Genomic DNA, 57,671 nt, shown 5'->3' with positions numbered 1-57,671 from the left:
TTCTTTGGGACCTCGCACGGTTGGGAAGACAAATATCGGCTGTATTTTCACAGGAAAGAAGGATGGAAAAGAAAAGACTATTTACATCTATAATGTATGTGATCATCAGGAATGCTACAAAGAAGTGGGCTCTCAGGCGATTTCTTATACAACAGGTGTGCCGGCTATGATTGGTGCAGCATTGGTGCTGGATAAAGTATGGGATAAAGATGGTGTCTTCAATATTGAAGAATTTGACCCGGATCCGTTTATGGATATGCTCAACCAGTATGGTTTGCCATGGGTTGTGGATGAAAATCCACAGACAGTAGAATGATGTTTGAGGGACTGCCGACACCCTGTTATGTAGTGGATGAAGGCAGAATCCGACACAATCTTGAAATCCTGCAGCAGTTAGAAAAGGATACAGGCTGTCATGTTCTGCTGGCACAGAAAGCATTTTCCATGTACAGACTTTATCCAATGATCGGGCGGTACATCAGCGGAACAACTGCCAGCGGCCTGTACGAAGCCAGACTGGGATATGAAGAGATGGGAAAAGAAAATCATGTTTTTGCACCGGCTTATAAAGAAGCGGATATGCAGGAACTGGTGACGATCTGCGATCATATTATTTTTAATTCCTTTGCACAGTATGAAAAATATAAAGATATCTGCCAGGCAAAGGGGGTCAGTGTCGGCATCCGTGTGAATCCCCAGTGCTCGACACAGGAAGGTCATGACATTTATGACCCATGCGGTTATGCATCGAGACTTGGAGTCACAAAAGCACAGTTTCCGGAAGTTCTCCCGGAGGGGATTGAAGGACTACATTTTCACACATTGTGTGAACAAAATGCGGATGATCTTGTGACAACCTTTCAGGCATTTGAAGAAAAATTCGGAAAATATCTTCACTGTATAAAGTGGCTGAATCTTGGCGGCGGTCATCATATTACAAGGAAAGATTATCAGTATGAAACACTAGTGAAACTGATTCGCTATATCCGGGATACCTATCATGTGACAGTTTATCTGGAGCCAGGAGAAGCAGTGGCATTGAATGCCGGTTATATGGTGACAGAGGTGATGGATATTGTTCATAATGATATGGATATATTGATTTTGGACGTTTCAGCAGCCTGTCATATGCCGGATGTCCTGGAAATGCCATATCGTCCGCCACTGTCCGGTGGATGCGAGGCAAATCAGAAACCGTATACCTATCGGCTTTCTTCTATGACTTGCCTGGCTGGAGATGTGATTGGTGATTACAGTTTTGAAAAGCCGGTTCAGATTGGCGACCGTCTGGTGTTTGAAGATATGGCAATTTATTCCATGGTCAAGAATAACACCTTTAACGGTATGCCTCTTCCGGGCATCGCTTTGCTTCGTGAAAATGGAAGCACAGAAATGGTAAGAAAATTCGGCTATCAGGATTTCAAAATGCGTTTATAGATAAAATATTATATGGTTCGTATATTAGGAATAAGAAAATGAAGAATATCAAAACAATTCCGTCAGCAGATGGCTATCATATGCCGGCAGAATATGCCTGTCACAAGGGATGTATCCTTATATGGCCGCAGCGTCCGGGTTCCTGGAAAAAGAATCCTGAAGCGGCAGAAAAGGCTTTTTGCGCTGTGATGCAGGCAATTGCTGAAAGTGAGGCTGTGTATCTGGCGTGCGGGAAGGCGGCGCTTCCCAGGGCAAAGGCCTTTGCTGATGAATATAACAGACAATTTCAGAGGGAAATTTCAGAAAAGAAGCATTTCCCGGTGGTTGTATTTGAGGCGGAAACCGATGATGCCTGGGCAAGAGACATAGGGCCTACTTTTGTTGTCAAAGATGACACAGTGCGTGGCATCAGCTGGACATTTAATGCCTGGGGCGGTGAGGAAGACGGCTTGTATGCATCATGGCAGAAAGATGATGCTTTTGCGGCAGCATTTGCAAAAAGAGAAGGCTATGTCTGTTATGATGCCTCTCCCTTTGTACTGGAAGGTGGATCTATTCACAGTGACGGTGAAGGGACAGTGATGGTGACTGAGTCATGCCTGCTGAGCCGGGGAAGAAATCCTCAGCTTTCAAAAGCGGAGATAGAGGAAAAGCTGCAGCAGTTTCTGGGGGCTGAAAAGGTTCTCTGGTTGCCAAGAGGCATTTATAATGATGAAACAAATGAACATGTGGACAATGTCTGTGCTTTTATCAGACCGGGAGAAGTGGTTCTGGCCTGGACAGATCGGGAAGATGATCCGCAGTATTCGCTTTCGCTGGCATGTCTTCGCTATCTGGAATCCCAGACAGATGCCAGAGGAAGAAGGATAAAAGTGCATAAGCTTCCGATACCGGATGTGCCGGTGTGTGTGACAAAAGAGGATTTGGAAGGTTATGCTTTTGAAGATGGTGAAGATACGAGAGAGGAAGGAGAACGTCTGGCGGCTTCCTATGTGAATTTCTACTTTTCAAACGGTGCAGTGGTAATGCCGGCTTTTGGCGGAGAAAATATCAAAAGTGATCAGAGAGCAGCAGAAATCATGGAAAAACTTTGCCCGGAACGGAAAGTGATTACTGTTGATGCCAGGGATATTTTGACAGGCGGAGGCAATATTCATTGTATTACACAGCAGATTCCATTTGGAAAAGCAGAACAGGGAGAATAATTATTAATGAGAAATGTTAAGATAGCAGCTATTCAGATGCAGTGCAGTACGAATCTGCAGACCAACCTTGAAAAGGCCGAGAAAATGGTACGGCAGGCAGCGGGAGATGGTGCACAGATCATTTTGCTGCCGGAACTTTTTGAACGGGAATATTTTTGCCAGCAGCGCAGATATGATTTTTATCATCTGGCAAAGCCTGTGGAAGAAAACGATGCGGTGCAGATGGGCATGCGGCTGGCAAAGGAACTCAACGTCGTATTGCCGATCAGCTTTTATGAACAGGATATAAACACATTATATAATTCCATTGCCTGTATTGATGCGGACGGCACATTGTCGGGGGTGTATCGTAAGACACATATTCCGGATGATCATTATTATCAGGAAAAGTTTTATTTTACACCGGGGAATACCGGCTTCAAAGTATTTGATACCCGTTACGGCAAGATAGGGATTGGTATATGCTGGGATCAATGGTTTCCGGAAACGGCCAGATGTATGGCCCTTATGGGAGCAGAGATACTGCTTTATCCGACGGCGATTGGCTCCGAACCGATTCTTGAATGTGACAGTATGCCGCATTGGAGACGCTGCATGCAGGGACATGCCGCTGCCAATCTCATGCCTGTGATTGCTGCCAATCGGATAGGCCGGGAAGAAGTGACCCCATCTCCTGAAAATGGCGGACAGAGGTCAGCCCTTGTTTTCTATGGCTCTTCTTTTATGACAGATGAAACAGGTGGATTGAAAGCCTGCGCGTCCAGAGATCAGGAAGAGATTTTAACCGGTGTGTATGATCTGGATGATCTGGCTGATAAACGTCTTGAATGGGGACTTTTCCGGGATCGGAGACCGGAGATGTATATAAAAATAACACAATAAAATTTTTTAAAAGAACTGCTTGTTTGATTTTCGATTTGTTCCTGAGTATGGTATACTGGTACTATCTATCAAAAAGGGTTGGGCCTGGTTTTATGCTTAAAGGAAGAATTGTATGATAGAAATCTATATAAGCAGTTCTTTTTTTATGAGAAAAAGGAATCAGAAAGTGAGGAAGTATAATGAACGAATTGTACGAAGCGATTGAGAAGAAGATTAAGGCATCCGGATATCCTCGGGCTATTTCAGGAGCCGATGTGTATGATGATATTTGTGACCAGATTGAAGGTAAAGAAAACGGAGAATATATATTATTATCAAAATTTGACGAAGATGTCGTCTTTGAATATCATATTACCATTCAGGATGAGAACTTTAATCTGGGCATTTTGACGATGAAGACACCTGAAGGTGTATTTAAGGCAGATTTTGATGCAGAATAGAAACCGGATGGAAAATATATTTTATGATGGAGAGAGAAGATGAAAACTAAAAGAAAACGGATCGGTGATTTCTGTGCTAAAGGGACGAAGGAGGCGGCTTGATCATGAGGATTGTTGTCAGTGCCTGTCTTTTGGGGGAGAACTGCAAATACAGCGGCGGCAATAATGAGAATAAAGCGGTGCTGAATTTTGTAAAAGACCATGAACTTATACCGGTCTGTCCGGAAGTATTGGGCGGACTGCCTGTGCCGAGAATGCCGGCAGAGATTGTGAATGGTGTTGTCAGATGCAGGGACGGACGATCCGTGGATGACGCATTCAGGAGCGGGGCTGCCAAGGCATTGACGATTGCTTTGAAGGAAAAAGCAGATCTGGCCATTCTTCAATCCAGGAGTCCTTCCTGCGGCGTCAAGGCCGTTTATGATGGTACTTTCAGTGGAAAGATTATTCCGGGAGAAGGTGTTTTTGCAGAGCTTCTTCGGGAAAACGGCATCAGAGCCATAGATGCTGCGGATATTGATGCATGAAAAAAGGATACATGGATAATTTTACCTGTGATAAATAAAGGAGAGGATTGGAATGGCCTTTGATTTCAACAAACAATTTGAGAAGATGATGCGGGAGTATGATGTGACAGAAGTTGTACTGCTTGGACATATGAATCCGGATGGGGATGCAGCAGGTTCCGTCATGGGGCTGGCACATTATATCAAGGTGAATTATCCCCAGTATACAGCATGGCCTTTTTTGTCAGATAAACTGGATAAAGGCCCGAAGAAACAGGTCATGGAGGATGAGATTTTTGCTCCTTTTGAGCGTCCGAAGTTGGCGTCTGAAAGGTATGCGGTGATTGTCTGTGATACAGCAACGCTTAAAAGGCTCATCGGCATGAAATATTACCAGCGGGCAGTGGTTTCGATGATCATTGACCATCATGCCTCTAACGAAGGATATGGAATAATCAATGACATAAAGGTTTCGGAATCCTGTGCCTATAACGTTTTTGAAATATTAGATAAAGAAATGCTCAAAAAGGCGGCTTCGGCACCACACCCGAATGGGGCAGATTATCTGTATATGGGCATTCTTCATGACACAAGCCGATTTTCAAGATCGGATGCCGAAATTGAGGCAGCGGGTTCAAAATTGCTGGCAATGGGGGCCGATCATCGCTATGTGATGCGGACGATGCAGGATAAGACATTGGATGATCTGATCAGACAGGGAGAGATCCTTCGCAGAGTGAAGCGCGTGATGGAGGGCAAAGTGGCATATGTTTATATGTCCTATCAGGAAGCGAAGAAACTGCATATCAGCTATGAAGATATTCATCCTATCAGCGGAATGCTCAGAGATTGTGAAGATATCGAGATGGGGTTTTCTATGTATGAGGAAGCACCGAATATTTGGCGATGTTCTTTCAGATCGGATGGACAATGGATAAATGTGAATGAGATGATGAAAAGTTTTGGTGGCGGCGGACATGCGGCGGCAGCCGGGCTTCGCAGAGAGACCGATCAGCCGGAAGTATTGCTTGAGCAGCTGCTGGCACAGATTGAAAGCATACAATCGTTGGGGTGATAATATTAATCGGCATTTTACTTATTCGGAATGACTGTCTGAGCATCAGGTGGTGATCGTCAATATTATGGACGCTGCCCTGAAGTGGAAGTAGAAAGAGAACTGTAAGAAAGTTCATAGAATTTTAACAGAATACCGGGGCAGGAAAGTTGACGTAAAACTAAAAAAAGAGTACAATATGATAATTGTTTAGAGTATTTTGAAGGCTGAATCTGAATGATGATGCAATACACAATGAATATATAGAAAGGAATAGGATGCCTGAACGATGAGGCATGATGTGTGATAAAATATGAATATTTTTGAAAAGAGAGAATCTGTTGTCAGATCCTATTGCAGAAAGTACCCTGTCGTTTTTAAGAAAGCTTTGAATGCTGAAATGTTTTCTGAAGACGGTGAGCGATATGTTGATTTCCTGGCTGTAGCCGGTTCTATGAATTACGGTCACAACAATCCTGAGATTAAGAAAGCCATTTTGGATTATCTGGCGGATGACAATATTATCAATGCACTGGATATGTACACCAGTGCCAAAGAGGAATTTTTGACAGAATTCGAGAGACTGATCCTCAGTCCGAGAAAGCTGGATTATAAAGTTATGTGCTGCGGACCGACAGGTACCAATGCAGTTGAGGCAGCGCTGAAATTGGCCAGAAAGAACAAGAAACGGACCAATGTGATTGCTTTTGCAGGTGCTTTTCATGGCATGAGTCTCGGCAGTCTTGCCTTGACGACAGATAAGACAAGCCGTGAAGGCGGCAGTGTTCCGCTGACCAATGTCACATTTGTTCCATATGACGGCACATTTGATTCACTGGCTTATTTGCGTTGGGTTCTGGCGGATGACCATTCAGGTGTAGACAAGCCTGCGGCAATTATTCTTGAAACCGTTCAGGCTGAGGGCGGCATTAACCCTGCCAGTGTAGAGTGGCTGCGCGGCATTCGTCAGATCTGTGATGAGAACGACATTCTGATGATTGTGGATGATATTCAGGTGGGCAACGGCAGAGCAGGTTATTTCTTCTCATTTGAGAGAGCAGGCATTGTTCCGGATATGGTTGTTATGTCCAAGTCTATTTCAGGTTTTGGCATGCCGATGGCACTGCTTCTGATCAAACCGGAACTGGATATTTTCAGACCGGCAGAACATAATGGTACATTCAGAGGCAATCAGCTGTCTTTCATCGGCGGTACAGCCGGTATCCGATATTTTACGGAACACAAGCTGGATGAAGAAGTCAGACGTAAGGGTCAGATCATTGAACAGTTTATTCAGAAAGAGATCCTGCCAATGGATGCAAGACTGGTACATAGAGGCATCGGTATGATCTGGGGTATTGATTTCAATGGCATTGCGCCGGAGAAAGCCATCGAGGTCATTCACAAGGCTTTTGACAATCATCTGATTCTGGAAGTTGCAGGCCGTCATGACGGCGTTGTCAAGATTATGCCTCCGCTGACAATTGAGGATGACACACTGATGGAAGGCCTTCAGATTGTGAAGAAATCCATTGCAGAAGTGTTGAATTAATCTATGAATAGAGTCTGGATATAGAAGAAAAGCTCACAGAAGAGGAGAGTGTATAAACATCGAATATTTCTGTGAGCTTTTACATTATTATTTCTTTTATATTGTTATTTCATTTTTTTCATGGTAAGGTACCAGTCGAGATGTTCAATGGTATTGTCTGAACTTTCAAGACGTTCCTGAGCTTCTTCAATTGTCAATGGAGCCCCCATGACTACAGCATCTCCGGGCTGCCAGTTTGCCGGTGTGGAATAATGCGTTTTGTCATTTAACTGCAATGACTGTAGAATACGTATAATTTCAGGAATATTTCGTCCGGTGGACATAGGATAGTACAAGATGGTACGGATCATACCCTCTGGATCAATAATAAACACTGCACGAACGGTTTGTGTATTTGCAACAGTCTGGAGCATACCATATTTTCTGGCAACATTCATACTAATGTCTGCAATAATTGGGAAAGGAATCTTCACTTTTCCTTCGTTATTGAAATTCAATGCTTCGATACTTTTGATCCAGCCAAGATGAGAATGAAGTGAATCAATGGAAAGTCCAATTAGTTTGGTGTTAAGTGATTCAAAGGTTTCATTCATCCTGGAAAGGGCAATAAATTCTGTTGTACAAACCGGTGTAAAGTCAGCCGGATGTGAAAAAAGGACAACCCAACTTCCTTTATAATCGGCTGGAAAATCAATTTTCCCCTGAGTTGTCATTGCATGAAATTCTGGTGCATGGTCACCAATGAGCGGCATTTTGTTTTCTTCCATAGGTCATATTAACTGCATACAGGTTGCAGTTCCTCCTTTCTAAAAATAAAATCCACAATAATCAATTTTATTTTATCATATTTTAATAAAAGTGCAGCGATAACTTGAGAGAAAATTTCTTATTATGTATTATATTTATAGGAAAATACATTTGAGTTATTGTTTGTTTTGCATATATCCTTGACGCAAAGTAGTAAAAAGCATATACTGTTGTTTAAAATTAGTTGAGACTAATGAATGAAAGGGGGTACTTATGAAGTTTTTTCATTTATCGGATTTACATATCGGATTAAAACTGATGAACAGAGATTTACGGGAAGAACAGATGGATATTTTGCGGCAGGTGACAGATTTAGCCAGAGAAGAACAGCCGGATGCCGTCGTGATTGCCGGGGATATCTACGACAAGGCCGTTCCGGCGGCAGAGGCAGTGGAAGTGTTTGACAGCTTTATAACGGAACTGAAAAGGGCTGTGCCGGAGGCTGAGATGATGCTCATCAGCGGCAATCACGACAGCGGTCTGCGCTTGAATTGCTTCCGAGAGATTCTGGATGAACAGAAAGTACATATGATTGGACTGCCGCCGAGAAGGGAAGAAGAATATATTGAGAAGGTGACGCTTCAGGATGAATTTGGGCCGGTGAATTTCTATCTTTTGCCTTTTGTCAAACCGTCTATGGTGAAGCAGATTGTGGGCGTGGATGAGAATGGCAATAATCTGTCTTATGATGCGACTTTGCATAAATTGATCGCAAGGGAAGAAGTTAATACGACAGAGAGAAATGTGTTAGTCAGTCATCAGTTTTATTTGCCTGTGGGAGAGAATGCAGAGTCAGTTGAGAGAATGGATTCGGAGATTCGTACTGTGGGCAACATCGATGCTGTTGCGTCAGATGTGCTGGAAGCCTTTGATTATGCAGCGCTGGGACATATTCATAAACCAATGAAAGTGGGCAGCGAATTGTATCGTTACTGCGGAACGCCTTTGGCCTGCTCAGTCAGTGAAGCCGGACAGCAAAAGGGTGTCATTATGGTGGAAATAGGTGAAAAAGATTCCAAGACGTCAGTAAAGATAACAGTGCTGCCGCTGAAACCGCTGCGTGAAGTGCGGATCATCAAAGGCAGTCTTGAAGAAGTACTGGCACAGGCCTGCGAGGATTTCGTGACGGTGATCCTGACGGATAGAGTCGATTTAGATATTATGGATATGCAGGACAGAATCCGAATGGCGTTTCCGTATTTGCTGGAAATCCGACGGGAAGTACTTCGAAAAGCCGATTACAGTGAGCAGCTGATGGCGGAGAAGGAACAGGATCCTTTTGAATTATGTTGTTCCTTTTTGAAGGATTTGGATGATGAAGAGAAAACGATTCTTCGGGATGTGATACATACCGTGCAGGGGGTGAAATAGATGAAGCCGATTCAGCTGACAATGCAGGCCTTTGGGTCATATGGGAAGAAGACGGTGATTGATTTTACAAAACCGGATCAGAATTTATTTCTGATAACGGGCGATACAGGTTCCGGGAAGACGACAATTTTTGACGCTATTGTTTTTGCACTTTACGGAGAAGCCAGTTCTGTTGTGAATAGGAAGAACGGTGCCGAATTACAGAGTCAGTTTGCAGCGGCATCTGTGGAGCCTTTTGTGGAATTGATTTTTTCAGAAAAGGAAGGCAGTGAAGATGTGCACTATACGGTTCGACGTGTACCGAAGCATGTCCGCCCTCTGAAAAGAGGAACCGGTCTGAAGGAAGAGAGCGGCAGTGTGTCGTTGATTATGTCAGACGGAACCGAATATCCGTCAAAGGAAACAGACAAGAAGCTGGAAGAAATCGTCGGATTGACGAAGAACCAGTTTATGCAGGTGGCAATGATTGCCCAGGGGGAGTTTATGGCCCTTTTGCGCGCAAAATCCGATGACAAGAAAGTGATTTTCAGAAAACTTTTTAATACAGAACTTTACCAGAATATTGTGGATGAGCTGGCAAAGCGCCGTAAGGACAAGGACAGGAAAATCGCACAGATCAAGACAGCCTGTCAGACAGAAGTGGGACATATTCTTGTGCCGAAACTGGTGACAGCGGATGGTGCAGAGACGGATCAGGAACAGAATGGTGCAGCGGATCAAATAGCGGACGAGTGTAGAGATGCGAATAAACTGCAGGAGTTAAAAGAAAGAATCCTTAAATCAGAAAGGCTTTCATTGCCGGATATGGAGGCTTTACTTCAGACCTTGGTATCAGTCAGTGAATGGACGAAGGATAAGGTGCAGCAGTCAGAGTCAGAGACAAGCCAATTGTATAAAGTCTATCTGTTGAAAAGAGATGCTGTCACAAAAGCAGGGCAGTTGCTGGAACGTTACAAGGAGCTTGAGGAAGCTGAAAAGGAACTGGGTGAATGTGAAGCAATAAAGCCTTTGATGCAGGAATGGCAGCAATGCATGCGGCAGATTGAGGATGCCTATGATATTTTGACGCTTTGGAAGCAATATCAGGAGGTCAGTGGACAGCTTGAAACAGCCCGACAGGCACTCGCTGCCAATGAGCAGGCACTGCCGGAACAGAAAATGGCCTGTGAACAGGCGGCAGTTCAACTGCAGCAGGCAAAGAAAGTACAGGAACAGGCATTGATGGATTTCTCGGAAGTGAAAACCCATGTCGAAAATGATTTAGAAGCTTTTTCCAAAATGGCTGAAGCTAAACGGAAGGTGTTGACGGCTCAAACAAAAGTCGATGAAGCAGGAAAGCAGGCCAGAATAGCAGAGGAAAGTCTGTCAGATCTTGAAAGTAATGAGAAACAGTGGCAGACTCAGGCTGAACTGCTGTCCGATACGGATAGCCGCATGATTATTTTACAAGGAAAGCAGCGGGATATTGCAGGTATCGGGGCGGATTTTGAGAGCTGGAAGGATGAAGAAAAGGATTGCTTCAGCCAACAGAGGTGTGCTGAAGAAGCAGACAAGGTCTATGCTGATGCTAAAGACAGATTTAATAAGGAGAATACGGCTTACATACAGGCCTATAATGATTTCCTTGATGCGCAGGCTGGTTTCCTTGCAGAGAAACTGCAGCGGGGAGAACCTTGCCCGGTCTGTGGTTCGACCATACATCCGCATCCTCATCAGGCAGAAAAATTGGCATTGACCAAGGAAGAATTGAATATATTGTCTGAGAGTGTACGTGAACTTCAAGAAGGACAGGCGGCGGCAGCGAAAAAAGCCGGAGAGGCAAAAGCAATGCTGGATGCAAAGAAAAAAAATTGCATACAAATTTGGGAAAAACTTCGGCAGAAAGTAATTGCATATAGCCGTGATGAGATGGGTGAGTTGGACAGTGAAGAGATTCAAAGTCTGATTGAGACTTGGAAGAAAGCGCTGAAAGATGAAGAGAAACAGCTGCAGAAAGACAAAAAGCAGCTGCAGCAGCTCAAAAAATGGCTGACGAAAGCTGCCAAGGAAAAAGAAGAATTGACTGCACAAAAAAATAAAGCAGAAAAAATGTTAGCTGATACCAAAGCCGAGCTGGCGGCAGCTCAAGCTGAGTTAAAGAGTACATTTATTTCTACATATTATAAATCTGAAGAAGAAGCCAATCAGTTCATGGAGCAGGCCGAGCAAAGGAAGAAGAACGCAGAAAAGCAATATCATAGCTGTGATGGAGTTGACAAAAAAGTACGATCAGATAAAGAAAAGACAGAGCTAGAAATTGCACAGCATCGACGCGATATTCCGAATTTGCAGGATAAGAGTGATAAACGAAAAGCAGTCTATATACAGCTGATGGAGGAAAAACAGCTGACGGAGCCTCAATGGAAGTGTGTGACAGAAAGTTATGATAAGGCAGACAGACAGCAGTTTGAAGAAAAAATCAGACAATATCAGAGTAAGCTGAGTGCAGCAGGTAAGCAGAAGGCAGTAGCAGAGAAAGCCATTGACGGCCATGTGAAGCCGGATATGGAACAGCTTTGTTCTGAACAAAATGTAGCAGAAGCGGCATGGAAAAAAGAACAGGCTCTTTATGAGCGCTATGCAGAAATGTATAAAACCAATCATCGGGTTTGTGAAGCGTTGATGCCGAAGATGGCTGAACGAAGCAAAATCATGGAAGAACACAGAAGACTGGATGATTTGTACAATTTGTTAGCAGGCAAAGTGACGGGAGCCAGAATGGATATCGAGACGTATGTGCAGCGATATTACCTTGAGAGAATTCTGTATGCCGCCAATAGGCGTTTCGGTGAAATGTCTGCCGGGCAGTTTGAACTGCGGATGTGTGATATCACGAAGGCGGGTGAAGGAAGAAACAGGGGCCTGGATTTGATGGTTTATTCCAACGTCACCGGCAAGGAGAGGGAGGTTCGCACTCTTTCCGGCGGAGAGTCGTTTATGGCGGCATTGTCGCTGGCGCTTGGCATGGCAGATCAGATCCAGCAGAGTTCATCGGCCATTCATCTGGATATGATGTTTATTGACGAAGGATTCGGCTCATTGGACAGTCAATCAAGAGATCAGGCAGTTCGGGTATTGCAGCAGATGGCAGGAGGATCGAAGCTGATAGGTATTATTTCACATGTGTCTGAGCTGAAACAGGAAATAGAAGACCAACTGATTGTCAGCAAAGATGAAGAGGGTAGTTCAGCCAGATGGCAGATCAGCTGACAGCAGGGGCAGTGTTATGCTTATTTGGACGGCAATCCGGTGAATGTATGTGATTAATTGATACCTATATTTATACGGGGCATAACTTGAATTGACAGCAGGAGTATGTTAAAATTGGATTAGCTATAGTAAGTTTGTGCATCACAGATGAAGGCTGTGGTGCATTTTCATGTATAGAGACGGAATGTACAAAAGCCGATTGCCGCACTTGTTGATGTGGATGTAATACAGGGAGATAACAAATGGATGCAGGGATAAAGGAGACAAAAGAACAGGCATTAAAGGAAATGGAGCTTTTTAAGACGGTATTTGACGGTGTACGTCTGCTGAATATGCATGCATTAGAACTGATCGGAAAGGGACTGGGTTCTTATTCCCTTACAGAATCGGAGCAGAAGTTTGATTTCTGGGAGAAAGAGCATCCGTGTGACAACGACAGCTGTATTGTGCTGCAGGCTCTGAGAGATAAAGACGTTCATACGAAACTGGAATATATCGGATCTCAGTTGTACGAAGTGACCGCACGCTATATGGAAGTCGAAGGAGAACCATATGTTCTGGAACTTGTCAAACGGATGGATGATAACTATATGATTGATGAGAAGCAGCGTGAGAAACTGCTGAGACATTTCGGCGGTTACCATGAACAACTGTACAAGGATGCTTTGACAGGGGCTTATAACAGAAGGTATTTTGAAGAGAAGATCCGTAAGTCGACGGTATCAGCCGGAGTAGCCATGATCGATTTGGATGATTTCAAGTTGTATAATGATTCATTTGGCCATGATACCGGTGATGTTGTGCTGATTACTTTTGTCAATATTATCAAAAACTGTACCCGAAAGACAGATATGCTGATTCGTTATGGCGGTGATGAATTTCTGCTGATTATGCCGGGCATCAAAGAACAGGATTTCAAGAACAAGCTGCTTCAGATCCTGGATGAGGTCCGCAGAGCAGATGTGCCGGGGCATGGCGGTCTGAGATTGTCAGCCAGCATCGGCGGTGTTTTGTCCAACGGCAGTGTGATCGAGGATGCCATTGGAAGAGCGGACAAACTGATGTATCAGGCCAAGAATCGCAAGAATATGGTCGTTACGGAGGATAACCTGGTGGCGGATGGTATCAAGAAAGGAATGCTGCATGACCGTGAGAAAATCAGACAGTTGATTCTGATCGTGGATGATTCGGAACTGAATCGGGCGCTGCTGTCAGAAATGCTGAAGGATGATTTCAGAATCCTGGAGGCTTCCAACGGACGGGAATGTCTGGATGCACTGGAACAGTACGGTATGGGTATTTCACTTGTTCTGCTGGATATCAATATGCCGGTGATGGATGGCTTTGAAGTCCTGGTCCAGATGAACCGTAATCACTGGATTGAAGATATTCCTGTTGTTATGATATCCAGTGATGATACAGCGTCCAACATTAAGCAAGCATACGATATGGGCGTTTCTGATTATATCCGCAGACCTTTTGATGCCCAGGTTGTTTTCCGACGTGTCGTCAATACAATCAAATTGTATGCGAAGCAGCGTCGTCTGATTACTCTTGTAACAGACCAGATTGATGAGAAAGAGAAGAACAATCAGATCATGATCCGGATATTGAGCCAGATTGTTGAGTTTCGTAATGGTGAGAGTGGGCTCCATGTTGAGCACATTAACATATTAACAGGTCTGCTTCTGGAGCGTCTTGTTCAGAAAACAGATCATTATGATCTGACATGGTCAGACCAGTATAGGATCACATTGGCATCAGCCCTGCATGATATCGGCAAGATTGGCATTGATGACAAGATTTTGAATAAACCGAGCAGATTGACGAAAGAAGAATTTGAGATTATGAAGAGTCATACGCTGATCGGCGCATCGATTCTTGAGAATCTTGGAGCGTATCAGGAGGAACCGTTGCTTAAGGCAGCTTATCAAATCTGCAGATGGCATCATGAGCGATACGACGGCAAAGGTTACCCGGATGGCCTGCGGGGAGATGAAATTCCGATTTCTGCACAGGTTGTTTCTGTAGCGGATGTGTATGATGCGCTTGTCAGTGAACGTGTCTATAAGAAGGCAATCTCGCATGAGAAGGCTATTGAAATGATCCTGAATGGTGAGTGCGGTGTATTTAATCCGATATTGATGGAGTGTCTGGTGGATATCAAGGATAAGATACATGAAGAGAGTCAATTGGAGGTATTGAGATGACGCTAAAAGAAGCTTATGAATCTGTAGAATCGAATTATGATAATGTATTGAAGCGACTCGGAAGTGAAGGGATGATCAAACGTTTTGCAGTTAAATTCATCGATGATCCGACGTTCGGAGAATTGAAGAATGCACTGGCAGCAGGAGATGGCGAAAGCGCTTTCCGTGCCGCACATACAATGAAGGGCATTTGCCTGAATCTTGGATTCGACAAGCTCTATGAAGTGAGTGCGGCTTTAACTGAACAGCTGCGCGGATACGAAATTACCGGCAGTGAAGTCGTGTATCAGCAGGTTGTTGAACAGTATGACCGTCTGATTGCTGCAATTAAGGCGATTGATTAAAGGCCGTTGATTGATGATTGATTGAGGCAATGAATGCGTCAAAACAATAGAGAATAGAGCAGCGGTACACATCGGAAATGATGAATGGCGCTGCTCTATTTTCTATTGTTTTTATTTTAAACAAAAGGCCGGACCACACCTTTAACTAAAGAATGCTGATAGTTAAGAACAGCAGATTCTGTTACCTGATTTGGCCAGGCTTCAATGACTTTATCATCGCCAAGGTAGATGGCAGAATGAATGACGGTACCTTTTTCATTGCAGTAGATAATGATGTCGCCGCGCTTGCGTTCTTTGTAATCCACATGTTTGAATTTAGAGGAGGCCCAGATATTTGCGGATTCATATTCATAACCCGGTGAGGCATGCCGTACAGGATTGATCGGACTCATATCGATACCGGCGGCATAAAGGGCCTGCATAATGAGACCGCTACAGTCGATGCCAAGCCCCGGTGCACCGGATGCGCCGATGATATAATTATCCCCGAGATAGTCATAGGCCCTGCTGATCATGGCTTCAATACAGGCAGTCCGACTGCTGGTATTGTCTATACGAAGCGGTGAAACATAGGCACCGAGGGTGTACCAGTCGTCCTCAGAAAGTCCCATGGCCAGCCAGGTAGTCAGATCGACTGTGCCGGTGGCATTCAGACCATGCTGAGCTTGAAAATCAGCAACTGCGTCGGCAATTTCAGATGTATAAAGGGCACCGTTCATACCAACAGCATTGCCTAGCCCCAGTGTCTGGATCACTTTGGCTGTTTTTAATCCCTCATAGCCCTCAGACAATTCATAGTCACCGCCGGATAAGGAAATACTGTCCTGAATCTGGTAATACTTCAGTGGATTCTGGTAAACGCGGTTTCCCAGAACTACTTCATGGGACAGAAACTGTTCGTATACCATCAAACCGCCCGAGCAAACAACAATCACTACAAGAAACAACAGAATAATTCGACGCCTTAAAGCCCTGCGTCGGGCCTTCTTCCTGGCTCTTTGCCTTTTTAAACGCTTTTGCCGGAGCTGTTCTCTGACGATTGATTCATCAACCAGAGCAGCTCCATCCTCAAAAGCCAGTTCAGTATATAACCCTTTAATATTTCTGCTCATAATTATTATCCCCCTATTACATGATGTTGGGGTCAAAAGGTATTTTGACCCCTTTGATACCAGATTGCTACGTGCTTTGCACTTTCGCAATCCTCAAAAATATTCGTAGACCGATGAGTTTCGCATGCCATATCCAATGAACCTAATAAAAAAATACCATTCCCCTGCATCAAAATTGTATCGCTTTTATTGATTATTACGTTTTTAGAAAAAATTTCTGACATGCTCTTCTCTATTTTTTCATTATTTGTTATACTATACCGTATATTAGGGAACCGGATGAAACACGCTTTGCGAGTTTCATCCGGTATCGCGATATTTGGCAAGGTGCCATGCGAGCATGGGCTTTGCCTCATTATTCGCGTAAAATATTTACTGATTTAATGTGATAAAGAAATCGGTGAATACGGGAAAGAATGTATGTGATAAATAAAAGCAGATAGAATGTAAGATGCGGGGAATCTTGCGAGCAAGATCCTTTTATATAAAAAATGATATCTGCTGTACTGTTTAGATGAGACTGGAGGAATGAAGATGGCAATCACAGATGAAACAATAGAATATGTAGCCGCACTGGCAAAGCTTGATCTGACAGATGAAGAGAAAGAGCGTGCCAAGAAGGATCTCGGCAATATTATCGGCTATGTGGATACAATGAATCAACTTGATACAACAGGTATCGAGCCGATGTCTCATGTATTTGCCTATCATAATGTTTTCAGGGAGGACCTTGTGACAAACGGACCGGACAGAGACAATATTCTGGCCAATGCCCCTGAAGAGAAAGACGGCGGTTTCAAAGTGCCGAGAACGGTTGAATAGCGAGGAGAGAAACAGATGGAGATCACAGCATTAACAGCCCTTGAATTGGGAAAAAAGATTAAAGCGGGCGAAGTGACGGTGGAAGAAGCTGTTAAAGCCCAGCTTGAGAAGATAAAAGAACGGGATAGCGTGTATAACTGCTATGTGACAGTGATGGAAGAAGAAGCCTTAAAGCGTGCGGCGGAAGTACAGAAACAGATCGATGCCGGTGAACTGAATAACTCACCGTTGGCCGGTGTACCTGTGGCAATCAAGGATAATATCTGCACAAAAGGTGTCCTGACTACATGCAGTTCGAAGATTTTGAATAATTTTAAGCCGCCTTATGATGCGACAGTGATTGAGAAACTGGAAGCGGCAGGGGCTGTTATTATTGGTAAGGTTAATATGGATGAGTTTGCCATGGGAAGTACAACAGAGACCTCTTATTTTGGCCCGACAAAGAATCCGTGGAATACGGAACGTGTACCGGGTGGCTCTTCAGGCGGTGCGGCTGCAGCTGTAGCGGCTGAGGAAGCATGGTATGCACTGGGATCTGATACCGGTGGTTCTATTCGTCAGCCAAGTTCTTTCTGCGGTGTCACAGGTCTGAAACCGACTTACGGCAGTGTTTCACGATATGGTCTGATTGCCTATGCATCCTCATTGGACCAGATTGGACCGATCGCAAGAAATGTTTCCGATTGTGCGGCAGTTTTTGAAGCCATTGCAGGTTATGATGCCAAAGACAGTACCAGTGTGAAGATGGATGATTATCATTTTACGGAAGCCCTTGTGGATGATGTGAAAGGACTCCGCATCGGTATTCCGAAGGGGTATCTGGGTGAAGGTCTGGATCCGGAAGTGAAAGAAGCTGTTTTGGCAGCAGCAAAGACACTGGAAGCAAAAGGCGCCATTGTGGAAATGTTTGATATGGATATGGTGGATTATGCGATCCCGGCTTATTATGTCATCGCTTCGGCAGAAGCCAGCTCCAACCTTTCCAGGTTTGATGGTGTGAAATACGGTTACCGGACACCGGACTTTGAGGATCTTCAGGATGTTTACAAGAAAACCCGTGATGAGGGATTTGGTATGGAAGTCAAGCGTCGAATGATGATCGGTGCCTTTGTATTGAGTTCCGGTTATTACGATGCTTACTATATTAAAGCGCTTCAGGTCAAAGCACTGATCAAGAAAGGTTTTGACGATGCATTTGCAAAATATGATATCATCCTTGGACCGACAGCACCGACAACCGCTTTGAAGATGGGTGAGAATCTGTCTGATCCGCTGAAGATGTATCTGGGTGATATTTATACTGTTTCGGTCAATCTGGCAGGGCTTCCGGGTATCAGTCTGCCATGCGGTATCGACAGCAGCGGACTGCCGATCGGTGTGCAGATGATCGGACAGGTATTTTCAGAAAAAACATTGATTCGTGCGGCATATTCACTGGAACAGACAAGAAGCTATGAACGGCCGGCATGTGTGAAGGGAGAGAACTAGACATGAGAGAATATGAAACAGTCATTGGTCTTGAAGTTCACTGTGAACTGGCCACAAAAACAAAGATTTTCTGCGGTTGTACGACAGAATTCGGCGGCGAACCGAATACCCATGTCTGCCCTGTCTGCGCAGGTATGCCAGGTACTTTGCCTGTTTTGAATAAACAGGTTGTAGCGTATGCGCTCTCAGCCGGTGTGGCTTTAAATTGTGATATTACACAGTACTGCAAGTTCGACAGAAAGAATTATTTTTATCCGGATCTTCCGAAGGCTTACCAGATTTCACAGCTTTATCTGCCAATCTGCCGAAATGGTCATGTGGACATTGAAGTGGATGGTGTGAAGAAGAGCATCGGCATTCATGAGATTCACATGGAAGAGGATGCAGGAAAACTGATTCATGATGAGTGGGAAGACTGCACCATTGTTGATTATAACCGATGCGGTGTGCCGCTGATCGAAATTGTCAGTGAACCGGATATGCGCAGTGCGGACGAGGTGATTGCTTACCTGGAAAAGCTGAGGATGATTTTGCAGTATCTGGGGGTTTCTGATTGTAAGATGCAGGAAGGTTCCCTGCGTGCAGATATCAACCTGTCCGTTCGTGAGGCAGGCAGTGACAAACTGGGCACACGAACAGAGATGAAGAATATGAACTCTTTCAAGGCTATTGCCCGGGCCATTGAAGGGGAGATGAACCGTCAGATCGAGCTTCTGGAGGACGGAAAATCCGTCACGCAGGAGACAAGAAGATGGGATGACAATAAATGTGCCAGCTATGCCATGCGTTCCAAAGAGGATGCACAGGATTACAGATACTTCCCGGATCCGGATCTTCCACCTGTATCCATCAGCGATGCCTGGCTTGAAAGGGTGAAAGCGGCTCAGCCGGAAATGCGTGATGCCAAGCTGGCTCGTTATGTAGAAGAATATGGCCTGACAGAACACGACGCAGCCATTTTGACGGAATCCAGGAAAATGGCCGATATTTTCGAAGCGGCTGCTGCTATCTGTAAAAAGCCGAAGGAAGTTTCAAACTGGTTGATTGTGGATACCATGCGTTTGCTTAAAGTACATGAAATGGATGCGGCAGATCTGAAATTCTCACCGGATCATCTTGCAAAATTGATCGAACTGATTGATGCAGGCACTATCAATCGACCGACAGCCAGAGATGTTTTTGAAAAGGTTTTTGCAGAGAATGTGGATCCTGAAGCTTATGTTGAGGCAAACGGTCTGAAGATTGAAGCTGATGACGGTGCCTTAAAAGGCGTTATTGAAGGAATTGTTGCAGCTAATCCGCAGTCTGTGGCAGACTATCATGCAGGCAAGAAGAAAGCTATCGGTTTCCTTGTGGGTCAGACCATGAAAGCTATGAAAGGCAAAGCTGACCCTGGAACGGTGAATAAGATACTGGCAGAAATTTTGAATCAGTAAAAATGATAAAGAGGTAGAATGTATCAATGGGGAATTTTTTTTCAACGGATGGACCGTTGTTTGAAGGAATGGCATATATTATCAACATTATCTATGTCAGTGTCTTATGGATATTGTTTTCAATACCGATCATTACCATTGGCGCATCATCGACGGCACTGTATTATACGGTGACGAAGGTGATCCGTCATGGACGCAGTTATATATTCAGGGAGTTCTGGCAGAGTTTTAAATCCAATCTCAAGCAGTCCACGGCAGTATGGCTGATTTATCTGGTGATGATGGGGATTCTGCTTGTGGATATCCGGGTGATGGGCGCTTTCGGAACAGCTGTTTCACAGACACTGCAGTTTGTTTTCATTGTTGGTATCTGCATGGTATCGGCGGTGATGGTTTATGCATTGGCCTATATTGCACGTTTTACCCAGGATGTACGACATATTTTGACAAACAGTGTGCTGATGGCCATCCGGCACTTGCCGAAAACACTGCTGCTGGTTGTTGTTCTGGCGGCGGCAGTGCTGGGCTGTTACCTGTTTGGGCTTGGGATTGTCTTTATCCCTGCTGTGGCAGCCCTGGTGGATAGTCTGATCCTGGAGAGTATTTTTGTTCAGTATATGAGCAAAGAGGATCGGGAGAAAGAAGCATTGCGCAACCATCCGGAACAGTATGAGTACTATAACCGAAAAGAATAAAAATCTCTGCCGAAGGTTCTTTTATTGGTGCAAACAGGAGCATCAAATAAGAGCGGCTTCATAAGTACATGAATTATTGTTTTATTAATAAAACTTATAAAAAGAAAAAATGCCGATTTTCGTGGGAAAATATGGCATTTTTTTTAAACTTAATTGTTAAAATCCTATTGATTAAACAATCTATATGCGTTAAAATAGGGGCGAACAGAGAAAATACGTCGAATAATGACGGAAACTCTTGAGATTACTTATGGACATCTATAAGCACTATTTATAAGTGGCTTTTATAAATGTTTCTATTAATTTTATGAATAAGTAAAGCGGAAGATGGAGGCAATCATGGAAAAGAAAGAATTGTTATACGAAGGTAAAGCAAAGAAGGTTTATACAACAGAGAATCCGGATGTTTTAATCGTGGACTACAAAGATGACGCAACAGCATTTAATGGTGTAAAGAAGGGTACGATTGTAGGCAAAGGTGTTGTGAATAACCGCATGACGAATCATATTTTCAAGATGCTGGAAGAGAAGGGGATTCCGACTCATTTTATTGAAGAACTTAGTGACAGAGAGACAGCAGTGAAGAAGGTTGAAATCGTTCCGCTTGAAGTTATTGTAAGAAATGTAGCAGCAGGCAGTTTTTCCAAGAAACTTGGTATTGAAGAAGGCTTCAGACTGTTAAGCCCGACACTTGAATTTTCCTATAAGAATGATGAACTGGGCGATCCAATGATCAATGATTATTATGCTGTTGCCATTGGTGCAGCTACAAGAGAAGAAATTGACAAGATTACAGAACTTGTTTTTAAGATCAATGAAATCCTGGTAGATTATTTTAAGAGCATCAAAGTAGATCTGATTGATTTCAAAGTAGAATTTGGTCGTTACAAAGGTCAGATTATCCTTGCTGATGAAATTTCACCGGATACATGTCGATTCTGGGACAGTGAGACACATGAGAAGCTTGACAAAGACCGTTTCAGAAGAGACCTCGGACATGTAGAGGAAGCTTATGAGGAGATTTACAGAAGAATCGGTCTGGCGTAAGTCAGTGGATCAGGAGGATATTGTGGAAAAGCAGCTTCAGAATAAAGGCCGCAGTGAATGCGGCACAGATATAAAAGATGAACTTCATGAGGAGTGCGGCGTCTTTGGCGCTTACAATCTGAAGGGTGAAGATATCGCCAATTGGGTATATTACGGTCTTTTTTCTCTGCAGCATCGCGGACAGGAAAGTTGTGGCATCGCAGTCAGTGAGAATCGTGATATCCGATATTATAAAGACATGGGACTTGTCAGTGAAGTTTTTACACCGGAGAATCTGGACAAGCTTCATGGTGATATTGCTGTCGGCCATGTGCGTTATTCGACAGCGGGCAGCAGTGTGCGTGCCAATGCACAGCCTTTGGTAACAAAGTACATCAAAGGTACATTGGCCATTGTACATAACGGCAATCTGGTCAATGCCGTTGATCTGAGAGAAGAACTTGAGAAAAACGGTGCCATTTTCCAGACAACCATTGATTCAGAGGTTATTGCCTATCTGGTAGCCAAAGAGCGTGTGACAAGTCGTTCTGTTGAGGAGGCCGTGGCAAAAGCCATGCAGTATATCAAAGGTGCCTATTCTCTGCTTGTTATGAGTCCGAGAAAGATTACGGCTGCCAGAGATCCTTTTGGCTTCAAGCCGCTTTGTCTGGGCAAGAGAGATGATACTTATGTGGTGGCTTCTGAAACCTGCGCTCTTGATACCGTTGGTGCTGAATTTATCAGGGATCTGGAACCGGGTGAGATTATCACGATTACTGAGGATGGTGTGAAATCCAATCGTCAGTATTGCAATATGGTGAAACCGGCCAGATGTATTTTTGAATATATTTATTTCGCAAGACCGGACAGTGTCATTGACGATGTGTCTGTTTTCGCTTCCAGAATCATGGCAGGCAGAATTCTGGCTCAGAGCCATCCTGTAGAAGCAGATATGGTTGTGGGTGTACCGGAATCCGGTAATGCCGCAGCCATGGGCTATTCTCTGGAGTCTGGCATTCCGTATGGGCAGGCTTTTGTTAAGAATACTTATGTCGGCCGTACATTCATCAAGCCGAAACAGAGTATGCGTGAGCAGAGTGTCAAGATTAAATTAAATGTTCTGAAAGAGAACGTTAAAGGCAAACGGATCATCATGGTGGATGATTCTATTGTCCGTGGCACTACCAGTGCGAATATCGTCACCATGCTGAGAAATGCAGGGGCAACAGAAGTTCATGTACGCATCAGTTCACCGCCGTTTAAGTTCCCTTGTTATTTCGGAACGGATATTCCAAGCGGTGATCAGCTGATAGCCAATCATCATACCATCGATGAAATCAGACAGCTTCTCGGTGCGGACTCTCTGGGTTATCTGGACTGCGACAGAATGAATGAAATGGTCAAAGACCTTGAATATTGCGACGCCTGTTTCACAGGAAACTATCCTGTAGACCCTCCGACGAGAGACATCCGCGGAGACATGGAAGTTTAAAAGCTTCTGAACTGAAAAGTTCAAGAAGCCTGCGGATGAAGCGTGTCATTATAGAACTGTGAGAAACACGCTCCGCGAGTTTCTCAAGTTATCGCGGCCTCTACACTCCGTTTCGGTCGTTGCTAAACAAGCGCCACTGGCGCTTAGCAACGCCAAGGTCTCGTGCAAGCACGGACTTTGGCTCGTTGCTCGCGTAAATTAAAAATGAGCAATGCAGCACAGGCACGTTTGCACTGCGATAATGCTGGCAGTGGTACATAAGGCGGTAAAAAACACCACCTGAGAACCAGCCGCATTATAAGCACCTGTACTGTATTGCTCGTTTTAATTCTATATTTGAAGTATTTGATCGCAGGCTGTAAGAAAAATCAGTTCAGAAGATTTTAAACTTCTGCCGGGAATCGAAGAATCCCGGACAAAGCAGATATCATACTTCTGCAAAAATATAGTAGCGTTAGAAATAAAAAAATGCTATAATGAGCGATGTAAGAAGAAGACAGAAGAAGCTTTTCAACACTTAGGTTGAAGTGAGTCGGGGATTTGTTTTCTTTTAATCAATTATGCGATGAGATTAACAGGGATTGTGAAACTTGATACATCCCGGAAAGAAGATATAAAAATCGACAGGTCATAAGCAGGTGCTTCCAGCGTGGCTGGTACTTAGGCGCTGTTTTGTAGCGCCTTATGTACCACTGCCAACGTTGGGCAGCGCGAGCGTGCCTGCTATGACCTGTCGATTTTTATATCTTTCCGATAAACCTGAAGTTTCACAATCCCGTCAAATAAAAGGAGAAAAATTATGAATCACGAGATTTATCAGAGCCCCCTTTCAGAGCGTTATGCCAGCAAAGAAATGCAGTATGTTTTTTCACCGGAGATGAAGTTTAAGACATGGAGAAGACTTTGGATCGCTCTGGCTGAAACAGAGCAGGAACTCGGTCTTGACATTACAGATGAGCAAATTGCGGAGCTGAAAGCTGCTAAGGATGATATTAATTATGATGTAGCCAAGAAGCGTGAGAAAGAGGTTCGTCATGATGTCATGTCTCATGTTTATGCTTACGGACAGCAGTGCCCGAAGGCAAAGGGGATTATCCATCTGGGTGCGACATCCTGTTATGTTGGCGATAATACAGATGTGATCATTATGCGTGAAGCGCTTTACATTGTCAGAAAGAAACTGATCAATGTTATTGCAGAATTGAAAGATTTTGCTATGAAGTACAGAAATATGCCGACACTGGCTTTCACACATTTCCAGCCGGCTCAGCCGACAACTGTCGGCAAGAGAGCAGCACTTTGGCTCAATGAACTGATCATGGATCTGGATGATGTGAATTATATTATTTCTCAGTTGAAGCTTCTTGGTTCCAAAGGTACAACAGGTACACAGGCAAGTTTCCTGGAGCTTTTTGACGGCGACCATGAGAAATGCAAAGAGGCTGATAAGAGGATTGCCCAGAAGATGGGATTTGAAGCATGTTTTCCTGTTTCCGGACAGACATATTCCCGTAAGCTGGATACACGTGTGTTGAATGTTCTCAGCGGAATTGCTCAGAGTGCGCACAAGTTTTCCAACGATATTCGTCTTCTTCAGCATCTGAAGGAAATTGAAGAACCATTTGAAAAGCATCAGATCGGTTCATCGGCGATGGCTTATAAGAGAAATCCAATGAGAAGTGAGCGTATTGCTTCTCTTTCAAGATACGTGATGGTAGATGTTCTGAATCCTGCAATTACAGCGGCAACACAGTGGTTTGAGAGAACTCTGGATGATTCAGCTAATAAACGTCTCAGTGTGCCGGAAGCATTTCTTGCCATTGATGGTATTTTGGATTTATATCTGAATGTTGTCGATGGTCTGGTTGTTTATCCGAAGGTTATTGAACAGCATCTGATGAATGAACTGCCATTTATGGCAACTGAGAATATCATGATGGATGCGGTGAAAGCCGGCGGTGACAGACAGGAACTGCACGAGAAGATTCGTCAGCATTCTATGGCAGCAGGCCGTGTTGTCAAGGAAGAAGGCAAGCCGAATGACCTTCTGGAGCGTATTGCAGCGGATCCTTCCTTCGGTATGACAATGGATCAGCTGAAAGCAATTATGAAGCCAGAGAACTTTGTCGGCCGTGCACCTCAGCAGGTTGAGGAATTTGTCGAAGAAGTGATTCAGCCGATTTTGGATGCGAACAAAGAATTATTGGGTGTCAAGGCTGAAATTAACGTATAATTTGTAATTGTTCAGAGCCAAGCAAAATTTCAAAAACAGGTATAAAATGCTTGCATTTTTAAGACTGTTTTTGAAATTTTATTTGGCGGATACGCCACACCGACGAAATGCGTAGCATTTTGGAGGTTAGCTCTGAACAGTTACGTATAATTTAATTAAAGATGTTATTAGTGGCAGCATTATGTGTAAAAGCATGGTGCTGCCGGTTTGAGTATGGGGGAGAAGACTTGATTACGTTTGCAATCACAGATATCGGGGATTTTACAAGAAAATTACTGATTCAGAATGTTTTTGACCAGTTTTACGTTCTCGAGGGAGAAGTATCCACATTTGCTGCTTTTACCATTGACGGGGAATTAAACGAGGATTACTATAGCAGTGATGAAACAGAGCTTCTTCAGGATAGAAAATGGAGTCTTTGGTCGGAGATTAAGCCGGTGGCTTTTTTGCTGATGAAGGGGAAGAAACTGCCTGTTTCATTCAAATTTGTTCTGCAGCTGTCTGATCACAATACAGACTGGCTCCTTGGCAAATATCATTTGGAACATTTGAAGGAACAGCTATCCGGACTGTATCTGAATATTCGCTATCAGGACAAGAAGCTGATTTGCGTCACGGGGCTTTCTTATAAAACTTTTGTTATGGATAAGACACTGGAACATGTCTGGGATGACACTGCGGCGCAGTTTATGAAGCAGAATGGGATTACAGTGGAAAAAGTGTAGAAATGTTGGAGGAAAATACAATGGATAAAACAATCTTTGTGTTGCTGGATGCCTGTCAGTACGAAGCGGCCAGCAAGTATCTGGGATATCTTGAACATATGATTGATTATAATAAAGGTGCGAAATATAAAGTGTTGGGTGAACTGCCGTCACTTTCAAAGCCGATGTATGCCACCCTTTTTACCGGGCTTCCTGTATGCAAGCACGGTGTGACCTGTAATGAGGTGGGCGGAGTACTGCCTTATGACAGCGTCTTTTCATTGTGCCGCAAGGCAGGCGGCAGAACAGCTGCGATTTCTTACTCATGGATGAGTGAACTTTACAGCAGGGCACCGTATGTATCAGACAGAGACAGGGTGCAGTTGGATGCTGAGGGCTCCATTCAGTACGGTATGTACTACTGGGATGATAACTATCCAGATTCCCACGTCTTTGCCGAGGGAGAATGCCTGCGCAAAACTTTCGACCCGGATTTTATGCTGTATCACACTATGGCGGTGGATGAATGGGGTCACATGAAAGGGGCAGACAGTGCTGAATATGCCAATGCGGTGGCTGCTGTGGGACATCTTATAGCAGCAAGAATGCCGGAATGGTTGGAGAAAGGATACCAAGTAGTGGTGACAGCAGACCACGGAATGAACAACCTTGGTATTCATGTGGGGACGGAACATGCCCAGAGAGAGGTTGCACTCTATATTTTCAGCGATAAAGTGGAGAATGGACGTTTTGAGGAAAATTATATTTCACAGCTGAATGTGGCACCGCTGGTGTGCAAACTGATGGGCGTTCCAGCGACAGAGGATATGAAGCAGGAGTTGGAGATTGTTTTTTCTAAATAATTATATGATTCAAAATAAGCATACAAAATAATCAATCGAATAGTAAAAGAAAAAGGTTCTGATAGATATTGATGTGAGATATCTATCAGAACCTTTTCTTTTATAGAATATTTTATAAAGCCATCGGTAGTGCGGAACTGACCTGATGGATCTCACTATATGAAGGACGGTGCTGACAGACTGATTTCTGCCAACAGAGAAATTATATGCTCCGGGAGGTTTTTTTATATTAGCACTCGTTAAAAATGAGTGCTAATTTTTTCTTGACATTTAGAAATAAAGGTATTACAATACTTGTTAGCAGAAGACGCTGATGACTGCCAATAGTTGGCATTTTATTATATTATTGTATAGAACAGGAGTGTTGAATATGTCAGAAGTTAAACAGGAACAGGGCAATTTATCGATTAACAGTGAGAATTTGTTCCCAATTATTAAGAAATGGCTGTATTCAGACCATGATATATTTTTCAGAGAGTTAATCTCCAATGGCTGTGATGCAGTGACAAAGGTACAGAAGCTTGAAGTGATGGGTGAGTACCAGCTTCAGGAAGGTGAGAAGTTCCGTGTGGATGTCATTGTGAATCCGGAAGAGAAGACATTGAAGTTTATCGATAATGGTATCGGTATGACAGCAGATGAAGTGAAAGAGTATATTACACAGATTGCTTTCTCCGGTGCGACAGATTTCCTTGAGAAGTACAAGGACAAGACAAATGAAGATCAGATCATCGGTCATTTTGGTCTTGGTTTCTATTCTGCATTTATGGTTGCAGATAAGGTTACAATTGATACACTGTCCTATCAGGAAGGCGCAGAACCGGTATTCTGGGAATGTGACGGTGACAGTGAATATAGCATGAGCAAGGGCAGCAGAACAACAAGAGGTACAGAGATTACATTGTATCTGAATGAAGACAGCTATGAATTCTCCAATGAATATCGTGCCCGTGAGGTCATTACAAAGTACTGTTCTTTCATGCCTGTTGAGATCTACCTCAGCAAAGAAGGCGGCGAACAGGAATATCAGACCATCGAGAAGGATGAACTTCGTGAGGACGATGTCATCGCAGAGACAATTGTCGAAGATGAGAAGACAGAAGAGAAGGAGAATGAGAACGGCGAGAAAGAAACCGTTGTTGTATCGCCTCGTAAGGAAAGATACAAGATCAATAAGCGTCCTTCCCTGATGAATGATATCCATCCATTGTGGACAAAGCATCCGAATGACTGTACAGATGAAGAATACAAGGAATTTTACAGAAGTGTTTTCCATGATTATAAGGAACCTTTATTCTGGATCCATCTGAATATGGATTATCCGTTTAACCTGAAGGGTATTTTGTACTTCCCTAAGATTAACATGGAATATGAATCCATTGAAGGTACAATTAAACTGTACAACAATCAGGTATTTATCGCAGATAATATCAAGGAGGTTATTCCTGAATTCCTGATGCTCTTAAAGGGTGTCATCGATTGTCCGGATCTGCCTTTGAACGTTTCAAGATCTGCACTGCAGAATGATGGTTTTGTTAAGAAGATTTCTGATTATATTACGAAGAAGGTCGCAGACAAGCTCTCCGGTATGTGCAAGACAGATAGAGAAAGCTATGAGAAGTATTGGGATGATATTAATCCATTCATCAAGTTCGGCTGCATCAAGGATGACAAGTTCAACGAGAAGATGAAGGATTACATCATTTACAAGGATCTTGATGGCAAGTATATTTCACTGGATGAATATCTTGAGGCTGCTAAGGATAAACATGAGAATCAGGTATTCTATGTCACTGATGAACTGCAGCAGTCACAGTATATCAACATGTTCAGGGAACAGGGACTGAATGCGGTTATCCTGAAGAATCCAATCGATCAGCCATTCATCAGCCGTCTTGAAGAGGCAATGAAGGACAAGAATGTGAAGTTCAGACGTATTGATACAGATCTGGCGGACGTATTCAAAGAAGCAGCCAGTGAAGATGACAAGAAGGTTCTTGAAGAGGATCAGACAAAGCTGACAGATATCTTCAAGAAAGCTCTTGGTGTAGAAGAACTGGATGTGAAGGTTGAGAAACTGAAGAATGCAGACACATCAGCCATGATTACATTATCCGAGGATATGCGTCGTATGCAGGATATGATGAAGATGTACGGCATGAGTCAGGGTCAGATGGGCACAGAAGGCCAGACCCTTGTACTGAATGCGAATAATGCACTGGTACAGTATGTACTGAACAATCCGGAAGGCGAGCATGTCAATATGTTCTGTCAGCAGATTTATGATCTGGCATTATTAAGCCACTGCCCATTAAGTGCAGAAGCCATGACGAAATTCGTTGCAAGAAGCAACGAAATTCTGAAACTCCTTGCAAAATAAAGTAAATGTATATTTTTACAAATTGATCGAATTTTTATGCACTACAATGATAAACGGATAATTCGATAATGTAGTAAATGAGTAACAAATTAGCACGGCACTATAATAAAGTATAAATATAAGAAGAAATCCGCTCCGGTAAAAACAAACCGGAACGGATTTCTTTTTTGTATCCTTCAATATGTAATATTCAATATTATGAGAACATTTCGCAAAGGATACGAACAACCAGTGTCCTTGGAAGAAGAACCGGAAGTCCGGTGATCTCCTGGATACGGTGCTTCATCTCCATGGTAAATCCCATACAGTCGGTACAGATAAAAGCCAGATCCTTGTCCTTAAAGAAAGAAGCTGCTTCTACGATTTTGTCAAATTCCAGATACGGAGAGGCAGAGGTGGCTTCTATAGAGATGCCGCTTTTGCCCCAGGTATGATAAGCCTGTTCCACCTGATCCGGTTCCGGGACAAGGATGCCGATTTTTTGATTGCCCGCCAGTTTAGCAGCAATAGCATGGAAAAGCGGCTGAGGTTCGATGAAAAGCACCTGGTGTCTGAATTCCGGAAAAACGCCGGTACAGAACAGGATAATCGCTGATACGCCTTCTGCCTCTGCCTGATCAATCTTCTGCTGGACAAGGGGACGGATAAAACGTTCTGTAAATTTGGCCTGCCTGCCATCACGCATGCGAGAGACCAGCACTTCATCATCTTCAGATGGAGCAAACTGTGACATGACTTCTTCATAGGTCATATCATCTAAAGCACCATATTCTGTCAATGTCATGTAATCCGGCAGCAGCGGCAGGATATCTCTGGTGATATCCGTGCGGGGTGCCTGTCCGATGGTAATTGCACCGATTTTGATCTGTTTCATGTAATCAGTCCTTTTATTTATCCTTGCCGAAAGTCTGGAATACGTTCATTGGTCCGTATAATTCAATCAGATGATCGTATTCTTTCTGATCATAGAAAGAAATGATGCCGTCGCCATAACCTTTGGCAACTTCGACAGCAAATCTTGCAGCGGATTCAACATCTTCAAAATGGCATGCACCTGTAGCGCAGCCGGCGACTGGCTGTTCTGTTGTAATGGCAACACCTACAACAGGGGCATTTGTTGAAGTCGCAGGCTGAAGAATACTGTTCAGATGGTGCAGATCATTGCCGTAAGGGGTGATATCCTGCTGTGCAACAGGGAAAATAGCAGGCAGCTTGCCTGTGACACGTGTCATAACGTCCATCAGGTCATTGCTGACTTCAAGAATATAGCCTTCTTTGATGGTCGGAGAAAGTGCGAAACCGTTTAAATTGATGACACGGTTTCCTTTTGTTGTATCAATAGAAAGAATGGCATCCATATCCGGAAGAACTTCTTTCTCATTGTTTGTTGTCATGTCGATTGGTGAACCCATGAATGGTACAGGAAAATGTTCCTGAGTTGGTGCATCCGGGCAGATATGGGTTGCGATGATGACATCACCTTTCATAATGTCACCTTTGGTGTTCATTTCTGTCAGTTTAAGACCGGCAGCCAGTGCAGCTAATGCACCATCGCCATCAGAAACGAAACCTGTCACTTCGGGTCTTGCACCAAGTCCGCCAAGACGTCCAATGATTCCGAGTGTCGGAGCAGAGCCACCGACAGATTTTCCTTCGCTGCCTTTAATGAGAATTGTTACACAATCTGTGTCGCCTTCATCACCTTTGACATTTTCTACAGTAACTTCTACGTTACCTCTTTCCTTAAAAAGATCTGTGACTGTTGTGCCGTTGGCAGCAGGAGTGTCAAGCAGATCAAACAGTTCGATAACCTGTCTTAATAACATGGTTAATTGCCTCCTTAGATATAAAATGATATATGGCATATTTGCACATTACATTCAGTTTATAGCAAAATGTGATATGGGTCAATAGAATTTGAAAGGAAATCCTCTCTTTTAACAGATTAAAGTGACGAATGAATAAATTTTTTGAATAAAAATGCAAAAGGACTTGCAGAATTGAAAATACAATAGTATAATACGTCTTGTGCAGACAAATGTCCATTGTGGATATATCATTATGGATATATGATGTAAGGAGTTGAAAGCTATGCAGAGTTCAATCGTAAGTGAAGCGAAAGCGATTGAGAACGAGCTGATCGCACATCGCAGACATCTCCATCAGAATCCGGAGCTTGGATTTGATCTTCCGGAGACAACAGCGTATGTGATGCAGCAATTAAGAGAATATGGATATGCACCAAAGGCGGTCGGAAAAGCAGGTATCAGTGCAGTGATCGGCCCTGATGGCGGGAAGACTTTTTTGATTCGCGGCGATATGGATGCACTTCCGATGAAGGAAGAGACAGGATTGCCGTTTTGTTCTATCAATGGGAAAATGCATGCCTGCGGACATGATTTTCATACATCTGCCCTTCTTGGGGCGGCCAAACTTCTGAAAGCCCATGAAAGTGAGTTGAAGGGGCAGGTGAAGCTGATGTTTCAGCCGGCGGAGGAGATCATGGATGGAGCCAATGACATGATTGCGGCTGGTATTCTGGAGAATCCTCATGTGGATGCGGCTATGGCAATCCATGTGCTGCATGACAGCCTTGGCAAGGCCGGCTATACAAGAGGAACAGGCTGCGGTTCCAGTGATGTCTTTACAATTAAGGTCAAAGGTATCGGCGGACACGGTGCAGCACCTCACAGAAATGTAGATCCCATCAATGTGGCCTGTCATATACAGCTGGCCCTTCAGACCATCAACAGCAGAGAGATCAATCCAAATGAACTGATTGTCCTGACGATTTGTTCTATGCATGCAGGAACGGCAGCCAATATTATGCCGGCTGAGGCAGTTCTGCAGGGAACAATCCGGACAATGAACATGGATGTCAAGGCTTTTGCCAGACAGAGACTGATTGATATCTGCGAAGGTGTATGTAAGACATTCCGTGCGGAATGTGAAATTGATTTCATTGGAGATGGTATTCCGCCAATGTATAATGATGATCAGCTTTTAACGGATACCATCCGTTATATTGATGATCTGCTCGGTGAAAGTACGGCACAGCCGATCGAGCGAATGACGGGGTCCGAAGATTTTTCGGCACTTTCCGTTAAGGTTCCATCTGTCCTGTACTGGTTTGGTACGGGAAGCACGGAAGAAGGCTATAATTATGGTGTTCACGATTGCAGGGTTACTTTTAATGAAGAAGCAATCCACAGAATGGCTGCTGTGTATACAGAATGTGCCATGAGATGGCTGGAGGAACACCAGTAGTTATAATTTTTTCACGAGGAGGAAAAGAGATGAAAAAAAGAATTTTAGCACTTGCACTTGTTGCATCCATGTGCGTTTCTCTTGCAGCCTGCGGTAATTCTGGTTCTAAAGAAACAGAAGGTACAGCAGCAAACAGTTCTTCAGCTGCAGCAGAGACAACAGCATCCGGCGAGACAGAAGCAGAAGGAGATCCAGTCAAAGGTGGTACACTGACAATTTCCTTATCCGCTTCACCAAGTAAACTGGATCCAATCCACTACAGCGGTGTTTATGAAAGCCAGATTATCAAAAATGTCTGTGATACTCTGGTCGAGTACAACAAGGATTTATCTGAGTATGTACCTTCTCTGGCAACAGACTGGACAGTTTCTGATGATGGTATGACATATGTATTCAATATCCGTCAGGGTGTTAAGTTCCAGAAAGGAAAGTATCAGGATGGCCGTGAGATGACAGCGGAAGATGTTGCTTACTCACTGAACCGTTCAGGTGAACTTTCAGACAGCAACCGTCTGTCCATGCTTGACAAAGCAGAAGCAACAGGCGATTATGAAGTGACATGTACACTGAAAACAGCGAACTCTTCTTTCCTGACAGCATTAACAGATGCGGGCAACGCAATCGTTCCTAAGGAAGAAGTTGAAGGCTGGGGCGATGACTTTGGCAGCCATTTAGTTGGTACAGGTCCTTTCTCTCTGGAATCTTTTCAGCTTGACCAGCAGGCAGTTCTGAAGAAGAACGCTGATTACTGGTTGGCAGAGCCAAATCTTGATGAAGTTATTTTCAAGGTTATCACAGACTCTACACAGGCAGCCAATGCACTTCAGACAGGTGAGCTTGATGTCGCCATGGATCTGAAGGGTGAATCTGTTCAGAAAGTTAAGGATAATGCAGATCTGACTCTGCTTGAGACACCGGGACTTCATGTTGCATACATTTACTTCAACATGGAACAGGGACCTACAGCTGATATCAAAGTCAGAAAAGCGCTGATTGAAGCAGTCAATGTAGAGGAAATGGTTGCTTCCCTGTATAAATACGGCGAAGCACAGAAAGCAAGCCTTCCACTGCCTCCGGGCTCATGGGGTTACGATGCTTCTCTTGAAAGCAAAGTTCCAGGTTATGATCCAGAAGATGCCAAAGCCCTTCTTGCAGAAGCTGGTTACGGTGACGGCCTGACACTTGATCTTTACATCAGTGATACAGAAGCAAGACAGAACATGGCTGTCCTTCTTCAGGCTTACTGGGCACAGGTTGGCGTTACTTTAAACATTCATGCATCTGAATGGGGCACATTCTCAGAAGTTGCAATGTCAAATAATGCAGATGTCTATGGTATGTCCTGGACATGGTATCCGGATCCATACTTCTTCCTGAACAAACTCTTCTCAACAGATGAGTTTGGCGGTATCGGTAATGGTCAGCATTACTCCAACCCACAGGTTGATGAATTACTTCAGAAAGCGCTGGAAGCAACAGATCAGGCTGATCGTGCAGATTACTATAAACAGGCGCTTGCTCTGATCGTAGATGATCTTCCAGGTCTCTTCTATGCAAATGAAAACGTTATCTACGGTGTTAACGGCCGTGTTCATGATTTTATTGAGAGAGCAGATAATACAGTCAAATTTGTTACAACAGAAAACAATGTATGGGTAACAGACTAATATTAATGAGTGTTTGAAAGCGGGGCGCGGCGAGTTCGCGCCTCTCTTTTTAAGAAGTCCGCAGTGGATTGCGGACAGCTGAAATGAAATGGTGGTGTATTAAGTAAGTGTTAAAAACAATTCTCAAACGTATTTTACAAAGTATTCCAACACTCCTCATTGTTATTACGATTACTTTCGTTTTGACACGAATGATTCCGGGTAATCCGGCACGTACAATCCTCGGTCCGCAGGCTTCTGCCCAGGATATTGCCGAGATGGAGATTAAGCTTGGATTAAATAAGAGCAAGCTTGAACAGTATGCAGATTATATGATTGGTATTCTGCATGGAGATTTTGGTACATCTTATGTCTATAATCGTCCGGTTACAAGCCTGATTGCAGAAAGAATTCCAAATACGCTGGTCATTACTCTGACCAGTTTGGTCATTGCTATTTTTATTGGTGTTGGCATTGGTGTTTTATCCGCGATAAAACAGTATTCGATTTTAGATTATATTTTTATGATTCTTGCACTGGTTGGTGTGTCCATGCCGATTTTCTGGCTGGGCCTGATGCTTGTCAACCTGTTTTCAGTACAGCTTGGATGGCTGCCTGCCCTGGGCATGGGCTCTATGAGCAAAGGTATCGGAGATGTGATCTCCCATATGGTACTGCCATGTTTCTGTCTGGCAACAATCCCTACCGCAACATTCGCCAGAATAACCCGCTCCAGTATGCTGGAGGTTATACATAGTGATTCCATCAAAGCACTTCGTGCCCGTGGTATCAAAGAGAGCAGCATTATCTGGAAGCATGCATTAAAAAATGCATTGCCTCCAATTGTCACAGTTCTTGGTCTTCAGTTGGCCAGCGCTTTTACAGGTGCCATTTTGACAGAGAGTATCTTTTCATGGCCTGGTATGGGTACGATGATCGTATCCGCCATCGATAACCGAGATTATATGCTGATTCAGGGAACGGTCCTTTTTATTGCCGTTGTCTTTGTCGTTGTCAATTTACTGGTAGACGTGGTTTATATGATTATTAATCCACGCGTCAGCTATGATTCGAAAGGGGGTAATTAAATGGCAGATACAACAAAAACGACATCCGCGGATGCACTCGGCCTGGATGCTCAGGCAGAAATGCTCAAAACAGAACGTCGTGCCAATAATGTCTGGAACAAATTAAAACGAAACAAAACAGCCATGATCGGTCTTGTGATTGTTGTTGTCATGGTTTTCATCGCCGTTTTTGCACCTGTCCTTGCACCTTATGATCCGGATGAAATTCATCCACTGGATGCATTTCTGAAACCTTTTTCAGAAGGTCATATTTTCGGAACAGACCAGTTCGGACGTGATCTTCTGTCCCGTGTGATTTACGGTGCCAGAGTTTCGCTGATTGTTGCTGCAGGAGGTACATTCGTTGGCGGTATCATTGGTGTGCTGCTTGGCCTGATCGCAGGTTTCATGGGCGGTATTGTAGACTCTGTGATCATGCGAATCATGGATGGTTTTCTCTCCTTCCCATTTGTACTGTTATCCATTATTCTGATGACAGTACTCGGACAGGGACTGATCAATGTTATCATTGCCATCGGTATCGGTAATATTCCAAGCTTTGCCCGTGTGGTTCGTGGTGAAGTACATATTGTTAAAAATGAAGAATACTGCAATGCCTGTCGTGTGATCGGTGTTTCCAACACAAGACTGCTGTTTACACATATTCTTCCGAATGCTATTTCTCCGATTATTGTATATGCAACATTGAATGTAGCCAGTGCCATTATTTCTGAGGCAGCCTTAAGTTTCCTCGGCCTTGGTATTGCTGCACCGACAGCTTCATGGGGAAGTATTCTTCGTGAAGGCAAAAGCAGTTTGACAACCGCACCGTTTGTGGCAACAATCTCCGGTGCATTTATCTTGATCACTGTACTTGGCTTTAACCTTTTCGGTGATGGTATCCGCGACGTGCTGGATCCTAAGATGAAACAGTAATTGTGCTGCGAAGGTCTTCGCAGATCCTCAGTTTGAATAAAGATATCTATTCAGAGCCAACCTCCAAAATGCGACGCATTTCGTCGGTGTGGCGTATCCGCCAAATAAAATTTCAAAAACAGTCTTAAAAATGCATGCATTTTATGCCTGTTTTATGAGATTTTGCTTGGCTCTGAACAGTTACAAATAAAGGATGAATGAAATGGAAAATAAACAGACAGTTCAAAAAAGAATAGAAGAAATCATGCCGGATCTGAGAGAACTTTCAGATTATCTCTGGCATCATCCAGAATACAGTTTTCATGAGTTTAAAGCATGCAAAGCCATGTCTGAACTTTTGAGAAAATATGGTTTTCAGGTAGAAACAGGTGTCGGAGGCATTGAGACAAGTGTAAAAGCGGTTTATGACAGCGGAAAACCCGGACTGAATGTAGGGTTTGTTGGTGAATTTGATGCTTTTCCGGGCATGGGACATGCCTGCGGACATAATCTGATGTGTGCCATTGCCTGCGGTGCGGGAATTGGTCTGAAATCTGTGATTGATACATTAGGCGGTAAAATTACTGTTCTCGGGACACCTGCAGAGGAAGGCGGCGGAGGCAAGATCACTATGCTGGAAAACGGCGCTTTTGAAGGCCTTGATTTTGCGATGCTGACTCACGCCTCATCAGATACATGTGTCAATGATATTTCCTATTCAAAAACAGATATCCGCGTACATTATTATGGCAAAACAGCGCATGCAGCCACATGGCCGGAAGAGGGAATCAGCGCATTGACGCCTGTTCTTGAACTGTTTAATATTGTCAATGCCATGCGTCTTGAACTTGGAGACAAGGGTAAGATTCTTGGCATTATCCGTGACGGCGGCGATCAGGCTATTTTTATACCGGATCATTGTTCTGCGGAGTTTACCATTCGGTCATTCAGTATGAAATATAAATGGGAATTATTCCATCGCTTCATCAAAATCTGTGAGAATGTGGCAGCAATTACGGGAACGCGTTTTGAATATGAGATGATTGATTTATCTTATGAGGATATTCGCAATAATCCTGTTCTGGAGGATACACTGGCAGAGAATTTCAAAGTTCTTGGTGAAGAACTGTGTCCGAGATTAAAGGAACAGGGAATTGGCTGTACGGATATGGGGAATGTGACCCATGCACTTCCGGGCATCCAGGCCTATATCCGGCTTCGACCGGGACTCAGGGTTCATACACCGGAATTTGAGGAAGCAACAGGAAGTTCCGATGGATACAGAGCCATCGAGGCGGCAGCGAAGGGTATGGCTATGACTGCGGTGGATATCCTTTCAGATTCCTCTAAGATGGAAGCGGTGCGAAAAGCATTCAGTAAAATGAAAGCACAATACGAGTAATCGAGGTGATACGATGAGTGAAAATATATTGACAGTCAAAGATTTAAAGACTTACTTTTATACAGCCAGCGGTATTGCGAAGGCGGTAGATGGTGTAAGTTTTAATATAGCAAAAGGCGAGACCATGGGTATTGTTGGTGAGTCAGGTTCCGGTAAGAGTGTGACTTCCAGCTCTATTATCCGTCTTCTTCCGCCAAGAACAGGCAAGATTGTCGGAGGTTCCATTGAATTTGAAGGCAAAGATGTTCTGGCATTAAGCAAAAAAGAGTTAAATGATTTCAGAGGCAAAGATATTGCTGTTATTTTCCAGGATCCGATGACATCCCTTGACCCGGTTTTCAAGATTGGCAAGCAGATGACAGAAATGATCATGGCTCATCAGAATGTGACGAAAGATGAAGCCTGGAAAATGTCTGTTGAGGCATTGAGTAAAGTTGGGATTCCTGAACCTGAGAAACGTATGAATTCATACCCATATGAACTTTCAGGCGGTATGTGTCAGCGTGTGATCATTGCCATGGCAGTTTGCTGTAAACCAAAACTGATCATTGCCGATGAGCCGACGACGGCTTTGGATGTAACCGTTCAGGCACAGGTTTTGGAACTTCTGAAAGAACTTCAGAGAGATATGGATACAGCCATTCTTCTGATTACACATAACCTGGGCGTTGTGTGGGAAATGTGTGATAAAGTCATGGTTATGTATGCCGGCAATACAGTGGAATTTACAGATACAAAGACACTTTACAGCAATCCGCGTCATCCATATACATGGGGACTCCTGGATTCTATGCCGAAATTGTCTGATGAATCCAAGGGTGAATTAAAGACTATTCCAGGTACACCGCCTGACCTTCGTCTGACAGGCAAATGCTGTAATTTCTACAACAGATGTCCGTATGTGACAGAAGCCTGTACACAGTCTGTACCACCTCTTGTTGAAGTAGAACCGGGACACTTTGTAGCCTGCCACAGACAGAATCTGACCAATAAACTGGAGAAAGGAGAGGGCTTAAAGGATGAGTAATGAAAAGAAAGTTTTGATGAAAATTGAGCATCTGACCAAGGAATTTGAGATCAAAAGCAAAAAGCTTGGCGGTAAACCTCAGATTCTCCATGCGTTAAACGATGTGTCTGTAGATATTTATGAAGGTGAGACATTGGGTGTTATCGGCGAATCCGGTTGCGGTAAATCAACATTCGGTCGTACATTGATCCAGCTGCACAAGGCAACCGCCGGTTCTGTGACTTTTGACGGCAAAGACCTTTTTTCACTGAAAGGGGCAGAACTTAAGAAAGCCAAGAAGGATGTCCAGATGGTTTTCCAGGATCCTTACTCTTCATTGGATCCGAGAAAGACAGCCGGCAAATTGATCGAGGAACCGCTGATCGTGCATAAACTGATTTCCGATAAAAATGAGCGTGAAAAACGTGTTCTGGAACTGATGAGAGAGGTTGGTCTTGATATTCAGCACGTCAACCGTTTCCCTCATGAATTTTCAGGCGGTCAAAGACAGCGTATCAATGTGGCCAGAGCGTTGGCTATGAATCCGAAGGTAATTGTCTGTGATGAGCCGGTTTCTGCGTTGGACGTATCCATTCAGGCACAGGTGCTGAATCTGTTCAACAGACTGCAGCAGCAGTACAATCTGACATATATCTTTATTTCCCATGACCTGGGTGTTATCAAACATGTCAGTGACAGAATTGCCATTATGTACCTGGGAAGAATTGTAGAATTATGTGAAGCGGATGCCATTTATGAGAATCCGCTGCATCCGTATACGAAGGCATTATTGTCCGCGATTCCGCCGGTTTCACCTTTTGCCAAAAAAGAACGTATTGTCCTAAAAGGTGATATTCCAAGCCCGATCGGCGATCAGATTGGATGTCCGTTAGCGGGCAGATGCCCGAACTGCATGGATAGGTGCAGAAAGGAAATCCCTAAGTTAAAGGATGCTGGTGATGGTCACCAGGTTGCATGTTTCTTATATGAGTAAAATACAGCAGTTCCAAAATCTGATTTTGAGCAACTGCAGAAAATGAAAAGAGGATGAATTTCAATGAACAATGTAACAAGAAATGATGTTTGGGAACTGGCTAAAAGCAGAAGGAATGATCTTGTCAAACTGGCTTCAGATCTGATTCGTATCCCGAGTGAGAATCCTGTAGGAACACAGAGAGATGTCATTGATTTTGTAGAAAAGTATCTGTCTGATGCAGGTATCAGCTATGAAGAAGTTTCCTGTAATCCTGATCATCCGAATGTACTGGCAAAAATGGGCAGCGATGACGGCTTCAGTGTGATTTTGAATGGACATGTGGATGTTGTCCCTGCCGGCGATCGCTCTCAGTGGGATTATGATCCATTTGGTGGCGAAATTACAGACAAGAGAATCCTTGGCCGCGGCGCTTCTGATATGAAAGCCGGTGTGGCAGGTCTTCTGTTTGCTATGAAAGTATTGAAAGATTCAGGAGCAGACTTGAAAGGTAATATCCGTCTTCATATTGTTTCTGATGAGGAGAGCGGCAGTGAATATGGAACAACATGGCTTTGTGAACAGGGCTACGCTGAAGGAGCCAATGCAGCCATTATTGCGGAACCGACAACCAACTGGACCATCGAATCCGGACAGAAAGGCAACCTGCATATTGTCTTCAAATCCATCGGCAAGTCTGCCCATGGAAGCCTTGGCAATTACAAGGGTGATAATGCTATCCTGAAACTGAACAAAGTTCTGGCAAATATCGAAATGCTGACAAAGATTGAAGGTCATTATCCGGAAGATCTTTTACAGTCTCTGGCTAATTCACAGATGGTTGCAGAAAAAGAACTGGATATGAAGGGCATCGGCAATGTTATTAACCATGTATCAGCCAATGTAGGCCTGATTTCCGGCGGCACACGTCCTAATATGGTTCCGGATTACTGCGAAGCAACCATCGACTGTCGTCTGCCTTATGGCGTGGATCATGAAGAAATTGAGAACACAGTCAAAGAAATGATTAAGACTGCCGGTGTGGAAGGCGTTGAATATGAACTCCTTTGGAAGAGCGAAGCGAATGTCACCCGTGATGACTCAGACATCGTACAGGCCATCAAGAAGAATGCAGAGGCCATCTGGGGTATTACTGTATATCCGGCATGGCAGTGGGCTTGCAGCGACGCAAGAGAATACCGTCTCAAGGGCGTACCAACCATCCAGTATGGCCCATCCAACACAGAAGGCATCCATGCACCAAACGAAAATGTAGACATCGAAGACGTTGTCAATGCAGGACAGATTTATGTATTGTCCCTGTGCGACCTCCTCGGCGTAAAATAAAAGTTAAATAAAACATCGATAAAAAGCTGCCAGTTTTTAAGAGCTGGCAGCTTTTATTTTACGCGAGCAACGAGCCAAAGTCCGTGCTTGCACGAGACCTTGGCGACTGCCGCGATAACTTGAGAAACTCGCGGAGCGTGTTTCTCATAGTTTGGATTTTTAGTTTTCGAAAAATGCCTTAGCAAAATGCGTCAAACCGATCTGATCGTCTTTGCCCATCATTTCCCGGCTTGAGTGCATGGCCAGAAGGCCGACACCGATATCTGCGGTGCGCATTGGCAGATGGGAAGAGATGATGGAACCGATAGTGCCGCCGCCCTTTGTGTTGGAGTGTTTTGCAAAGCGCTGATAAGGAATGTTTTCCTGCTGGCACAGTGCAATGAGGGAAGCCATGCTCTCACAATCCCATGTATAAGACTGGTTGCTGGCTGTTTTCAGAATAAATCCGCCGTTCATGATCGGATAGTTGGTAATATCCTGAGTGCCTGGATAATTCGGATGGTAGGCGTGAGCCACATCAACAGAAAGCATCAGGCCGTCTGAGATATCGGACATACAGTCAATCTGATTTTTGCCGAAAGCCTGCCAGATCTTGCCGATGATCACAGATGGCAGTGTGGAATCAGCACCCTGTTTGCTGAGACTTCCGATTTCCTCGTTATCGAATAAGCAGACAAGGTTAACGCGGTCAGCGTTCTTGCTTTCAACAAGACCGTGAATCAGAGCGCATACAGAAGTGATATCATCCAGTCTTGGTGCGGAGATAAATTCTTCTGTGAAACCAACCAGTTCAGGCTGATCAAGATTGTACATGCAAAGATCATAATCAAGAATATCTTTGGCGTCCACACCGATTTCTTTGGCAAGCAGATCCATGAAAGTTGTATCTTTGTTCAGATATTCATTCAGTGTGCCGAGGATAGGCAGCAGATGCTTTTGGTTGTCGATAGGAGCACCGTTTTCGTTGATGGCGCGATTCATATGAATAGCCAGATTCGGCAGATAAACAGCGGGACGTTTCAGATCCACAAGATGGCTGACCGGACGATCATATCGGTCACCCTTTGTGACAACTTTTCCGGCAAGGGATAATGGTCTGTCGAAGAATGTATTTAAAATAGGACCGCCGTATACTTCTGTATTCAGCTGCATGTAGCCATGAGAAAAAATTTCCGGATTTGGTTTAATTTTGATGGCCGGGAAATCTGTGTGGGCACCAGCAATGTGAATGCCATTGGAAAGGTCACAGGATTCACCGATTGTAAAAGCGTAGAGGGTTGTATCAAAAGGACTGCAGAAATAACGGCCGCCCTTTGTCAGTGTCCAGTTGTCTTTTATATGTAACTCTGTAAATCCGGCTTCTGTCAGAACCTGTTTGGTATGGGCAATCACATGAAAAGCGGATGTGCCGTTCTGCAGGTAGTGAAAGAGCTGTTCAACTTCTTTTGGTAATGTCTGCATATTCATTCTCCATTCTGCATTTGAAATTATAATATAATAGGAAATTTTCCACTATTTATAGTAACACAATTACGCAATATAATCAATGGATGTGAATTTGGTCTTTTCAAAAGATGTTTGGTATGCTATGATATATAGTAATGAAAACTATGTTGAATAGTTGTTGATAGATAACAGCAGTTATTTTGCAGTATGCGATAGTGGATGGGCAGGATAGCTGTGATAGATGCAGGAGGATAAATAAATGGCATATCATATTGCAGTGGACAGTTGTACAGATATGACTGCTGCTATGAAGAAGGATGAACATATCACACTTGTGCCCCTTACACTGAATGTTGGGGAAGATAAGGTTATAGATGATGAAACTTTTAACCAGGCGGAATTTTTGCGAAAAGTGGCAGAATGCCCGGAGGCACCGTCATCCGCATGTCCGTCACCGGATGCGTATATGCAGGCTTATGGCTATAACAATGAGGATGCTTATGCCATTACACTCTCATCGGAATTAAGCGGTTCTTATAATAGTGCAAAGCTTGGCGCAGATCTTTTGAAGGAAGAGTATCCGGATAAGAAGATTCATGTCTTTAACAGTCGTTCTGCCAGTGCAGGTCAGACATTGATCCTGATGAAGCTTCAGGAATGCCTGGAGGCTGGTAAGGCTTTTTCGGAAGTAGTCAGTGAAGTTGAGCAGTATATTGAGGAACAGGCAACATTATTTGTTCTGGAATCATTGGAGACATTGAGAAAGAATGGTCGTTTATCAGGTCTTAAGGCGACATTGGTCAATGTACTGAATATCAAGCCTGTCATGGGTTCTACCCCGGAAGGCACGATCCAGCAGCTGGATATGGGCCGTGGCATGAAGAAGGCACTGATGAAGATGGTAGAGCAGATTGGTAAAACGGTCATCCATCCGACGGATAAGTATCTGATGATCTCTCATTGCAACTGCCTGAAGCGTGCAGAATGGCTTAAGGTTGAGATTGAGAAGAAATACGCCTTTAAGGGTATTGTGATCGTGGATACAGCAGGTGTTGCAACGATGTACGCCAATGATGGCGGTATTATCGTAGCCTATTAAGGCAGACGCTTAATTTTAAAAGCCGATTTCTGGGATTATGAATCAAATGATTATCAAAATCCTGGAAATCGGCTTTTATATTTTATCTGCAGTTTATTTAAATGAATCGCAGATTATTTAATAGAATTGGAAAGGTTAGGTTACATCTGTAATATATTGCTAAAATTGATTGAAACGGTCGGAGTTACTGTTTTTTCTGGTAACGTTTTTCGACAAAAGAGAGCAGCTGATAGAGTACCATAGCCAGTATACACAAAATAATAATGCTGAGCATGACGTAATCCAGACGGAAAACCTGACTGCCGTAGATAATGAGATAGCCCAGGCCGGCGTTGGCCGCCAGAAATTCGCCGATAATGACGCCGACAAGGCAGAGACCTATATTGACTTTCAGGTTACTGACGATGGCCGAGATGCTGGCCGGAAGAACAATATAGCGAAGAATATCTCTGCGTGTGCCACCAAGGGTCCGAATGAGCAGTAGTTTATCACTGTCAATATGAATAAAGGCGGTGTAAAGGTTGATGATGGTGCTGAAGACTGCCATTGTCACACCACATACGATGATGGTCTTCATATTGTTGCCGAGCCAGACAATAAGAATCGGCGCCAGCGCTGTTTTTGGCAGGCTGTTCAGAACAACGAAGTAAGGTTCTAGAATATCAGCAGCGCTGCGGCACCACCAAAGCAGCATGGCGATCAGTGTGCCGATGATCAGTACAAGGACAAAACTGACAAGGGTTTCACCGATGGTAATGCCGATATGATAAAAAAGGCTTTTATCAGCTGCCATTTGCAGCATAACCTTAAAAATACGGGTCGGACTGCTGAAAATGAAAGCGTCGATCAGATGATATCTGGCTGCTATTTCCCAACCGGCCAAGATGAAAATCAGGATGAAAAAGCGCATGCCTGTAATGAAATATTTCTGTTTTTTCCTTTCAGCAAGAAATTCTTCCCGGGATGTGTTGGAAACCGGGTACAGAATAGTCGGATCAGACATTTAATTCACCCCATATCTCATTGAAATAATCTTTAAATTCAGGTGCCATGCGGGCTTTAAAAGGTGTGCGGTCTTCATCAAGAGTCAGGTGGATATCAAAAGTCTTTTTGACGGAAGCCGGACGGCTGGTCAAAACAATAATACGGTCGCAAAAACTGATGGCCTCCGAAATATCATGGGTAACAAGAACAGCACTCATGTGCTGAGTGCGAAGAATCCGGTAAATGTCGTCGGAAACCGTAAGTCTTGTCTGATAATCGAGGGCTGAAAAGGGTTCATCCAAAAGAAGAAGACTGGGAGAAAGGGCCAATGTCCGGATGAGGGCGGCTCTCTGACGCATACCGCCGGATAATTGACTGGGTCTGGCATCTGCGAAAGGGGCAAGACCATATTCTTCCAGCATTTTATCGGCCCAGGATTCCTTTTCGGGTGTCAGTTTATGATGAATCCGCGGGCCGAGTGTAATGTTGTCTTTGATACTTAACCAGTCAAGCAAATGATCTTTTTGAAGCATATAGCCGATTTCGGCTGAGACGGCAATTTTGCCGGAATTAGGCTGGATCAAACCTGCGATCAGGGATAAAATTGTCGATTTTCCGCATCCGCTCGGACCGATGATACCGAGAAAATGATCCGGAAAAACACGAAAACTTAAATTTTTGACAGCCGGTGTTTCACCTTCCGCTGTCTGATAGGTATAGTTGACATCGGTCAAATCTAAAAGCGGCTTCATAAAAACCTCCTTATAGCGGTATATAATAAAATATGCATAAACAGTGTCTATGTTGCAAGGGGGCGCTATTTATGCTAAAATGCATTCATATGGCATAGATGTCAGAACACGTCAGATGGCTTTTGGAACAGGCCGAGTTGCCTGGTGTTCACAGTGTTATAAAGTGAGGAGATTTTATATGGATAAAAAGCATAGATACAGCGCCGGAATGCTGGCAGCTGCACTTATTGTCGGTATTAGTATTGGCTTTTGCGGTGGTTTTGCAGTGGGCGGTCATACCGGTAGTCGGCAGCAGAATACAACAGCCGGGGCAGAGCAGAACTTTGAAACAGGAGATTTATCGATGGAGGAATCACAGAAAACGGAATCGGGTACGGATAGTAGTGGCGAGACAGAGATCGAGCCGATTGGCAGCTATGCGGTGGATGATGAACCGGTGCTGACCATTGATGATACCACCGTTTATCTGTCAGAAATCAATGCGAGAGCTTATATGGCCAGAGATCAGTATGTGGCAGATTACGGTGAGGAACCTTGGGATACGAAGATGGATAATGGAATGACCGTGGGTGAGTATGCCAAGGCAACCATGCTGGATGAGATAGAACGGGCAGTGATTCTCTGTAATAAGGCGGATGAGTATGATGTACCGGCTTTGACAGATGATGAGGAGAAGCAGTGCGCGTCCAAGGCCGAGGATTATATGGCATCGATCGGTGAAGATATTGCAACACAGTTCAGTGTGGAACGGTCGGCGGTATTGGCCATTTATGAAAAGGATGCCCTGTCCATGAAGGTTTACAATCAGATTCTGGAGAATCTTTCAGAAACCCTTCGTCAGGAAGATGATTATAAGGATATGGAAGACAGTGAATTCGAACAGGTTTTGAATGACAAGTTTGAAGAACAGTATGCCCAGTGGAAGGATACATGCAAAGTTGAGACAACAGAGACATGGGAGCAGCTTGTGATCGGGGCCGTCGGTTAGGCATTATCAGGGCAGACAATGGCCGTTGGTGCATTTTGAATATAAGCAGGATATTAAATGATGAGAAGGACAGGGAGGTCTTTAGATGGGATTAAAGAATTTAATTAAAGGACAGCTTTTATCAAGCATAAGTTATCGTTCCTCAGATCCGCAGGAACTGGCAGCTGTTTATGACAGAGACGGACGCAGGATTATGTATGAATCTGTTCTAACGGTTATGCCAGGACAGGCAGCGATCCTGGTGAACGAAGGACAGATGACGGATATTTTTATGCCGGGCCGATATGAACTGACAACAAATAATATGCCGGTGACAACAACACTGAATCAGTGGAAATATGGTTTTCATGACACATTTATCGTGGATATTATTTTTGTCAATACCAATGAGATCATTGATATACCATGGGGAACGAGTGAACAGGTGACAGTGAAGGATGAAGTCTTTGGCCTTGTTAATGTGGGAGCGAACGGCAAGTATTCATTATCAATCACGGACCCGAAGCTTTTTGCGGAGAATCTCATGGGTGTGAAGAACCGATATACGGTGGCTGACCTGAAGAGTTTTGTGACACCGCAGATTGCCATGTATTTCAAGGAGATCGTGACAGAGAAGCAGATGGATTTCTTTGACATGCAGGGTTACTGCTATGAAGCCGCACAGATTCTGAAGGCAAAGAGTGATGATTTCTTTGGCCGTTACGGTATTCAGATGCAGAAGATGGCTGTTCAGGTGGCTTTACCGGAAACAGTGAAGAAATCCATTGATGAACGTGCTTCTCTGGGCGCCTTTGGCGGCATGGATGCCTATGCTTATAAGAGACAGGTGGATGCACAGGCAGATGCCATGGTGGCTATGGCCAAGAATCCGAATGGCGGTATGAACAGCATGGCGGGGATGGGTATGCAGATGTCTGCTGGCATGGCTTTCGGCGGCATGATGGCCGGCCAGATGAATGGCGGTGTGCAGGGACAGTCAGGTACACATAAGGAAAGTTTTGTGATTTGCCCGAAATGTGGTTCTGAAATGAAGAAGGGACTGAAATTCTGCTCTGAATGTGGTGCCTCACTGGTTGTTCAGAAGAAGAAATGCATTAAATGTGGTGCTGAGATTAATGCAGATATGAAGTTCTGTCCGGAGTGCGGAACCAATCAGGCACAGCCTGTTTGCCCGAAATGTGGATATAAGGCTGCGGCGGGACAGAAATTCTGCCCGGAATGCGGAACAAGCCTTTTGTAAAAGCGTTGTCGAGTCGCAGTTTTCGATGGCTGACTTTGAACAGTGCTGAATAAAGTAGACAAATAGAGAATCTGGAGGATTTTTGAATGAGTATATATGAATCATTGAATCCTGTCCAGCAGGAAGCGGTCTATCATACAGAAGGACCGCTTCTTATTCTGGCAGGGGCCGGGTCAGGCAAGACCAGAGTGCTGACCCATAGGATTGCCTATCTGATTGATGAATGTCAGGTCAATCCATGGAATATTCTGGCCATTACATTTACGAACAAGGCCGCAGGGGAGATGCGGGAACGTGTGGATCAGATTGTGGATTTTGGCGCAGAAGATATCTGGGTCAGCACATTCCATTCTACCTGTGTGCGTATTTTGAGGCGTTATATTGACAGACTGGGATACGACAGAAGTTTTACCATCTATGATGGGGATGATCAGAAGACTGTTATCAAGGAAGTCTGCAAGAAGCTGAACATTGATACCAAGATTTATAAGGAGCGTACTTTGCTGTCAGCGATTTCATCTGCCAAGGATGAAATGATCGGGCCGAAGGAATATCTGCTCCGTTCAGAAGGTGACTATGCCAGACAGCGTATTGCTCAGGTATATGAGGAATATCAGAAACGTTTAAGGAGCAATAATGCGCTGGATTTTGACGATCTGCTTTTCAAAACCGTTGAACTTTTCAAAACCGATGCGGAAGTATTGAATTATTACCAGGATCGTTTTAAGTACATTATGGTGGATGAGTATCAGGATACGAACACGGTTCAGTTCCAGTTTGTCAGTCTGCTGGCGGCAAAGTATCGGAATCTCTGTGTGGTCGGTGATGATGATCAGTCGATTTACAAGTTCCGAGGTGCGAATATCCACAACATTCTTGATTTTGAAAAAACATTTCCGGATGCAAAGGTGATCAAGCTGGAGCAGAATTATCGTTCGACCAAAACGATCCTGGATGCTGCCAACGGTGTGATCCATCACAATCAGGGGCGTAAGGATAAGACACTTTGGACGGATAATGAACAGGGTGTACCGATTGCGCTGAATCAGTACCAGACAGAATATGAAGAGGCCATGGGAATTGTGAACGATATTGCGGCAAAGACGGAACGCCATGAGGCTGAATACAAAGATTTTGCGGTGCTTTACAGAACAAACGCCCAGTCCCGTGTTTTAGAAGAAAAATTTGTCACACGCAACATACCATATAGAGTTGTGGGCGGTGTGAACTTCTATCAGCGCAAAGAGATTAAAGATATTCTGGCCTATTTGAAAATTATCAATAATGGTCAGGATGACGTGGCTGTGAGACGTGTGGTGAATGTACCAAAGCGCGGTATCGGTGCCACAACAGTGACAAAAGCGGCGGAGTACGCGGATCAGTGGGGAATCAGTTTGTATGAGGCCTTTAAACAGGTGGATGGTATTCCGGGTCTGGGACGGGCAGCAGCGAAAATCAATGGTTTTGTGAATTTGATACAGGTTTTCAGAACAAAGGCAGAATATATGTCCCTGGCAGAATTGTATGATGAAGTTCTGGAAGATACGGGCTATCTGAAAGAGCTTCAGGCAGAGCAGACAGATGAAGCAACAACGCGAATTGAGAACTTAGACGAACTGCGCAACAAGATTGTCGCCTATGAGGAGGAGACGGAACAGCCTTCCCTGAATGAATTGCTGGAACAGATTGCCCTTGTGGCAGATGTGGACAATATGGATGATTCGGACAACAAAGTTATTTTGATGACGCTGCATAGTGCAAAAGGTCTGGAATTTCCATATGTTTATTTGTGCGGTATGGAGGATGGTTTGTTCCCGAGTTATATGACCATTGTCAACGATGATCCTATGGAGATTGAGGAAGAACGCCGTTTGTGTTATGTGGGCATTACCCGTGCCATGAAGAAGCTGACCCTCAGTTATGCGATGTGCCGAATGATGCATGGTCAGACACAGTACAATAAAATCTCCCGTTTTGTGAAAGAGATTCCGCCGCAGCTCATCGGCGGCAGTCTGCCGAGAGAGCGCTTTCCGAGGAAAGCTGAGGATGATCTGCCGTGGAATACAGGCAGTGCCTCCAATGGTATCTCCGGTTTTGGCGGCAGCAGAGCCGGTACATATGGCAGCGGCAGCAGAATGGGTACAGGCGTGGGCAATCGCGGTATCAGACAAAGTCACAAATTTGATGTCAGCGCTTTTGCGAAAAAAGGCGGCGATATGAAGAAAACCGCACCGGACTACGAAGTGGGTGATACGGTTAAACATATTAAATTTGGCACCGGTGTTGTTCAGGCCATCAAGGATGGCGGCAAAGATTATGAAGTCACGGTTGATTTTCCGAAATACGGACCGAAGAAAATGTTTGCCGGATTTGCGAAGCTGAAAAAAGTCTGAAAGAGGTAGTATTTTAGAAAAAAGAGTGCTATACTATAAGCAAATCTGTTTGGTAGAAAGGATGTGCGGACGACATGAATAAGTTTGAAGAATATTTAAGCATGGCCAAGATTTCTGATTTTATTCACCGTAAGGAACTGGAAGACGAGAAGAAGAAAACAGTTTGCCTCGTATTTGCAATTATTGCAGGCATTGCAGCAATCGCAGCAATTGCTTTCGGTATCTACAAGTATTTATCCCGCGAGGATGATGTAGATGATTTTGAAGACGACTTTGAAGATGATTTTGATGATGACTTTGAGGACGAGGAAGACGATTTTGTAAAGGAAGATGAAGCTGCGCCTGCTAAAGATGAGGAATAGTTTTATCTGAGTAGTTACAGAAATTTGTATAATTAAACAGACAGGAAAGCTGTTACAGATAAATGCTGATTTGTAACAGCTTTTTTGGGTAAAGAAAGCATTTTGCCAAACAGGATATGATTTACGAGAAGTTTTTAGAAACAGATAGGAGACGAAGATGAAAAAAGGACAGATGTGTGAAGGCATCATTGAATATATCGATTTTCCGAATAAAGGGCGTGTGAAAGTTGAAGATCAGTATGTGACAGTGAAAAATGGTATTCCCGGACAGAAGATCCGTTTTGTCATTAACAAAAAGCGCAAAGACCGCTGTGAAGGCAGATTACTGGAAGTGCTGGAGAAATCTCCATTAGAAACCATTGAACCGGTCTGTCATGAATTTCCGGCCTGCGGCGGCTGCATGTATCAGACCATGAGCTATGATGAACAGCTGAAGATGAAGGCCGGCCAGGTGAAGAAGCTTCTGGACACAGCCATTAGTTCAGCTGGCCAGGTAGATGCGGAAGGAAAGCCGGATTATGTTTTTGAGGGTATTACAGGTAGTCCGAAACAGTGGGCTTACCGCAACAAAATGGAATTTTCTTTTGGAGATGATCATTTGGATGGGCCGTTGACATTGGGACTGCACAAGAAAGCCAGTACCTATGACATCCTGACAGTAGATGACTGCAAGATTGTCCATGACGATTTTACAACTGTTTTAAAAACCGTGTTGGATTATTTCACCGAGCATCCGATGCCGTATTATAAGAAAATGAAACATACCGGTTATCTCCGCCACCTTTTGGTGCGTCGTTCCGAGACAACCGGAGAGATGCTGGTACATCTGGTGACAACCAGTCAGGAACAATGTGATCTGACAGAACTGATCCAGCGTCTTTTGGCTCTTCAGCTTGAAGGCAGGATTGTGGGAATCATGCATATCATCAACGATACACTGGCGGATGTGGTTCAGAGCGATGAGACACGCATTCTTTACGGGCAGGATTATTTTTATGAGCATATTCTTGGACTGAAATTCAAGATTTCCACATTTTCATTCTTCCAGACAAATACACTGGGGGCCGAATTGCTCTACGATATTGCCCGTTCTTATATCGGCGATACAAAAGATATGACTGTTTTTGACCTTTACAGCGGAACAGGTACCATTGCCCAGATTTTGGCAGCAGTGGCAAAGAAAGTTGTCGGTGTAGAAATTGTGGAAGAAGCTGTCGAGGCAGCCAAAGTCAATGCCGGACTGAACCAGCTGGACAATTGTGAATTCATTGCCGGTGACGTTTTGAAAGTGCTGGATACCATTGAAGATAAGCCGGATTATATCGTCCTTGATCCGCCAAGAGACGGCATCCATCCAAAGGCATTGGACAAGATCATTGATTACCAGGTGCCGAATATGGTGTATATTTCCTGTAAGCCGACCAGCCTGGCTAGAGATTTGGGCGTACTGATCGAGCGAGGATATAAAGTGAAAAAGACACATTGTGTTGACATGTTCCCGGGCACGGTTCATTGTGAGACAGTTGTCAAATTATCCCTCAAAAAAGATACACCTAAGATTGAGATAACAATGGAGCCTGATGAAGAGAGTAATTATACATCACAAGAAAAGGCTACTTATTCAAAGATTAAGGAATATGTGAAGGAAAAGTATGGTGTGAATGTGCATACTTCTTATATTGCACAGGTGAAGCGGATGTGTGGACTGGATATGGGCGAGAATTATAATAAGTCCAAGAAAGAGAATCCAGAGGTAAAGCAGTGTCCACAGGAGAAGGTGGAGTATATTAAGGATGCGTTGAGACACTATGGATTGATATAATATGCGGCAGAGGAGACAAAAGAAATGGAAAAGTTGATTGAAATACTTAAAGAATTTGATATAGACAATATAGGAGCTCTTATTGGCGTTAGCATTATTTTAATTAGTGTGGCAACAGGATATATTCAATTATTTCATGCATCAAGAATTGAAGCTGTATTGATGAGTAAGACCGAGGAATCAAAAAGATTTAGTTTTATGTATTTCATACTGTTCTTTGTGTTTGGGGTAATAAATTATCTGCTTACTGTAAATGTTACTTCTGTTGTAGTTAATGGTGCATTTTTGTTATTAACGTTATTAGTGTCTTCTATTTTACGCATCTTGAAAAACAGAGGAAAAGCAATAAAATTGTATTGGTGGTGTGAAGAAAGGAAAGGGTTTTTCATCATATTAACAGCTACAGCAATAATCACTTTTGCCATATCTACAGCATTTAATATTAATTTAATGAGTTGTGCTATTTTAGGTGCTTTGGTAGAAGTGTTTATAGTAGCAATAACATTTTTAAATGTAGGAGATATAAGGTCAACTTTCGTTTTGAATGTTGAAAATGAAAAATGGTATGTATTTAAACGCATGAATGAAGAATATTTATTATGTGGAAATGAAAATAATATTAACGATGCTACAAAAATAAAGTTATTACCAATAGCTTATGTGGTAGAGCAAAATATATGTTTTGAAAAGGTTGTATAGTATCATAGCTTTTAAGTATTGACACCGCTTCGCCCATAACGATAAATCAAGGGTTGAGGTGGTGTCATTTCTTATAGTTATAAGTTGTCAGAGAAGAAGGTTGAAAGATACCTTCTTTTTTTGATGTCTAAAATTAAATTATGCAAAACTGTGGAGAATGTGGTGATGTGCCTTGCTTGGTTTATCTCTGTGAGCAGCTTTGCCTTCGTATCCGTCATAATACTTTTTGACAGTCCTGCGATCCAGATCATAAAACCGTGCAAGTTCTGAAAAGTTTGGTTTTATATCACTTAATTTGAGGATTTTGAGCTGAGTCTTTAATGCTTCGTTCATGGATAACACCTCCATGAATACAATGGCTTGATTATAAACGCAAAGATAAAAACGCAACGTACATCTTTGATGTGCCAGAGCCGGTAGGTAGCCCGGCCGTCCTATATAAATAGGGTAAGTAACCTGCCCCTCCGGGTTGTCCATTCTTTGTTCAATCAATTTTAGGAGGGATTCTTATGGACAAAGTAAATGGAAAGCTGACAGTATTTTTTGAAGAGCCGTTTTGGGTGGGAATCTTTGAACGCATCGAAGATGGTAAACTATCTGTGGCAAAGGTAACATTTGGTGCAGAGCCAAAAGATTATGAAGTACAGGAATATATTAAAAAGTGCTATTTCAGTTTGAAATTCAGTTCGGTTGTTGAAACTGTTGTAAAGGATATCAAAAGAAATCCGAAACGGATGCAGCGGGAAGGAAAGAAGCAGATGCTGGAAATAGGCATTGGTACAAAATCGCAACAGGCGTTGAAATTACAGCAGGAACAGAACAAGCAGGAACGCAAAGAGAAAAGACGCAAGAAAAAGAGGCAGAAGAGCAGCGAATGTTTGAACTGAAACAGCGAAAGAACTATTGCAATGAATACTTGGATTTCTGGAATAAAAATCTGGAAGACGGTGACGAATTGCTACACCACAAGACCAGACTTTTAATGGCTGCTGCCAGGAAGGGAAGATAAAAGAATTTGATGGCGAGCTTATGATTATGGTCATGGATTATATCAAGGTATTTGAATCCGGGAAGCTTGCGATTAGGTTTTTCGATGGAACAGAATTTGAATGTGAAACGGAATAAATGAAGCCGATTATTTATGGATTGGCGCTATATGAGGCATAAGCTTTGTATGGCGCTATTTTTTACGTGTAATTGGGGAGATGGTGAAGGTGGTGAAAAGAGTTACTGACTAGTTGCAGATAAAACTACTGTGGTGCTGATTAATGCAAAGGATTTTTGTATATTGGTAAGCGGATAAGCAGATCATTGAAGAATGAAAGCTTATCAGGCTTGGTGCCGATTTACGATCATTCTTTGGTGGTATTGGCTGATGAGGACGAAGAAGTACAAGCTGATATTGCTATCTGCAAATCGAATTCAGGAATAAGTGGAAGTAGACTGGCAGCAGCACATGTGCGTTTAGGAGAAAAAATAGGAAGGCACATTGCTGCCGTATTCCCAGAGAAAAATACATCAATCTTAGTCTTGGAACGGGGTGGCAGGTTTTTTGGTGACGGAGTATATATGGGAGCAGGTGGCATTTTTTATTCGATGAACCCGAAGCAAGATGATACTCCTGTGATTAATACAGAGAGAGTAGTTATTGTTGATAGTGTGATTAATACTGGAAAATCAATAATGAGGATTATTGATGAGATAAAGAATCATAATCCAGGCATTGACGTTATTATCGCTGCAAATGTTATTCAGAATGAAGCTGTCGAGTTGTTTAAGGATTATCTCGTGTTTGCAACAAGGCTTGTGGTAGTATATAATCTAAGAAAAGGTGCGCAATATGGCTTCTAAAAATGATGTAAAGGATGATGATTTTGACTAGAGGAGAATTACGTAGAAGAGAAGAAGCAGTAGTCGCAGGATTTGTTGAAAGAAATGGAGATAAAGATAAATGATTCTGGAAGCACTTTAGAATGATATAAGAAAAATCAGAGAAAGGACTTGAATATTAATGTCTTTTAACATCATTAAAAATACACTTGAAACTCAGGAAAATGGCGTTCTCATCATCGAAAATGATGTATATCGTATTAAAGTGAGATACATTGGAAACTACAGAGAAGACTTGAAAAACCATAAACTTAACACTGACTTTTTAACAGTCAATTCAAAAATCAAGCAAGCTCATTCTGTATATATGCCTACATTCACACTTATGCATGACGAGGTAATGTTTAAAATTATTGATACAGGCGCTGGCATCTTTGATGAAAAATCTATGGACAACATGATAGCAGATTTCACGCTGGCTCATAGGTGTCTTAATGATTTTAAGCGTATCATTCAGCAATACTTTCCAACTGAATAACGCAAAATCCCTACGTGCACAACCTGCAAGATAGAAAATCGTCTTGCATTATATAGGTCGAAAGAATCCTAAAAGTCGTTCGTCAGGCGCCCCTTATATAAGTATTCCGATTTATACTTGTGATATATCAAAGGAAGGAGAGGACTCATGAGAGACAGATCAAAAGAAATTGCTATGCTGGAGGATACTCTTAAGATCTTAAATCAGGGCTGGTATGAAAAAAATGGTAATTTCTTCCAGAAATGTGGAATGCTTATGGTGAAGAATTAGTTTGTATGATAAAATAACAAAGTGATTATATAGCCATAAGCAGAGTATGGTAGAAAGAGGATAAAAATGAGAGAAGGAAAAGGAATTGCCCTGTTGCCAATTGGTGTATTTCTTGTATTATACCTTGGCCTGGGCATTTTATTTGAGTATGTGATGGAGATTCCAATGGGGTTTTACAATGTGCCAATCGTCATCGCATTTCTTGCGGCGATTCTGGTGGCCTGTCTGCAGAATCGAGCGTTAAATTTTGATCAGAAACTGGAGATTATGGCACAGGGAGTGGGTGATAAGAATATTATCACGATGCTATTAATCTTCCTGGCAGCCGGTTCATTTGTGGGTGTTGTGGGGAGAAGCAGTGCAGAGAGTGTGGCCTATTGCATGCTGAGTCTGATCCCGGCGAGATTTTCAGTTGCGGTGCTGTTTATCGTTGGCTGTTTTGTATCAGTGGCGATGGGAACATCTGTCGGAACTATTACCCTTCTGACACCGATTGCAGTCGCTGTTTCTACAGCGTCCGGATTTGATCTGGCGTTTTGTGTCGCTTCTGTGATGGGGGGCGCCATGTTTGGGGATAATCTGTCTTTTATTTCAGATACAACGATTGCTGCATGTAATGGACAGGGATGCGAGATGAAAGACAAGTTCAGGGAAAACTTCTGGATTGCTTTTCCGGCAGCTGTTGTGACACTGATTCTGATTCTTATGCTGTCTTTCCAGACAGAAATTCAGGGACATGTGATTCAGCCATACCATTTGACGCAGGTGATTCCGTATGTGCTCGTACTGATTGGAGGCATTGTAGGTATCAATGTATTTGTTGTACTGCTGATCGGTATTGTGTCAGGTGCGTTGATTATGCTGATTGGTGGCCATACCGTTCCTGTAGAGATTCTTAAAAACATGGGCTCCGGTGTCTCCGGAATGTTTGAAACCTGTATGGTAGCTATTCTTGTAGCGGCCATGTGTGCGCTTATCCGTGAGTATGGGGGATTTGATGCACTTCTTAGCTGGATACACAGAATCTTCCGTGGGAAAAAGGGTGGTCAGCTTGGTATGGGATTTCTCGTCGGCACAATGGATATTGCAACGGCCAACAATACAGTAGCCATCGTTATGGCAAACCCGATTGCGAAGGAAATGGCAGAGGAATATGGCATTACACCGAGAAAGACAGCATCGCTTCTTGATACATTTTCATGCGTTTTTCAAGGGGTGATTCCTTATGGTGCGCAGATGCTTGTCGCAATTTCAGCAGTGAACGAACTTGGCGGAGAGATTTCAGCCTTTCAGATCATGCCGAAACTGTTTTATCCGCTGCTTTTATTGCTCAGCTCTCTGATTACGATTATGAAGAGAACGTAGAAATGTTCAAATTTTCATACATAGATTGGCGAACGGCGCGGTTTCTGGTATGATGTAAGCAAGAGAAGCGTCTCTTGTGTTATTTATTAGGAAGATGATTTTTACAAGGAGGGTTTTACAATGGAAATGAAAGCAGGAATGAAGTACGAAACAGAAATTGTTGTGAACGAGGGCATGCTTGCGAACCATAACGATCCACAGCTTCCGGCAATTGAATTGCCTGCAGTTTTTTCAACACCGAGCATGATTAATCTGATGGAACTGACATGTGCTAAATTAATGGATAACTGTCTGGAAGAAGGCAAAGGTTCTGTCGGTATGTCTGTTGAAGTCAAACATCTTGCTTCCACACCATGTGGCAAGAAGGTTCGCTGTGAAGTAGAGATCACAGAAGTTGTGAATGGCAAGAAAGTGACATTTGCTGTGAATGCGTATGATGAGAACGGCCTGATCGGTACAGGCACACATAAACGTGCGGTGATCAACAAAGCCGCATTTAATATGTAAGAAAATAGTATTTGATGAATGTATTTTTCTATAGTATACTTGTCGTAATTCATCGGAGGGCAATTTGTTCAATAGAAACAATAGCTGGATAAGATGGCAGGCTGAGATGCCTGCTGCTTATCTGGCTTTTTCTCTTTTTGGGGATTAAGATGAGCTGTCTGCCAGACATATTTCTATTTCACACCGCACCTCCGCTGAGATGGGGAGGATTATCGCACTTAAAAAAATAATAGTTCGCTAAGATATTGTTAAAAATCATTCGGCGTGGTACAATAACAGTTGCAATGTTAAAAATGGTGTATCCAAAGAATTGCGTTTTCCTGACGGGAATCGGTATTTTCGGATACAGAAGATAGAAGGAGATAAGTACAATGGTTAATTTTAAAGAAGATGAACAGTTGAAAATGCTGAACCATTCCTGTGCACATCTGATGGCTCAGGCAAT

General features: G+C 43.5%; 51 protein-coding genes and 2 pseudogenes (2 of these 53 cut by a window edge). 45 read left to right on the top strand and 8 right to left on the bottom strand.

What is annotated here, in order from left to right:
* The 8 genes from NBH03_RS08425 to ectB form a co-directional block, all read left to right on the top strand.
* Positions 1 to 316, top strand: partial view of a saccharopine dehydrogenase family protein gene (locus NBH03_RS08425; protein WP_117541403.1) — the 3' portion only. Its footprint begins 944 nt before the window's first position; 316 of the gene's 1,260 nt are visible here — the last part of the coding sequence; its start codon lies beyond the left edge, outside the window; it ends in the stop codon at positions 314 to 316.
* A complete protein-coding gene (gene nspC, locus NBH03_RS08420) occupies positions 313 to 1,437 on the top strand; it encodes a carboxynorspermidine decarboxylase (RefSeq protein WP_250799105.1) in 1,125 nt (374 codons plus the stop codon). The genes NBH03_RS08425 and nspC overlap by 4 nt, the downstream gene beginning before the upstream one ends.
* A gap of 38 nt (positions 1,438 to 1,475) precedes the next feature.
* A complete protein-coding gene (gene aguA, locus NBH03_RS08415; protein ID WP_250799099.1) occupies positions 1,476 to 2,642 on the top strand; it encodes an agmatine deiminase in 1,167 nt (388 codons plus the stop codon).
* A 6-nt stretch (positions 2,643 to 2,648) separates the two neighbouring features.
* Positions 2,649 to 3,524, top strand: a complete 876-nt coding sequence (gene aguB / locus NBH03_RS08410; RefSeq protein ID WP_215691119.1) for an N-carbamoylputrescine amidase — start codon at positions 2,649 to 2,651, stop codon at positions 3,522 to 3,524.
* Positions 3,525 to 3,703: 179 nt separating this feature from the next.
* On the top strand, positions 3,704 to 3,964 hold the full coding sequence (locus NBH03_RS08405) for a hypothetical protein (protein WP_015512852.1): 261 nt from the start codon (positions 3,704 to 3,706) through the stop codon (positions 3,962 to 3,964).
* 104 nt (positions 3,965 to 4,068) lie between these two features.
* Positions 4,069 to 4,491 carry a 2-thiouracil desulfurase family protein gene (locus NBH03_RS08400; RefSeq protein ID WP_215691122.1) on the top strand — a complete coding sequence of 141 codons (423 nt, stop codon included), beginning with the start codon at positions 4,069 to 4,071 and terminating at the stop codon, positions 4,489 to 4,491.
* Between the two features lie 52 nt (positions 4,492 to 4,543).
* A complete protein-coding gene (locus tag NBH03_RS08395) occupies positions 4,544 to 5,545 on the top strand; it encodes a DHH family phosphoesterase (protein ID WP_250799089.1) in 1,002 nt (333 codons plus the stop codon).
* Between the two features lie 292 nt (positions 5,546 to 5,837).
* A complete protein-coding gene (ectB, locus tag NBH03_RS08390; RefSeq protein WP_250799088.1) occupies positions 5,838 to 7,076 on the top strand; it encodes a diaminobutyrate--2-oxoglutarate transaminase in 1,239 nt (412 codons plus the stop codon).
* 104 nt (positions 7,077 to 7,180) lie between these two features.
* Here ectB and NBH03_RS08385 read toward each other — a convergent pair whose 3' ends face one another.
* Positions 7,181 to 7,843, bottom strand: a complete 663-nt coding sequence (locus NBH03_RS08385; protein WP_227081838.1) for a peroxiredoxin — start codon at positions 7,841 to 7,843, stop codon at positions 7,181 to 7,183.
* Between the two features lie 253 nt (positions 7,844 to 8,096).
* Between NBH03_RS08385 and NBH03_RS08380 the strand changes: the two genes are divergently transcribed.
* The 4 genes from NBH03_RS08380 to NBH03_RS08365 all read left to right on the top strand — a co-directional run bounded on the left by NBH03_RS08380 (position 8,097) and on the right by NBH03_RS08365 (position 15,057).
* Entirely contained in the window at positions 8,097 to 9,254 is a 1,158-nt protein-coding gene (locus NBH03_RS08380) for an exonuclease SbcCD subunit D (RefSeq protein ID WP_250799087.1), read from the top strand.
* Positions 9,255 to 12,503 carry an AAA family ATPase gene (locus NBH03_RS08375; protein ID WP_250799084.1) on the top strand — a complete coding sequence of 1,083 codons (3,249 nt, stop codon included), beginning with the start codon at positions 9,255 to 9,257 and terminating at the stop codon, positions 12,501 to 12,503.
* A 242-nt stretch (positions 12,504 to 12,745) separates the two neighbouring features.
* The gene (locus NBH03_RS08370) at positions 12,746 to 14,713 is read left to right on the top strand and encodes a diguanylate cyclase domain-containing protein (protein ID WP_250799077.1); all 1,968 of its coding nucleotides are present in this window, start codon (positions 12,746 to 12,748) and stop codon (positions 14,711 to 14,713) included.
* Complete coding sequence (locus tag NBH03_RS08365; RefSeq protein ID WP_250799076.1) at positions 14,710 to 15,057, top strand: Hpt domain-containing protein; 348 nt, start codon at positions 14,710 to 14,712, stop codon at positions 15,055 to 15,057. Before NBH03_RS08370 ends, NBH03_RS08365 begins: the two co-directional genes overlap by 4 nt.
* A 116-nt stretch (positions 15,058 to 15,173) precedes the next feature.
* On the opposite strand, the gene NBH03_RS08360 is transcribed toward NBH03_RS08365, so the two are convergent.
* Complete coding sequence (locus NBH03_RS08360) at positions 15,174 to 16,169, bottom strand: C40 family peptidase (RefSeq protein ID WP_250799074.1); 996 nt, start codon at positions 16,167 to 16,169, stop codon at positions 15,174 to 15,176.
* Positions 16,170 to 16,697: 528 nt separating this feature from the next.
* On the opposite strand from NBH03_RS08360, the gene gatC reads away from it, so the two are divergent.
* The 10 genes from gatC to htpG all read left to right on the top strand — a co-directional run bounded on the left by gatC (position 16,698) and on the right by htpG (position 29,308).
* Positions 16,698 to 16,991 (top strand): Asp-tRNA(Asn)/Glu-tRNA(Gln) amidotransferase subunit GatC, encoded by a 294-nt coding sequence (gatC, locus tag NBH03_RS08355; RefSeq protein WP_117526860.1) that lies wholly within the window; start codon positions 16,698 to 16,700, stop codon positions 16,989 to 16,991.
* Between the two features lie 15 nt (positions 16,992 to 17,006).
* Positions 17,007 to 18,479 carry an Asp-tRNA(Asn)/Glu-tRNA(Gln) amidotransferase subunit GatA gene (gene gatA, locus NBH03_RS08350; RefSeq protein ID WP_250799072.1) on the top strand — a complete coding sequence of 491 codons (1,473 nt, stop codon included), beginning with the start codon at positions 17,007 to 17,009 and terminating at the stop codon, positions 18,477 to 18,479.
* Between the two features lie 2 nt (positions 18,480 to 18,481).
* Positions 18,482 to 19,915 (top strand): Asp-tRNA(Asn)/Glu-tRNA(Gln) amidotransferase subunit GatB, encoded by a 1,434-nt coding sequence (gene gatB, locus NBH03_RS08345; RefSeq protein WP_117541373.1) that lies wholly within the window; start codon positions 18,482 to 18,484, stop codon positions 19,913 to 19,915.
* Between the two features lie 26 nt (positions 19,916 to 19,941).
* Positions 19,942 to 20,610: a YesL family protein gene (locus tag NBH03_RS08340; protein WP_227081843.1), complete on the top strand. Its 669-nt coding sequence runs from the start codon at positions 19,942 to 19,944 to the stop codon at positions 20,608 to 20,610.
* Positions 20,611 to 20,949: 339 nt separating this feature from the next.
* Positions 20,950 to 21,657, top strand: a complete 708-nt coding sequence (purC, locus tag NBH03_RS08335) for a phosphoribosylaminoimidazolesuccinocarboxamide synthase (RefSeq protein WP_015512867.1) — start codon at positions 20,950 to 20,952, stop codon at positions 21,655 to 21,657.
* On the top strand, positions 21,623 to 23,128 hold the full coding sequence (gene purF / locus NBH03_RS08330) for an amidophosphoribosyltransferase (protein ID WP_015512868.1): 1,506 nt from the start codon (positions 21,623 to 21,625) through the stop codon (positions 23,126 to 23,128). The genes purC and purF overlap by 35 nt, the downstream gene beginning before the upstream one ends.
* 799 nt (positions 23,129 to 23,927) lie before the next feature.
* Positions 23,928 to 25,361, top strand: coding sequence for an adenylosuccinate lyase (gene purB / locus NBH03_RS08325; protein WP_250799070.1), 1,434 nt, complete (start codon positions 23,928 to 23,930; stop codon positions 25,359 to 25,361).
* Positions 25,362 to 25,588: 227 nt separating this feature from the next.
* A complete protein-coding gene (locus tag NBH03_RS08320; RefSeq protein ID WP_215690286.1) occupies positions 25,589 to 26,086 on the top strand; it encodes a DUF5721 family protein in 498 nt (165 codons plus the stop codon).
* A 20-nt stretch (positions 26,087 to 26,106) separates the two neighbouring features.
* Entirely contained in the window at positions 26,107 to 26,928 is an 822-nt protein-coding gene (locus NBH03_RS08315) for an alkaline phosphatase family protein (RefSeq protein ID WP_250799068.1), read from the top strand.
* Positions 26,929 to 27,298: 370 nt separating this feature from the next.
* Positions 27,299 to 29,308, top strand: coding sequence for a molecular chaperone HtpG (htpG, locus tag NBH03_RS08310; RefSeq protein ID WP_250799066.1), 2,010 nt, complete (start codon positions 27,299 to 27,301; stop codon positions 29,306 to 29,308).
* Between the two features lie 196 nt (positions 29,309 to 29,504).
* On the opposite strand, the gene NBH03_RS08305 is transcribed toward htpG, so the two are convergent.
* A complete protein-coding gene (locus NBH03_RS08305; protein ID WP_250799064.1) occupies positions 29,505 to 30,182 on the bottom strand; it encodes an AroM family protein in 678 nt (225 codons plus the stop codon).
* Positions 30,183 to 30,195: 13 nt separating this feature from the next.
* Positions 30,196 to 31,134 (bottom strand): DUF1177 domain-containing protein, encoded by a 939-nt coding sequence (locus NBH03_RS08300; RefSeq protein ID WP_250799061.1) that lies wholly within the window; start codon positions 31,132 to 31,134, stop codon positions 30,196 to 30,198.
* Positions 31,135 to 31,399: 265 nt separating this feature from the next.
* Between NBH03_RS08300 and NBH03_RS08295 the strand changes: the two genes are divergently transcribed.
* From NBH03_RS08295 to NBH03_RS08260, 8 genes are all read left to right on the top strand, one after another.
* Complete coding sequence (locus tag NBH03_RS08295; RefSeq protein WP_250799054.1) at positions 31,400 to 32,575, top strand: M20 metallopeptidase family protein; 1,176 nt, start codon at positions 31,400 to 31,402, stop codon at positions 32,573 to 32,575.
* 29 nt (positions 32,576 to 32,604) lie between these two features.
* Complete coding sequence (locus tag NBH03_RS08290) at positions 32,605 to 34,242, top strand: ABC transporter substrate-binding protein (protein ID WP_250799052.1); 1,638 nt, start codon at positions 32,605 to 32,607, stop codon at positions 34,240 to 34,242.
* Between the two features lie 107 nt (positions 34,243 to 34,349).
* Complete coding sequence (locus NBH03_RS08285; RefSeq protein ID WP_117528447.1) at positions 34,350 to 35,309, top strand: ABC transporter permease; 960 nt, start codon at positions 34,350 to 34,352, stop codon at positions 35,307 to 35,309.
* A complete protein-coding gene (locus tag NBH03_RS08280; protein ID WP_117541361.1) occupies positions 35,310 to 36,224 on the top strand; it encodes an ABC transporter permease in 915 nt (304 codons plus the stop codon).
* A gap of 202 nt (positions 36,225 to 36,426) precedes the next feature.
* Positions 36,427 to 37,605 carry a M20 family metallopeptidase gene (locus tag NBH03_RS08275; RefSeq protein ID WP_250799050.1) on the top strand — a complete coding sequence of 393 codons (1,179 nt, stop codon included), beginning with the start codon at positions 36,427 to 36,429 and terminating at the stop codon, positions 37,603 to 37,605.
* A gap of 13 nt (positions 37,606 to 37,618) precedes the next feature.
* The gene (locus NBH03_RS08270) at positions 37,619 to 38,632 is read left to right on the top strand and encodes an ABC transporter ATP-binding protein (protein WP_117528450.1); all 1,014 of its coding nucleotides are present in this window, start codon (positions 37,619 to 37,621) and stop codon (positions 38,630 to 38,632) included.
* The gene (locus tag NBH03_RS08265; RefSeq protein WP_250799048.1) at positions 38,625 to 39,605 is read left to right on the top strand and encodes an ABC transporter ATP-binding protein; all 981 of its coding nucleotides are present in this window, start codon (positions 38,625 to 38,627) and stop codon (positions 39,603 to 39,605) included. Before NBH03_RS08270 ends, NBH03_RS08265 begins: the two co-directional genes overlap by 8 nt.
* 63 nt (positions 39,606 to 39,668) lie before the next feature.
* Complete coding sequence (locus NBH03_RS08260; RefSeq protein ID WP_250799046.1) at positions 39,669 to 40,931, top strand: M20 family metallopeptidase; 1,263 nt, start codon at positions 39,669 to 39,671, stop codon at positions 40,929 to 40,931.
* A 159-nt stretch (positions 40,932 to 41,090) separates the two neighbouring features.
* On the opposite strand, the gene NBH03_RS08255 is transcribed toward NBH03_RS08260, so the two are convergent.
* Positions 41,091 to 42,392: a M18 family aminopeptidase gene (locus NBH03_RS08255; RefSeq protein ID WP_215690304.1), complete on the bottom strand. Its 1,302-nt coding sequence runs from the start codon at positions 42,390 to 42,392 to the stop codon at positions 41,091 to 41,093.
* A gap of 244 nt (positions 42,393 to 42,636) precedes the next feature.
* Between NBH03_RS08255 and NBH03_RS08250 the strand changes: the two genes are divergently transcribed.
* Positions 42,637 to 43,476, top strand: a complete 840-nt coding sequence (locus tag NBH03_RS08250) for a DegV family protein (protein WP_227081856.1) — start codon at positions 42,637 to 42,639, stop codon at positions 43,474 to 43,476.
* A 184-nt stretch (positions 43,477 to 43,660) separates the two neighbouring features.
* Here the strand turns inward: NBH03_RS08250 and NBH03_RS08245 are convergent, their stop codons facing one another.
* Both NBH03_RS08245 and NBH03_RS08240 read right to left on the bottom strand, forming a co-directional pair.
* Complete coding sequence (locus NBH03_RS08245) at positions 43,661 to 44,479, bottom strand: ABC transporter permease (protein WP_250799045.1); 819 nt, start codon at positions 44,477 to 44,479, stop codon at positions 43,661 to 43,663.
* The gene (locus tag NBH03_RS08240) at positions 44,472 to 45,212 is read right to left on the bottom strand and encodes an ABC transporter ATP-binding protein (RefSeq protein ID WP_250799043.1); all 741 of its coding nucleotides are present in this window, start codon (positions 45,210 to 45,212) and stop codon (positions 44,472 to 44,474) included. The genes NBH03_RS08245 and NBH03_RS08240 overlap by 8 nt, the downstream gene beginning before the upstream one ends.
* A 178-nt stretch (positions 45,213 to 45,390) precedes the next feature.
* On the opposite strand from NBH03_RS08240, the gene NBH03_RS08235 reads away from it, so the two are divergent.
* The 6 genes from NBH03_RS08235 (at position 45,391) to NBH03_RS08210 (ending at position 52,716) form a co-directional block, all read left to right on the top strand.
* Positions 45,391 to 46,200 carry a hypothetical protein gene (locus NBH03_RS08235; RefSeq protein ID WP_250799041.1) on the top strand — a complete coding sequence of 270 codons (810 nt, stop codon included), beginning with the start codon at positions 45,391 to 45,393 and terminating at the stop codon, positions 46,198 to 46,200.
* 85 nt (positions 46,201 to 46,285) lie between these two features.
* The gene (locus NBH03_RS08230; RefSeq protein WP_250799035.1) at positions 46,286 to 47,440 is read left to right on the top strand and encodes an SPFH domain-containing protein; all 1,155 of its coding nucleotides are present in this window, start codon (positions 46,286 to 46,288) and stop codon (positions 47,438 to 47,440) included.
* An 86-nt stretch (positions 47,441 to 47,526) separates the two neighbouring features.
* Positions 47,527 to 49,833: a DNA helicase PcrA gene (pcrA, locus tag NBH03_RS08225; RefSeq protein WP_250799033.1), complete on the top strand. Its 2,307-nt coding sequence runs from the start codon at positions 47,527 to 47,529 to the stop codon at positions 49,831 to 49,833.
* A 74-nt stretch (positions 49,834 to 49,907) separates the two neighbouring features.
* A complete protein-coding gene (locus NBH03_RS08220) occupies positions 49,908 to 50,195 on the top strand; it encodes a hypothetical protein (RefSeq protein ID WP_015512899.1) in 288 nt (95 codons plus the stop codon).
* Positions 50,196 to 50,352: 157 nt separating this feature from the next.
* Positions 50,353 to 52,017: a 23S rRNA (uracil(1939)-C(5))-methyltransferase RlmD gene (gene rlmD, locus NBH03_RS08215; protein ID WP_250799028.1), complete on the top strand. Its 1,665-nt coding sequence runs from the start codon at positions 50,353 to 50,355 to the stop codon at positions 52,015 to 52,017.
* Between the two features lie 24 nt (positions 52,018 to 52,041).
* Entirely contained in the window at positions 52,042 to 52,716 is a 675-nt protein-coding gene (locus NBH03_RS08210; protein WP_250799026.1) for a hypothetical protein, read from the top strand.
* A gap of 171 nt (positions 52,717 to 52,887) precedes the next feature.
* Here the strand turns inward: NBH03_RS08210 and NBH03_RS08205 are convergent.
* Positions 52,888 to 53,049: pseudogene (locus NBH03_RS08205) on the bottom strand (IS21 family transposase); the annotation flags it as partial.
* A gap of 176 nt (positions 53,050 to 53,225) precedes the next feature.
* On the opposite strand from NBH03_RS08205, the pseudogene NBH03_RS08200 reads away from it, so the two are divergent.
* The 8 genes and pseudogenes from NBH03_RS08200 to thrS form a co-directional block, all read left to right on the top strand.
* Positions 53,226 to 53,614, top strand: a pseudogene (locus NBH03_RS08200) (YjdF family protein); the annotation flags it as partial.
* A complete protein-coding gene (locus NBH03_RS15880) occupies positions 53,591 to 53,725 on the top strand; it encodes a hypothetical protein (protein WP_284703443.1) in 135 nt (44 codons plus the stop codon). The pseudogene NBH03_RS08200 and the gene NBH03_RS15880, both read left to right, overlap by 24 nt.
* Before the next feature lie 302 nt (positions 53,726 to 54,027).
* Positions 54,028 to 54,567: a uracil phosphoribosyltransferase gene (locus NBH03_RS08195; RefSeq protein WP_250799024.1), complete on the top strand. Its 540-nt coding sequence runs from the start codon at positions 54,028 to 54,030 to the stop codon at positions 54,565 to 54,567.
* Between the two features lie 160 nt (positions 54,568 to 54,727).
* Entirely contained in the window at positions 54,728 to 55,084 is a 357-nt protein-coding gene (locus NBH03_RS08190) for a hypothetical protein (RefSeq protein ID WP_250799022.1), read from the top strand.
* A 147-nt stretch (positions 55,085 to 55,231) separates the two neighbouring features.
* Positions 55,232 to 55,354, top strand: a complete 123-nt coding sequence (locus NBH03_RS15875) for a hypothetical protein (RefSeq protein ID WP_284703442.1) — start codon at positions 55,232 to 55,234, stop codon at positions 55,352 to 55,354.
* Between the two features lie 66 nt (positions 55,355 to 55,420).
* Positions 55,421 to 56,719: a Na+/H+ antiporter NhaC family protein gene (locus NBH03_RS08185; protein WP_250799021.1), complete on the top strand. Its 1,299-nt coding sequence runs from the start codon at positions 55,421 to 55,423 to the stop codon at positions 56,717 to 56,719.
* A gap of 120 nt (positions 56,720 to 56,839) precedes the next feature.
* Positions 56,840 to 57,226: a thioesterase family protein gene (locus NBH03_RS08180; protein ID WP_227081876.1), complete on the top strand. Its 387-nt coding sequence runs from the start codon at positions 56,840 to 56,842 to the stop codon at positions 57,224 to 57,226.
* A 371-nt stretch (positions 57,227 to 57,597) separates the two neighbouring features.
* Positions 57,598 to 57,671 carry the 5' portion of a threonine--tRNA ligase gene (thrS, locus tag NBH03_RS08175; protein ID WP_250799019.1) on the top strand. 1,684 nt of this gene lie beyond the right edge of the window, so 74 of the gene's 1,758 nt are visible here — the first part of the coding sequence; the start codon lies at positions 57,598 to 57,600; its stop codon lies beyond the right edge, outside the window.

The organism is Coprococcus intestinalis (assembly GCF_023656595.1).
GTDB lineage: Bacteria > Bacillota > Clostridia > Lachnospirales > Lachnospiraceae > Coprococcus_A > Coprococcus_A intestinihominis.
This window is presented reverse-complemented; position numbering and strand designations above follow the sequence as displayed.

Coding starts and splice junctions, on each gene's coding strand:
- NBH03_RS08275 (WP_250799050.1), top strand. CDS start 36,427: ATGGAAAATAAACAGACAGTTCAAAAAAGAATAGAAGAAATCATGCCG.
- NBH03_RS08220 (WP_015512899.1), top strand. CDS start 49,908: ATGAATAAGTTTGAAGAATATTTAAGCATGGCCAAGATTTCTGATTTT.
- NBH03_RS08250 (WP_227081856.1), top strand. CDS start 42,637: ATGGCATATCATATTGCAGTGGACAGTTGTACAGATATGACTGCTGCT.
- NBH03_RS08365 (WP_250799076.1), top strand. CDS start 14,710: ATGACGCTAAAAGAAGCTTATGAATCTGTAGAATCGAATTATGATAAT.
- nspC (WP_250799105.1), top strand. CDS start 313: ATGATGTTTGAGGGACTGCCGACACCCTGTTATGTAGTGGATGAAGGC.
- NBH03_RS08240 (WP_250799043.1), bottom strand. CDS start 45,212: ATGAAGCCGCTTTTAGATTTGACCGATGTCAACTATACCTATCAGACA.
- NBH03_RS08370 (WP_250799077.1), top strand. CDS start 12,746: ATGGATGCAGGGATAAAGGAGACAAAAGAACAGGCATTAAAGGAAATG.
- NBH03_RS08305 (WP_250799064.1), bottom strand. CDS start 30,182: ATGAAACAGATCAAAATCGGTGCAATTACCATCGGACAGGCACCCCGC.
- rlmD (WP_250799028.1), top strand. CDS start 50,353: ATGAAAAAAGGACAGATGTGTGAAGGCATCATTGAATATATCGATTTT.
- NBH03_RS08190 (WP_250799022.1), top strand. CDS start 54,728: ATGTCTTTTAACATCATTAAAAATACACTTGAAACTCAGGAAAATGGC.
- NBH03_RS08375 (WP_250799084.1), top strand. CDS start 9,255: ATGAAGCCGATTCAGCTGACAATGCAGGCCTTTGGGTCATATGGGAAG.
- htpG (WP_250799066.1), top strand. CDS start 27,299: ATGTCAGAAGTTAAACAGGAACAGGGCAATTTATCGATTAACAGTGAG.
- NBH03_RS08210 (WP_250799026.1), top strand. CDS start 52,042: ATGGAAAAGTTGATTGAAATACTTAAAGAATTTGATATAGACAATATA.
- NBH03_RS08230 (WP_250799035.1), top strand. CDS start 46,286: ATGGGATTAAAGAATTTAATTAAAGGACAGCTTTTATCAAGCATAAGT.
- purC (WP_015512867.1), top strand. CDS start 20,950: ATGGAAAAGAAAGAATTGTTATACGAAGGTAAAGCAAAGAAGGTTTAT.
- purF (WP_015512868.1), top strand. CDS start 21,623: ATGAGGAGATTTACAGAAGAATCGGTCTGGCGTAAGTCAGTGGATCAG.
- NBH03_RS08245 (WP_250799045.1), bottom strand. CDS start 44,479: ATGTCTGATCCGACTATTCTGTACCCGGTTTCCAACACATCCCGGGAA.
- NBH03_RS08340 (WP_227081843.1), top strand. CDS start 19,942: ATGGGGAATTTTTTTTCAACGGATGGACCGTTGTTTGAAGGAATGGCA.
- NBH03_RS08395 (WP_250799089.1), top strand. CDS start 4,544: ATGGCCTTTGATTTCAACAAACAATTTGAGAAGATGATGCGGGAGTAT.
- NBH03_RS08295 (WP_250799054.1), top strand. CDS start 31,400: ATGCAGAGTTCAATCGTAAGTGAAGCGAAAGCGATTGAGAACGAGCTG.
- NBH03_RS08280 (WP_117541361.1), top strand. CDS start 35,310: ATGGCAGATACAACAAAAACGACATCCGCGGATGCACTCGGCCTGGAT.
- NBH03_RS08270 (WP_117528450.1), top strand. CDS start 37,619: ATGAGTGAAAATATATTGACAGTCAAAGATTTAAAGACTTACTTTTAT.
- NBH03_RS08385 (WP_227081838.1), bottom strand. CDS start 7,843: ATGGAAGAAAACAAAATGCCGCTCATTGGTGACCATGCACCAGAATTT.
- gatB (WP_117541373.1), top strand. CDS start 18,482: ATGAGAGAATATGAAACAGTCATTGGTCTTGAAGTTCACTGTGAACTG.
- NBH03_RS08315 (WP_250799068.1), top strand. CDS start 26,107: ATGGATAAAACAATCTTTGTGTTGCTGGATGCCTGTCAGTACGAAGCG.
- gatC (WP_117526860.1), top strand. CDS start 16,698: ATGAAGATGGCAATCACAGATGAAACAATAGAATATGTAGCCGCACTG.
- NBH03_RS08235 (WP_250799041.1), top strand. CDS start 45,391: ATGGATAAAAAGCATAGATACAGCGCCGGAATGCTGGCAGCTGCACTT.
- NBH03_RS08255 (WP_215690304.1), bottom strand. CDS start 42,392: ATGCAGACATTACCAAAAGAAGTTGAACAGCTCTTTCACTACCTGCAG.
- purB (WP_250799070.1), top strand. CDS start 23,928: ATGAATCACGAGATTTATCAGAGCCCCCTTTCAGAGCGTTATGCCAGC.
- aguB (WP_215691119.1), top strand. CDS start 2,649: ATGAGAAATGTTAAGATAGCAGCTATTCAGATGCAGTGCAGTACGAAT.
- NBH03_RS08360 (WP_250799074.1), bottom strand. CDS start 16,169: ATGAGCAGAAATATTAAAGGGTTATATACTGAACTGGCTTTTGAGGAT.
- pcrA (WP_250799033.1), top strand. CDS start 47,527: ATGAGTATATATGAATCATTGAATCCTGTCCAGCAGGAAGCGGTCTAT.
- NBH03_RS08290 (WP_250799052.1), top strand. CDS start 32,605: ATGAAAAAAAGAATTTTAGCACTTGCACTTGTTGCATCCATGTGCGTT.
- NBH03_RS08260 (WP_250799046.1), top strand. CDS start 39,669: ATGAACAATGTAACAAGAAATGATGTTTGGGAACTGGCTAAAAGCAGA.
- gatA (WP_250799072.1), top strand. CDS start 17,007: ATGGAGATCACAGCATTAACAGCCCTTGAATTGGGAAAAAAGATTAAA.
- aguA (WP_250799099.1), top strand. CDS start 1,476: ATGAAGAATATCAAAACAATTCCGTCAGCAGATGGCTATCATATGCCG.
- NBH03_RS08265 (WP_250799048.1), top strand. CDS start 38,625: ATGAGTAATGAAAAGAAAGTTTTGATGAAAATTGAGCATCTGACCAAG.
- NBH03_RS08185 (WP_250799021.1), top strand. CDS start 55,421: ATGAGAGAAGGAAAAGGAATTGCCCTGTTGCCAATTGGTGTATTTCTT.
- NBH03_RS08300 (WP_250799061.1), bottom strand. CDS start 31,134: ATGTTATTAAGACAGGTTATCGAACTGTTTGATCTGCTTGACACTCCT.
- NBH03_RS15880 (WP_284703443.1), top strand. CDS start 53,591: ATGTTTGAACTGAAACAGCGAAAGAACTATTGCAATGAATACTTGGAT.
- NBH03_RS08400 (WP_215691122.1), top strand. CDS start 4,069: ATGAGGATTGTTGTCAGTGCCTGTCTTTTGGGGGAGAACTGCAAATAC.
- NBH03_RS08380 (WP_250799087.1), top strand. CDS start 8,097: ATGAAGTTTTTTCATTTATCGGATTTACATATCGGATTAAAACTGATG.
- NBH03_RS15875 (WP_284703442.1), top strand. CDS start 55,232: ATGAGAGACAGATCAAAAGAAATTGCTATGCTGGAGGATACTCTTAAG.
- NBH03_RS08180 (WP_227081876.1), top strand. CDS start 56,840: ATGGAAATGAAAGCAGGAATGAAGTACGAAACAGAAATTGTTGTGAAC.
- NBH03_RS08405 (WP_015512852.1), top strand. CDS start 3,704: ATGAACGAATTGTACGAAGCGATTGAGAAGAAGATTAAGGCATCCGGA.
- ectB (WP_250799088.1), top strand. CDS start 5,838: ATGAATATTTTTGAAAAGAGAGAATCTGTTGTCAGATCCTATTGCAGA.